Annotated in this window: 52 protein-coding genes and 1 other RNA gene (2 of these 53 only partly in view); 29 read left to right on the top strand and 24 right to left on the bottom strand. The window is 72.6% G+C overall.

Going from position 1 to position 57,135, the window contains the following annotated elements:
- The 3 genes in view from SROS_RS33040 to SROS_RS33030 are tightly spaced (each overlapping or abutting the next) and all read right to left on the bottom strand, a layout consistent with a single transcriptional unit that may run on beyond the window.
- Positions 1-592, bottom strand: partial view of a 2-oxo acid dehydrogenase subunit E2 gene (locus tag SROS_RS33040; RefSeq protein ID WP_012893282.1) — the 5' portion only. The gene continues 599 nt to the left of window position 1, outside the view; 592 of the gene's 1,191 nt are visible here — the first part of the coding sequence; the start codon lies at positions 590-592; its stop codon lies off the left edge, out of view.
- Positions 589-1,575 (bottom strand): alpha-ketoacid dehydrogenase subunit beta, encoded by a 987-nt coding sequence (locus SROS_RS33035; RefSeq protein WP_012893281.1) that lies wholly within the window; start codon positions 1,573-1,575, stop codon positions 589-591. The genes SROS_RS33040 and SROS_RS33035 overlap by 4 nt, the downstream gene beginning before the upstream one ends.
- Positions 1,572-2,564 (bottom strand): thiamine pyrophosphate-dependent dehydrogenase E1 component subunit alpha, encoded by a 993-nt coding sequence (locus SROS_RS33030; protein WP_012893280.1) that lies wholly within the window; start codon positions 2,562-2,564, stop codon positions 1,572-1,574. The genes SROS_RS33035 and SROS_RS33030 overlap by 4 nt, the downstream gene beginning before the upstream one ends.
- 385 nt (positions 2,565-2,949) lie before the next feature.
- Here SROS_RS33030 and SROS_RS48050 point away from each other — a divergent pair, with 385 nt between their 5' ends.
- From SROS_RS48050 to SROS_RS48035, 11 genes are all read left to right on the top strand, one after another.
- Positions 2,950-8,580: a non-ribosomal peptide synthetase/MFS transporter gene (locus SROS_RS48050; protein WP_012893279.1), complete on the top strand. Its 5,631-nt coding sequence runs from the start codon at positions 2,950-2,952 to the stop codon at positions 8,578-8,580.
- Positions 8,577-8,756, top strand: a complete 180-nt coding sequence (locus SROS_RS33020) for an MbtH family protein (protein WP_012893278.1) — start codon at positions 8,577-8,579, stop codon at positions 8,754-8,756. Before SROS_RS48050 ends, SROS_RS33020 begins: the two co-directional genes overlap by 4 nt.
- Positions 8,753-9,142: an acyl carrier protein gene (locus tag SROS_RS53400; RefSeq protein ID WP_012893277.1), complete on the top strand. Its 390-nt coding sequence runs from the start codon at positions 8,753-8,755 to the stop codon at positions 9,140-9,142. Before SROS_RS33020 ends, SROS_RS53400 begins: the two co-directional genes overlap by 4 nt.
- Positions 9,139-10,650: a class I adenylate-forming enzyme family protein gene (locus tag SROS_RS33010; protein ID WP_012893276.1), complete on the top strand. Its 1,512-nt coding sequence runs from the start codon at positions 9,139-9,141 to the stop codon at positions 10,648-10,650. Before SROS_RS53400 ends, SROS_RS33010 begins: the two co-directional genes overlap by 4 nt.
- A 1-nt stretch (position 10,651) precedes the next feature.
- Complete coding sequence (locus SROS_RS54040) at positions 10,652-12,385, top strand: condensation domain-containing protein (protein WP_012893275.1); 1,734 nt, start codon at positions 10,652-10,654, stop codon at positions 12,383-12,385.
- Entirely contained in the window at positions 12,382-13,818 is a 1,437-nt protein-coding gene (locus tag SROS_RS33000; RefSeq protein WP_012893274.1) for a condensation domain-containing protein, read from the top strand. The genes SROS_RS54040 and SROS_RS33000 overlap by 4 nt, the downstream gene beginning before the upstream one ends.
- Entirely contained in the window at positions 13,815-15,218 is a 1,404-nt protein-coding gene (locus tag SROS_RS48045) for a condensation domain-containing protein (RefSeq protein ID WP_012893273.1), read from the top strand. Before SROS_RS33000 ends, SROS_RS48045 begins: the two co-directional genes overlap by 4 nt.
- A 2-nt stretch (positions 15,219-15,220) precedes the next feature.
- A complete protein-coding gene (locus SROS_RS48040; RefSeq protein WP_012893272.1) occupies positions 15,221-17,188 on the top strand; it encodes a non-ribosomal peptide synthetase in 1,968 nt (655 codons plus the stop codon).
- Positions 17,185-20,346 (top strand): non-ribosomal peptide synthetase, encoded by a 3,162-nt coding sequence (locus tag SROS_RS32990; protein WP_012893271.1) that lies wholly within the window; start codon positions 17,185-17,187, stop codon positions 20,344-20,346. The genes SROS_RS48040 and SROS_RS32990 overlap by 4 nt, the downstream gene beginning before the upstream one ends.
- Positions 20,347-20,529: 183 nt before the next feature.
- Positions 20,530-21,801, top strand: a complete 1,272-nt coding sequence (locus SROS_RS32985; protein ID WP_012893270.1) for an MFS transporter — start codon at positions 20,530-20,532, stop codon at positions 21,799-21,801.
- 7 nt (positions 21,802-21,808) lie between these two features.
- Entirely contained in the window at positions 21,809-21,916 is a 108-nt protein-coding gene (locus SROS_RS48035; protein ID WP_425358620.1) for a zinc ribbon domain-containing protein, read from the top strand.
- A gap of 47 nt (positions 21,917-21,963) precedes the next feature.
- On the opposite strand, the gene SROS_RS32980 is transcribed toward SROS_RS48035, so the two are convergent.
- The 3 genes from SROS_RS32980 to SROS_RS32970 form a co-directional block, all read right to left on the bottom strand.
- Positions 21,964-22,977 (bottom strand): LacI family DNA-binding transcriptional regulator, encoded by a 1,014-nt coding sequence (locus SROS_RS32980; RefSeq protein WP_012893269.1) that lies wholly within the window; start codon positions 22,975-22,977, stop codon positions 21,964-21,966.
- Positions 22,978-23,195: 218 nt separating this feature from the next.
- Positions 23,196-23,993: an SDR family NAD(P)-dependent oxidoreductase gene (locus tag SROS_RS32975; protein WP_012893268.1), complete on the bottom strand. Its 798-nt coding sequence runs from the start codon at positions 23,991-23,993 to the stop codon at positions 23,196-23,198.
- Positions 23,990-24,979 (bottom strand): AurF N-oxygenase family protein, encoded by a 990-nt coding sequence (locus SROS_RS32970; protein ID WP_012893267.1) that lies wholly within the window; start codon positions 24,977-24,979, stop codon positions 23,990-23,992. The genes SROS_RS32975 and SROS_RS32970 overlap by 4 nt, the downstream gene beginning before the upstream one ends.
- Positions 24,980-25,201: 222 nt before the next feature.
- On the opposite strand from SROS_RS32970, the gene SROS_RS32965 reads away from it, so the two are divergent.
- Positions 25,202-26,086, top strand: coding sequence for a DMT family transporter (locus SROS_RS32965; RefSeq protein ID WP_169369425.1), 885 nt, complete (start codon positions 25,202-25,204; stop codon positions 26,084-26,086).
- Here the strand turns inward: SROS_RS32965 and SROS_RS32960 are convergent.
- Positions 26,043-26,645: a TetR/AcrR family transcriptional regulator gene (locus tag SROS_RS32960; protein WP_012893265.1), complete on the bottom strand. Its 603-nt coding sequence runs from the start codon at positions 26,643-26,645 to the stop codon at positions 26,043-26,045. The genes SROS_RS32965 and SROS_RS32960 overlap by 44 nt on opposite strands.
- A gap of 9 nt (positions 26,646-26,654) precedes the next feature.
- On the bottom strand, positions 26,655-27,998 hold the full coding sequence (locus SROS_RS32955; protein ID WP_012893264.1) for a sensor histidine kinase: 1,344 nt from the start codon (positions 27,996-27,998) through the stop codon (positions 26,655-26,657).
- A 171-nt stretch (positions 27,999-28,169) separates the two neighbouring features.
- Between SROS_RS32955 and SROS_RS32950 the strand changes: the two genes are divergently transcribed.
- Genes SROS_RS32950 through SROS_RS32940 form a run of 3 tightly spaced genes read left to right on the top strand, consistent with a single transcriptional unit; the run spans position 28,170 to position 31,823 of the window.
- Positions 28,170-29,351 carry an acyl-CoA dehydrogenase family protein gene (locus SROS_RS32950; RefSeq protein ID WP_012893263.1) on the top strand — a complete coding sequence of 394 codons (1,182 nt, stop codon included), beginning with the start codon at positions 28,170-28,172 and terminating at the stop codon, positions 29,349-29,351.
- Complete coding sequence (locus SROS_RS32945; protein WP_012893262.1) at positions 29,348-30,328, top strand: acyl-CoA dehydrogenase family protein; 981 nt, start codon at positions 29,348-29,350, stop codon at positions 30,326-30,328. The genes SROS_RS32950 and SROS_RS32945 overlap by 4 nt, the downstream gene beginning before the upstream one ends.
- 16 nt (positions 30,329-30,344) lie before the next feature.
- Positions 30,345-31,823, top strand: a complete 1,479-nt coding sequence (locus SROS_RS32940; protein WP_012893261.1) for an AMP-binding protein — start codon at positions 30,345-30,347, stop codon at positions 31,821-31,823.
- A gap of 21 nt (positions 31,824-31,844) precedes the next feature.
- Here SROS_RS32940 and menC read toward each other — a convergent pair whose 3' ends face one another.
- From menC to SROS_RS32915, 5 genes are all read right to left on the bottom strand, one after another.
- Positions 31,845-32,945 carry an o-succinylbenzoate synthase gene (menC, locus tag SROS_RS32935; protein WP_012893260.1) on the bottom strand — a complete coding sequence of 367 codons (1,101 nt, stop codon included), beginning with the start codon at positions 32,943-32,945 and terminating at the stop codon, positions 31,845-31,847.
- Positions 32,946-32,979: 34 nt separating this feature from the next.
- A complete protein-coding gene (locus SROS_RS32930) occupies positions 32,980-33,801 on the bottom strand; it encodes a hypothetical protein (protein WP_012893259.1) in 822 nt (273 codons plus the stop codon).
- Positions 33,798-35,036 carry a M20 family metallopeptidase gene (locus SROS_RS32925; RefSeq protein ID WP_012893258.1) on the bottom strand — a complete coding sequence of 413 codons (1,239 nt, stop codon included), beginning with the start codon at positions 35,034-35,036 and terminating at the stop codon, positions 33,798-33,800. The genes SROS_RS32930 and SROS_RS32925 overlap by 4 nt, the downstream gene beginning before the upstream one ends.
- The gene (locus SROS_RS32920) at positions 35,033-36,070 is read right to left on the bottom strand and encodes a dipeptidase (RefSeq protein WP_012893257.1); all 1,038 of its coding nucleotides are present in this window, start codon (positions 36,068-36,070) and stop codon (positions 35,033-35,035) included. The genes SROS_RS32925 and SROS_RS32920 overlap by 4 nt, the downstream gene beginning before the upstream one ends.
- Positions 36,071-36,145: 75 nt before the next feature.
- On the bottom strand, positions 36,146-37,585 hold the full coding sequence (locus SROS_RS32915; protein WP_012893256.1) for a flavin-containing monooxygenase: 1,440 nt from the start codon (positions 37,583-37,585) through the stop codon (positions 36,146-36,148).
- 80 nt (positions 37,586-37,665) lie between these two features.
- Here SROS_RS32915 and SROS_RS32910 point away from each other — a divergent pair, with 80 nt between their 5' ends.
- The 4 genes from SROS_RS32910 to rnpB all read left to right on the top strand — a co-directional run bounded on the left by SROS_RS32910 (position 37,666) and on the right by rnpB (position 41,212).
- Positions 37,666-38,502, top strand: coding sequence for a Nif3-like dinuclear metal center hexameric protein (locus SROS_RS32910; RefSeq protein WP_012893255.1), 837 nt, complete (start codon positions 37,666-37,668; stop codon positions 38,500-38,502).
- Positions 38,499-39,239, top strand: coding sequence for a zinc ribbon domain-containing protein (locus tag SROS_RS32905; protein ID WP_012893254.1), 741 nt, complete (start codon positions 38,499-38,501; stop codon positions 39,237-39,239). The genes SROS_RS32910 and SROS_RS32905 overlap by 4 nt, the downstream gene beginning before the upstream one ends.
- The gene (locus SROS_RS32900; protein ID WP_012893253.1) at positions 39,236-40,594 is read left to right on the top strand and encodes a bifunctional RNase H/acid phosphatase; all 1,359 of its coding nucleotides are present in this window, start codon (positions 39,236-39,238) and stop codon (positions 40,592-40,594) included. The genes SROS_RS32905 and SROS_RS32900 overlap by 4 nt, the downstream gene beginning before the upstream one ends.
- Before the next feature lie 225 nt (positions 40,595-40,819).
- Positions 40,820-41,212, top strand: an RNA gene (gene rnpB, locus SROS_RS46815) — RNase P RNA component class A.
- A 147-nt stretch (positions 41,213-41,359) separates the two neighbouring features.
- Here rnpB and SROS_RS32895 read toward each other — a convergent pair.
- On the bottom strand, positions 41,360-41,818 hold the full coding sequence (locus SROS_RS32895; RefSeq protein ID WP_012893252.1) for a MarR family winged helix-turn-helix transcriptional regulator: 459 nt from the start codon (positions 41,816-41,818) through the stop codon (positions 41,360-41,362).
- 106 nt (positions 41,819-41,924) lie between these two features.
- On the opposite strand from SROS_RS32895, the gene SROS_RS54035 reads away from it, so the two are divergent.
- The 9 genes from SROS_RS54035 (at position 41,925) to SROS_RS32855 (ending at position 49,221) form a co-directional block, all read left to right on the top strand.
- Entirely contained in the window at positions 41,925-42,047 is a 123-nt protein-coding gene (locus SROS_RS54035) for a hypothetical protein (RefSeq protein WP_281047974.1), read from the top strand.
- Positions 42,044-42,439 (top strand): hypothetical protein, encoded by a 396-nt coding sequence (locus SROS_RS32890; RefSeq protein WP_012893251.1) that lies wholly within the window; start codon positions 42,044-42,046, stop codon positions 42,437-42,439. Before SROS_RS54035 ends, SROS_RS32890 begins: the two co-directional genes overlap by 4 nt.
- A gap of 5 nt (positions 42,440-42,444) precedes the next feature.
- The gene (locus tag SROS_RS32885) at positions 42,445-44,235 is read left to right on the top strand and encodes an FAD-binding oxidoreductase (RefSeq protein WP_012893250.1); all 1,791 of its coding nucleotides are present in this window, start codon (positions 42,445-42,447) and stop codon (positions 44,233-44,235) included.
- Positions 44,236-45,287: 1,052 nt separating this feature from the next.
- Entirely contained in the window at positions 45,288-45,602 is a 315-nt protein-coding gene (locus tag SROS_RS32880) for a hypothetical protein (RefSeq protein ID WP_012893249.1), read from the top strand.
- Positions 45,603-45,604: 2 nt separating this feature from the next.
- On the top strand, positions 45,605-45,922 hold the full coding sequence (locus SROS_RS32875) for a hypothetical protein (protein ID WP_012893248.1): 318 nt from the start codon (positions 45,605-45,607) through the stop codon (positions 45,920-45,922).
- Between the two features lie 310 nt (positions 45,923-46,232).
- Positions 46,233-46,745: a DinB family protein gene (locus SROS_RS32870; protein ID WP_012893247.1), complete on the top strand. Its 513-nt coding sequence runs from the start codon at positions 46,233-46,235 to the stop codon at positions 46,743-46,745.
- A gap of 208 nt (positions 46,746-46,953) precedes the next feature.
- Positions 46,954-47,670 (top strand): two-component system response regulator CseB, encoded by a 717-nt coding sequence (cseB, locus tag SROS_RS32865; RefSeq protein ID WP_012893246.1) that lies wholly within the window; start codon positions 46,954-46,956, stop codon positions 47,668-47,670.
- Position 47,671: 1 nt separating this feature from the next.
- Positions 47,672-48,925 (top strand): sensor histidine kinase, encoded by a 1,254-nt coding sequence (locus SROS_RS32860; protein ID WP_012893245.1) that lies wholly within the window; start codon positions 47,672-47,674, stop codon positions 48,923-48,925.
- Between the two features lie 80 nt (positions 48,926-49,005).
- On the top strand, positions 49,006-49,221 hold the full coding sequence (locus SROS_RS32855; protein WP_012893244.1) for a hypothetical protein: 216 nt from the start codon (positions 49,006-49,008) through the stop codon (positions 49,219-49,221).
- Here SROS_RS32855 and SROS_RS32850 read toward each other — a convergent pair.
- The 6 genes from SROS_RS32850 to SROS_RS32825 all read right to left on the bottom strand — a co-directional run bounded on the left by SROS_RS32850 (position 49,170) and on the right by SROS_RS32825 (position 52,449).
- Positions 49,170-49,949: an SDR family NAD(P)-dependent oxidoreductase gene (locus SROS_RS32850; protein ID WP_012893243.1), complete on the bottom strand. Its 780-nt coding sequence runs from the start codon at positions 49,947-49,949 to the stop codon at positions 49,170-49,172. The two genes, SROS_RS32855 and SROS_RS32850, sit on opposite strands and share 52 nt — an antisense overlap.
- A 130-nt stretch (positions 49,950-50,079) precedes the next feature.
- On the bottom strand, positions 50,080-50,457 hold the full coding sequence (locus tag SROS_RS48855) for a hypothetical protein (protein ID WP_012893242.1): 378 nt from the start codon (positions 50,455-50,457) through the stop codon (positions 50,080-50,082).
- On the bottom strand, positions 50,454-50,867 hold the full coding sequence (locus SROS_RS32840; RefSeq protein ID WP_012893241.1) for an acyl-CoA thioesterase: 414 nt from the start codon (positions 50,865-50,867) through the stop codon (positions 50,454-50,456). Before SROS_RS32840 ends, SROS_RS48855 begins: the two co-directional genes overlap by 4 nt.
- A gap of 3 nt (positions 50,868-50,870) precedes the next feature.
- The gene (locus SROS_RS32835) at positions 50,871-51,494 is read right to left on the bottom strand and encodes a TetR/AcrR family transcriptional regulator (RefSeq protein WP_012893240.1); all 624 of its coding nucleotides are present in this window, start codon (positions 51,492-51,494) and stop codon (positions 50,871-50,873) included.
- A gap of 100 nt (positions 51,495-51,594) precedes the next feature.
- Positions 51,595-51,864, bottom strand: a complete 270-nt coding sequence (locus SROS_RS32830) for a hypothetical protein (RefSeq protein ID WP_148269279.1) — start codon at positions 51,862-51,864, stop codon at positions 51,595-51,597.
- Between the two features lie 132 nt (positions 51,865-51,996).
- Entirely contained in the window at positions 51,997-52,449 is a 453-nt protein-coding gene (locus SROS_RS32825; protein WP_012893238.1) for an STAS domain-containing protein, read from the bottom strand.
- 368 nt (positions 52,450-52,817) lie between these two features.
- Between SROS_RS32825 and SROS_RS32820 the strand changes: the two genes are divergently transcribed.
- On the top strand, positions 52,818-53,189 hold the full coding sequence (locus SROS_RS32820) for an STAS domain-containing protein (RefSeq protein WP_012893237.1): 372 nt from the start codon (positions 52,818-52,820) through the stop codon (positions 53,187-53,189).
- A 30-nt stretch (positions 53,190-53,219) separates the two neighbouring features.
- On the opposite strand, the gene SROS_RS32815 is transcribed toward SROS_RS32820, so the two are convergent.
- The 4 genes from SROS_RS32815 to SROS_RS32800 all read right to left on the bottom strand — a co-directional run.
- On the bottom strand, positions 53,220-53,576 hold the full coding sequence (locus SROS_RS32815; RefSeq protein ID WP_012893236.1) for an STAS domain-containing protein: 357 nt from the start codon (positions 53,574-53,576) through the stop codon (positions 53,220-53,222).
- Positions 53,577-53,711: 135 nt separating this feature from the next.
- The gene (gene fxlM / locus SROS_RS32810; RefSeq protein WP_012893235.1) at positions 53,712-54,884 is read right to left on the bottom strand and encodes a methyltransferase, FxLD system; all 1,173 of its coding nucleotides are present in this window, start codon (positions 54,882-54,884) and stop codon (positions 53,712-53,714) included.
- A gap of 201 nt (positions 54,885-55,085) precedes the next feature.
- Positions 55,086-56,081 (bottom strand): NAD-dependent epimerase/dehydratase family protein, encoded by a 996-nt coding sequence (locus tag SROS_RS32805; protein WP_012893234.1) that lies wholly within the window; start codon positions 56,079-56,081, stop codon positions 55,086-55,088.
- 68 nt (positions 56,082-56,149) lie between these two features.
- Positions 56,150-57,135 carry the 3' portion of a SulP family inorganic anion transporter gene (locus SROS_RS32800; RefSeq protein ID WP_012893233.1) on the bottom strand. The gene runs 1,264 nt beyond the window's last position, so only the last 986 of its 2,250 coding nucleotides appear in the window; its start codon lies beyond the right edge, outside the window — the gene reads right to left on this strand; its stop codon occupies positions 56,150-56,152.

The raw sequence follows: 57,135 nt of genomic DNA, 5'->3' as shown, positions 1-57,135 counted from the left end.
CGGTGAACGCGGCGGGGATGTCGCGGTGCGACCGCTCGACCACCTCGGCGACCCGGCGCTGGGTCCGCGACAGCTCGATCAGGCCGGGGTCGTCGGCGTCCACCGGGGCGGAGGGCGGTCCGGCGTCCATCGGGACGGCGGGCGGTCCGGAGTCCTGCGGGGCCGTCCGGGAGGCACCGAGGAGCTCCAGGTCGGCCCGTCTGATCACCTTCCTGCCGAGGGTCCGCACCTGCTCCATGGAGATGCCGCGCTCGTCCATCATCAGCCGGGCGGGGGCGGTGACGACGATCGCCTCCGGATCCCCGTGGCCGGCGGGCACCGGCTGGGGCGGCGGTCCGGCGGCCGCCCCGGCCTCCTCGCCCTCGGCCAGCAGCCGGGCGATCACCTGGCCCGGCGCGCACTCGGCGCCCGCCTCCAGCAGGCACAGCAGCGTTCCGTCCTCCTCGGCGGTGAGCTCCTCGGCTGCCTTGGAGGTCTCCAGCACCGCCAGCGGCTCCCCGGCCCGTACGGCCTGGCCGTCCCCGGCCGCCCACTCCACCAGCAGGTAGACGGTGTCGTTGTTGTTGAGCTTGGGCACCCGGATCTCGATCAAGACAGGGCCTCCACGATCGTGTGCCGGATCCGGCCGGGCTGGACGAGCACCTCGCGCTCCAGGTGGGGCGCTGCCGGGATGACGCTGTCGGCCGCGCTGATCAGGCCGATGGGACGGCGCAGGGTGGACCAGAGCCGGGGGTAGAGCAGCCGCGCCACCTCCGCCCCCCAGGTCCCGCCCTCCGTGCCGTCCTCGACGACGCACACGTGCCGGGCGCGCTCCAGGCCGGGCAGGCCGGGCAGCGGGTGAAGCCGGGCGGGCACCAGCAGCTCGCAGGCCAGGTCCTCCTCCAGGAGCAGCTCGCGCATGGCCGAGAGCGCCCGGTGGGCCATGCCGCCGTGGGCGATCAGCGTGCAGTCGGGCTCCGTCACGCCGTCGAGGAAGACCCGGGCGACGTCGCCGTCGAGCTCGTAGCGGAACAGGTCGTCCACGACCCCGTCCTCGTACATCCGCCGGGTGTAGAGGACCTTGTCCTCGAAGAACAGGCAGGGCTGCCCGAGCGCGAACATCCGGGCGAACAGCTCGCCCGCGTCGTGGAAGGGGGTCATCTCGAACAGCGCGAGGCCGGGGACGCCGATGAAGTGCTTCTGCGGGCTCTGGCTGTGGGTGGGGCCGTAGCCCCGGTTGCCCCCCGAGGGGCAGCGGACGACCAGCGGGATCGGCACGGGCCTGCCGTACATGGAGGTGGACTTGGCGGCGAAGTTCACGAGCTGGTCGAAGGCGAGCGCGGCGAAGTCGGCGAACATGATCTCGACGACGGCCCTGTCGCCGGCCAGGGCGAGGCCGGCCCCGACCCCGGCGAGCGCGCCCTCGCTCAGCGGGGTGGACCGCACGCGGTCGCCGAACCTGGTGGACAGACCCCTGGTGACCTTGAAGGCCCCGCCGTACGGGTCGGAGACGTCCTCGCCGAGCAGGTGCACGCGCGGGTCGGCCTCCATCAGGTCGTGCAGGGCCTGGTTGAGGTGTTCCGAGACGCGTGTCACCGCCGCTCCCACACCGACGGCGGCCGGGCCGCGACCTCGGCGGCGATCCGCTCGACCAGCTCGCGCCGCTCCCGGTCGAGGCGGTCGAAGCGATCGGGGAACATCCGCGCGTAGCGGGCGTACCAGTCGTGGTCGCGCGCCCGCGCGATCTCCTCGGGGGGCCTGGTGTCGTCGCCCTTGCTGTGCGGGCCGAGCCGGTGGGTGACGAACTCGGCGACCAGCGGCCGGCTGTCCCCGCGGACCACCGTGAGGAGGGGGGCCAGCTCGGCGCGGATCTCGTCCACCTCGGTGGAGGTCATGCGGTGGTGCAGGACGTCGAACGCGGCGGCGCGGGCCGCGATGTCGCCGGACATCTGCGCGGCGGTCGGGGTCGACTGGGCGATCCCGTTGTTCTCGACGACGACCAGCAGCGGCACCCGCCAGAGCTGGGCCATGTTGAGCGCCTCGTAGACCGAGCCCTCGCCCCAGGTGCCGTCGCCGACGTAGGCGCAGGCGAGAGCGCCGCTCCCCTTCAGCTTGAGCGCCACGCCGACCGCGACCGGGAGGCTCTCGCCCTGGACCCCGGTGGACAGGAAGCGCCGGTGGTAGATGTGCTGGCTGCCGCCCACCCCCGCGCAGAGCGCGCCCTCGCGGCCCATGATCTCCGCGAGGAGGCCGTGCGGCTCGGCGTGCCGGGCGAGGAAGTGGCCGTGGCCGCGATGGTTGCTGAAGACGTGGTCGTCCTCCTGGAGCAGCGGTTTCAGCGCCACCGGGATGTACTCCTGCCCCAGGCAGGTGTGGGTCGTCCCGCTGAGCTCGCCCGCCTCGAAGAGCCTGAGCAGGGCGAGCTCGAAATGCCGGATGAGGAGGAGGAGTTCCAGGTCCTCGTCCGCCGGTGGGGACGGTGCGTTCCGCAGGCCCGCGGGCGTGGGGACGGTGACGATCACGTGTGCGCTCCTGGCGTCGGCGACCGGGGGGACACGCTCGGCCGCAGGATATCGATACGACATGGGAGCGCTCCCACCGGAGAGTAGAAGTCGCCGGGATCACTGTCAATCATGAAATCGGTAACCGCGCTCCACGGAAAGCCGGGAAATGCGCTTCTATCTGCGGTGATTTGCTAACCGTCGGAATGTTTCGGTTGAGCGGGGCCGAAAACAACTCCGAAACCTTGACGAATTTGGCGCGTGATCTCTAGCCTCCTCCGTGGGAGCGTTCCCATATAGCCGTGCTCATCGGTACGGCAGAAGTGACGCTCGGGCGGGCGCCGCCGTCCCGCCGGAGCGCCCGCGCATCTCGGCGCTGGGAGGAATCCCGCGCCGCGCTCGTCCTCACGTCACCGGATCGGGCCCGCCCTCGGGCGGCCCGCTTCGGCCGGTCGTCATGGAGCCGCCCATGAGGGCGATCCCGTTCACCACCGCCAGGGAACGCATGCCGGTTCCCTCCCGCCAGCACGGAGGCGTCGTGACGCACACCAGCCTGTCACCGGCCAAACAGGCGCTGCTCGCCCAGCGGCTGGGCGGCCGCGTCGTCGCCGCGGCCATCCCGCCGCGCCCGCCCGGCACCGCGCCGCCGCTCTCTCCCGCACAGGAGCGGCTGTGGTTCCTGGAGCAGTACGCCCCGGGAACGGCCGCCTACACCGTGGCGTTCGCGGTCAGGCTGGAGGGCGAGGTCGAGCAGGAGGCGCTCACCACAGCCCTCACCGAGGTGACCGCGCGGCACGAGAGCCTGCGCACGCGGCTGCTCACCACCGAGGACGGCGGCCCTCGGCTCGTCGTCGACCCGGCGCCCGTGGCGGAGCTGCGGGTGACGGACGACCTCGCGGTGGTCGACCAGGAGATGGCCCGCCCCTTCGACCTCGCCCGGGGCCCGTTGATCCGGCTCCTGCTGGTCCGGCTCGGCCCGCTGGAGCACGTGCTGCTGCTCACCATGCACCACGCCGTCACCGACGGCTGGTCCTGCGACATCGTCATGGAGGAGCTGCTCACCCTGCACGCCGCCCACCGCGCCGGGCGGCAGCCGCTGCTCCCGCCGGTGGGGGTGGCCTACGGCGACTACGCCCACTGGCAGCGCGACCGCGCCTACGACCGCGAGATCGGCTACTGGCGCCGGCACCTGGACGGGCTGCCGCCGCTGGAGCTCCCCGCCGACCTGCCGCGTCCCGCCGAGCAGAAGTGGGAGGGCGCCGCACGGGGGCTGGCGCTGGATCCCGGGCTCGGCGAGGAGATCACCGCACTCGGGACGGCCCACGGCGCCACGCCGTACATGACGCTGCTGGCGGCCTTCCAGGTGCTGCTCGGACGCTACTGCGGGCAGGACGACTTCGCGGTCGGATCGCCGGTCTCCGGGCGCGACCTGCCCGAGCTGGAGCGCGTGGTCGGCGTCTTCGTCAACTCGCTGCCCATGCGCGCCGACCTGTCGGGCGATCCCACGTTCACCGAGCTCCTCGCCCGGGTCCGCGAGACGGCGCTGGACGCCTACGCCCACCAGGAACTCCCCTTCGACCGGCTCGTCAACGAGCTCGCCGTGGAGCGCGACGTCAGCCGGTCGCCGGTGTTCCAGGTCATGTTCGCGCTGCAGAACTACCGCTCCACGCCGCTGCGCACCCCGGGCCTGACCATGTCCGCCTTCCCCGTCGAGACCTCCGCCAGCCGCTTCGACCTCGCCCTCTACCTGTTCGAGACCCCCGAGGGGCTGCGCGGCAACCTCACCTACAGCACCGCGCTGTTCCGCCCGGACACGATCGAGCGGATGGCGGCGTGCTTCGAGAACCTGCTGCGGTCGATCGTCGCCGACCCCGGCGCGCGGATCTCCGAGCTGGAGCTCCTCCCGGACGGCGAGCGCCGCCGGGTGCTGGCCCTCGGCGAGTCCGCCCCGGCCGAGCCCTCCGGAAGCGGCCTGCTGCACGAGGCCGTCTCCGCGCAGGCCCGGCGCACGCCCGACGCCGTCGCGGTCGTCGCCGGCGGCACCTCGCTCACCTACGCCGAGCTGGAACGGCGGGCCAACCAGCTCGGCCACCTGCTGCGACGGCGGGGCGTGGGCCCGGACGACCGGGTCGCGATCTGCCTGGAGCAGTCGGCCGAGCTGGCCGTCGCGGTGCTCGGCGTGCTCAAGGCCGGCGCGGCCTACCTCCCTCTGGACCCCGACCACCCCGCCGACCGGCTCGCCTACGTGCTGTCCGACGCCGGGGCCCGCGCGGTCGTCACCGCTCCCGAGCTCCGGGACCGCCTGCCGGGCGACCTGCCCGCCGTCTTCACGGAGCACCTCGACGAGGCGGACCCGGGGCCGGTGGACAGCGGGGTCACCCCCGGCCACCTGGCCTACGTCATCTACACCTCCGGGACCACCGGCCGGCCCAAGGGCGTGGCCGTCCAGCACCGGCAGGTGACGGTCTACCTCGACGGCGCGCGGGAACGGCTGGGGGTGGAGCCGGCCGGGGCGTTCGGGCTGCTGCAGTCACTCGCCTTCGACTTCGGCGTGACCGTCTTCTACCTGTGCCTGACGACCGGCGGCGCGCTCCACCTCATCCCGTCCCGTACGGCGGGGCCCGAGCTGGCCGCCTACTTCCGCGGGCACGGCATCGACTACCTCAAGATCACGCCGTCTCACCTGGCGGCGCTGCTCGCCGACGCGACCCCGGCCGAGCTGCTCCCCCGCAAGCTGCTGATCCTCGGCGGCGAGGCCGCGCCGTGGGGCTGGGCCGCCGAGCTGGCGGCGGCCGGGCGGTGCCGGGTCGTCAACCACTACGGTCCCACCGAGGCCACGGTCGGCGTGACCACCTACGCCGTCGGGCCGGGCACCGGCGCCCCGGAGGCCGGGGGCCTGTCCCGTCCCGCTCCGGGAGCCGGTCCTGCTCCGGGAGCCGGTCCTGCTCTGGGAGCCGGTCCTGCTCTGGGAGCCGGTCCCGCGCCCGGGAGCGCCGCCGGTCCCGCCCCCATGGCGGGGGCGGCCCTGCCGATCCCGGTGGCGGGGGCGGCGCTGCCGATCGGATCACCCCTGCCGGGGGCCCGCGTCCACGTGCTCGACGCGAACCTGCGGCCGGTGCCGATCGGCGTCCCCGGGGAGATCCACCTCGGCGGCGACCGCCTCGCCCGCGGCTACCTGGGCCGGCCGGGACTCACCGCGGACCGCTTCCTGCCCGACCCCCGGGGCGGCCCCGGTGCCCGGATGTACCGGACCGGTGACCTCGGCCGCTGGCTGCCCACCGGAGAGCTGGAGTTCCTCGGCCGCTGCGACCTCCAGGTGAAGATCCGCGGCTACCGGGTGGAGCCGGCCGAGGTGGAGTCGGTGCTCGGGGACTTCCCCGGGGTGGCGCACGCGGTGGTGGAGCTGCGGGGCGGACGGCTGGTCGCCTACCTGGTCGCGACGGTCAGGGCGGAGGCCGCAGAGGTGCGGTCGTGGCTGGCCGACCGGCTCCCCGACTACATGATCCCGGCCCGCTACGTGTGGCTGGACGAGCTGCCGCTGAAGTCCCACGGGAAGGTCGACCGGTCGAGGCTGCCGGAGCCCGGGGCCGACGTCCCGGCCGCCGGGTACGTGCCGCCGGAGACCGCGCCGGAGCGGGCGGTCGCCGCGATCTGGGCGGACGTCCTCGAAGTGGAACGGGTCGGCGCGCTCGACGACTTCTTCGACCTGGGCGGTCACTCCCTGCTCGCCATGAGGGTGATCGCCCGGCTGCGCAAGGAGGTCCCCGGGCGGACGCTCACCGTGCTGGAGCTGTTCAAGCACCGCACGGTCAGGGACCTGGCCCGCCTGCTGGAGGCCGAAGACGCCGGCCCGCGCGACCTGCTGCACCGGCTCACCCCGGTCCGCGCCGCGACCTCCACCATGGTGTGCGTGCCGTTCGGCGGGGGCAGCGCGGTCGTCTACCAGCCGCTGGCCGACGCCCTCCCCGCCGGCTGGGCGCTCTACTCGGTCGCGGTGCCCGGCCACGAGCTGGGGGAGCGGGCCCGGCCCTTCGACGAGGTGGCGCGCGACTGCGCCGAGGAGATCCTCGCCGGGATCGAGGGCCCGCTGGTGCTCTACGGGCACTGCGGCCTCGGCGTCATGCTGGTCGCCGAGATCGCCCGGCGCCTGGAGGCGGCCGGTCGCGTCATCGACGCCATCTACCTGGGAGGCGTGTTCCCGTTCGCGCGACCGGGCCGTGGCCTGGGTTGGCTCGGAACCCTGATGGACCGGATGACCAGCGACCAGGGCCGGATCAACGCGCTCGCCGCGGCCGGCCTCGACGTCGAGGAGTTCGAGCGCGACCAGCTCAAGCTCATCATCGAGAACCGCCGCCACGGCACCCGTACGGCGGAGCGCTACTTCACCCGGCTGTTCGAGGGCGAGGGCGACCCGCTCCGGGCGCCCGTCATCGCGGTGGTGGGGGAGCGGGATCCGGCGACCGAGTTCTACCAGGAGCGCTACCGCGAATGGCGGCGGCTCTCGGAGACGGTCGCCTGCGTGGTGCTCGACGAGGCAGGGCACTTCTTCGTGAAATACCGGGCGGAGGAGCTGGCCGCCATCCTCACCGGGACCCACCGGGCCGTCGCCTCGGGGGAGACGGCGCCGCTGGAGCGCACCGAGGAGTCCACGTGGTGGCTCCATGGCCTCTCCGGCCAGGCCACCCGCCCGCCCGGCGCCGGGGAGGGCGGATCCGCGGCCTCCGGCGCCGGTGAGCGGGGCGCGCCACAGGCCAGCATGCGGCGGTTCCTGCTGATCTCGGTGGGACAGCTCGTGTCGATCACCGGGTCGGCGCTGACCGAGTTCGCCATCCCCATCTGGATCTACCTGAACACCGGATCGCTGGCCAGGTTCGCGCTGTTCGCGGTGCTGGGACTGGTCCCCGGCATGCTGGTGGCGCCCCTCGCCGGGGCGATCGTGGACCGCTACGACCGGCGCAGGGTCATGCTCTGCGGGGACGTCGCCGCCGGGGGCACCCAGCTCGCGCTGGGCGTCCTGCTGTGGACCGGCAACCTGGAGATCTGGCACATCTACCCGCTGCTGGCCTGCCTGTCGGTCGCGCTCACCTTCCAGCGGTTCGCCTACGGCTCGGCGATCCCGCAGATCGTCCCCAAGCGCTTCCTCGGCCACGCCAACGGCGTCGTGCAGATGGCCACCGGCACCGCCCAGCTCGTCGTCCCGCTGATCGCGACCGGGCTGATGGCCACGATCGGGCTCGGCGGCATCCTCGTCATCGACGTGGCCAGCTACGCCGTCGCCACGATCGTCCTGCTGTTCGTCCGGTTCCCCGCCGGCATGCCCTGGCGCCGCCGCGAGGGCGTCGTGACCGAGATGATGAACGGCATCCGCCACTCGTGGGGCAACCCCGGATTCCGGGGCATGCTCGTGTTCTTCGCGGTGCTCAACGTCTTCCTGTCGCCGCTCTTCCTGATGATCTCCCCGCTGGTGCTGTCGTTCGCGACGCTCGACGACGTCGGCAGGATCGCGTTCGCGGGCGGTCTCGGGGTCTTCCTCGGCGGGCTGCTGATGACCGCCTGGGGCGGCCCCCGGCGGCGCCGCCTGTACGGGGTGCTCCTGGCCACGCTCGCCCTCGCGGTGTTCTGCGTGGTCACCGGCTTCCGGCAGAACCTGCCGCTGATCGCGGCCGGCGCGTTCGGCATGTCGTTCTGCCTCACCCTGCTCAACGGCGTATACGCCACGATCATCCAGGTCAAGGTGCCGCAGCGCTTCCACGGCCGGGTCATCGCGCTCAACACCCTGGTCGCCTGGTCCACCCTGCCCATCGGCTTCGGCCTGGTCGCGCCGTACGGCAGCGCGGTTTTCGAGCCGCTGCTCGCGCCGGACGGCCCGCTCGCGAGCACCGTCGGCGCGCTGATCGGCACCGGTGAGGGACGCGGCATCGGATTCATGTACGCCTGCTTCGGCCTGGCCATCGCCGCCATCGCGCTCGTCGCCATGCGCGTGCGGGTGCTGGCGTGGTTCGACACCGACGTCCCCGACGCGCTCCCCGACGACCTGGTCGGCTTCGAGGCTCTGCGGAGCCGTACCCGCAAGAAGGAAGAAGAGGAGGCCCAGAGATGAGTTTTCTGGTGGTGCTCAACGACGAGGAGCAGTACTCCGTCTGGCCCGGCGGCCGGGAGCTGCCCGCCGGATGGCGGGCCGAGGGCTTCCAGGGGCCCAGGGAGGACTGCCTGGCCCACATCGACCAGGTGTGGACGGACATGCGCCCGCTCAGTGTGCGGCAGGCACGGGCGTGACCGCCCGGCAGGCGGCGGGCGCCGACGCGACCGCCCGGTACGTGCCGGGCGCCGACGTGATCCCGGAGGCGGCTCGGCGGGCGGAGGACGCCGTCGTGATCCCGGAGGCGGCCGGCCGGCGGGCGGAGGACGCCGGGGGGACCTCCGCACTCGCCGCCAGGATCGCCGGAATGATCTCCACCGCCTGCGACGGCAGGCTCACCTCCGAGGAGATCCTCGCCTCCGGCACCTCCCTGTCCGCGCTCGGCGTCACCTCGCTCGCCCTGCTGCGGCTGATCGACGCCGTCGAGGACGAGTTCGACGTCACCCTCGACCTGGGCGGCGGCGCGCCCTATCTCGACAGCTTCCCGCTGCTGGTCGGCTACGTGGCCGCGAGGACGTCATGACCCCGGCGGTCGTGCCGGTCCCGCGGACCGTGCCCGAGATGCTCCGGCTGCGCGCCGCGCAGGAGCCGGAGCGGGCCGCCGTGATCGTCGAGGGCAACGGGGCGATGACCTTCGGCGAGTGGGAGCGGCGCTCCGACGCCCTCGCGCACGGCCTGCTCGACCGCGGGGTACGGCCCGGCGACCGCGTCGGACTGATCTTCGGGAGCTGGGACTGGATCGACTTCTCCGTCGCCTACTGCGCGGCGCAGAAGGCCGGGGCGGTCGCCGTACCGCTGTCGGACCGCCTCGCCCCCGCCGAGGTCCGGCACATGCTCGCGCACTGCTCGGCCTCCGCGGTCCTGTACGGGCGCGACCTCCGGCCGCCCGCGGGCGACCACTGGAGCGCCGCCCCGGCCGACCTGGAGGGCGACGCGGCCGGAGCGGTGGACGTGCGGGTCGGGCCCGGGGACCTGGCCCAGATCCTCTACACCTCCGGCACCACCGGGCTGCCCAAGGGGGTGGCCGCCAGCCACGCCAACCTGGTCTTCGGCTGCGAGACCCGGCCGAACCGCCGGAGGTTCGGGCACTCGCGCCATCTGCTGCACGCCTTCCCCATCGGCACCAACGCCGGGCAGACGATGCTGATGAACGCGCTCGACGCCCGTCCGGCCATGCTGACCCTCGGCCGGTTCACCCCGGGCCGGTTCGCCCGCCTGATCGAGTCGTACGGGGCCGGCACCGTGTTCGTGGTCCCGGCCATGGCGATCGAGTTCCTCAACGCCGGACTGCACGAGCGCCACGACATGTCGAGCGTCCTGCTGCTGGGCTCGGCGGCCTCGGCCCTTCCCCCCTCGGTGTCGGTACGGCTGGCCGCGGCCTTCCCCAGCGCGACGATCACCAACTACTACACCTCGACCGAGGCCGCTCCCGCCCAGACCATCATGATCTTCGATCCGGCCCGGCCCGGGGCACTGGGCAGGCCCGCCTTCGGCGGCTCCCTGCGCATCGCCGGCCCCGGAGGCGACCCGCTGCCCGCGGGCGAGACCGGCGAGGTCTGGCTGCGCTCGCCCGCCGTCCCCCGGTCCTACTACCGGGACGAGCGGGCCGGGGCCGAGGCGTTCCGCGACGGATGGGTGCGGATGGGAGACCTCGGCCACCTCGACGCCGACGGCTACCTCCACCTCGTCGACCGCGAGAGCGACGTGGTCAAGTCGGGCGCGTTCAAGGTCTCGACGCTTCAGGTGGAGGCCGCCCTGTACGAGCATGCGGACGTCGCGGAGGCCGCGGTCGTCGGCCTCCCCCACCCGGTGCTGGGCACCACGCTCGCCGCCGCCGTCGTTCCCCGGTCCGCCGGGATCTCCGGCGGCGATCTACGAGCCTTCCTGACGGAACGGCTGGCCGGGCACGAGCTCCCCGAACGGGTGCTCGTCGTCGACGCCCTGCCCAGAAACCAGTCAGGAAAGGTCACCAAAAGGGAGTTGCGGCGGCTGTTCGACGCCGCCGCGACGGGTCAGACGGAAGGCACGTGAGATGTCGGTATCTCTGATAGACGGGTGGGACCGGGCGTCCCTCGCCCAGCACGGGATGTGGATCACCGAGCGGACGGGCGCCGGAGGCCGGGTCTACGCCATGCCGCTCGCCGTCCGGTTCGACGGCCCGCTCGACGTGGACGCGATGCTCGCCGCCTGCGCCGCGGTCGTCGAGCGCCACCCCGTCCTCGCCGCGACCCTGGCGGAGCAGGACGGGCACGTCCGCCTGGTCCCCGGCGAGGTGCCCCCGCCGATCCGCTTCGAGGACGTCTCCGGCCCGTCCGGCGAAGTCTTCGGGGACGTCTCCGCGCCGCCCGGCGGAACCTCCGGAGAGGCTCCCGCCCTGTCCGGAGGGGCCTCCGGCCCGTCCGGCGGGATCGAGGCCGAACTCTCCCGGCCCTTCGACCTGGTGACCGGCCCGCTGGCCAGGTTCACCCTGTTCCGGCTGGGGCCCGCGCGGCACGTCCTGCAGATCGTCGCCCACCACGCGGTCTTCGACGGCATGTCGAAGGACATCGTGCTGCGCGACCTGGCCGCCGCCTACGGCGGCTCCCCCCTGCCGCCACTGCCGATCTCCTACGGCGAGGCGGCACGTGCCGAGCAGGACCGGGTGGCCGCCGGGCTGGAGGGGGCGGCCGAGTTCTGGCGGCCGAGATGGCACGACGACCAGGACCTGCTGCTGCCCGGCGCCACCCGCCCGTCGCTGCGCGCCGCTCCCGGCGGGACCGTGGACCTCGCGCTCGGCGGAGAGACCGCCGGCGTGGCCGAGCGGCTGGGCCTGACCCGGTTCGAGGTCGTGCTGGCCGCCCTCCACACGCTCCTGCATGGATACGGCAACGACCGGGTCGCGGTCGCCGTGGACCTGTCCACCCGCACCGAGGAGACCCGGGACCACGTGGGACTGTTCGTCAACGAGCTCCCGGTGGTCTCCACGCCGCAGGGGACGTTCGCCGAGTTCGCCCGGACGCTCCGGGAGGAACTGCGCGCCGTCTACCGCTATCGCGAGGTCCCCCTGGCCCGCGCCCTGGGCGGGATCAGCCCCCGTACGGCGCTCACCCCCGTCTCGGTCAGCTACCGCAGGCGCTCCGGCCCCGACCCCGTCTTCCCCGGCCTCGACGCCTCCGTCGACTGGACGGCGTTCAACGGCGCGGTCCGCAACACCCTGCACCTGCAGGTCGTGGAGTCCCCGGACGGTCTCGCGGCCCGGCTGCAGTTCAACCCGGAGGTGCTGAGCCGCGCCGCCTGCGAGAGCGTCGCCGGACACCTGCGGACCCTGCTCCTCGGCATCGCCGCCCGCCCCGACGCCCCGATCACCGAGCTGCCGTCGCCCGGACGGGAGGCCGCGCCCGCCCGTGAAGCGGCCCCGGCCGGCGCTCCCGGTACGGTCCCGGCCTCCGCCTCCGTCGACTCCGGTACGGCCCCAGCCTCCGCCGCCATCGCCTCCGGAGCGGTCGCGGACTCCGCTCCGGACGCGTCTCCCGCCGCCGGCGCGGCGGCCGGGGCCGTGGAGGACCCCGCTCTCCTCGGGGAGGTCGGGGCGATCTGGTGCGAGGTGCTCGGCGTCGACGAGATCCAGCCGGACGACGACCTGTTCGACCTCGGCGGCCACTCGCTGTCGATCACCCAGATCATCGCCCGCGTCCGGGACCGGATGGGCGTCGAGCTCTCCTTCGAGGTGTTCATCGACACCCCGACCGTCGCCGGCGTCGCCGAAGAGATCGCCCGATCCCGATGACGACCGCTCTCACACGGCAGGGGGCGGCGGTGGTGGAGTTCACCGGCGCCCGGGGCGGCGAGGCCCCGCTCACCTGGGGGCAGCAGGCGATCTGGCGGCTGACCCGGTGGCTGGACGACGGCGACCCGTACTTCAACATGCCCTGGACCCTGCCCGTCTACGGCAGACGTGATCTCGACGCCGTCCTGCTGGCCCTGCGCGGGCTGGTCGAACGGCACGAGACCCTCCGGACGACCTGCGAGGAGACCCCCGCCGGGCCGGTCCAGCGGGTGGCGCGCGAGGGCCGGCTGACGGTCGAGGTGTTCGACGCCGGAGAGGCCAGGCCGCTCGCGGCGGCCAAGGAGCTCGCCGCCGACCTGGCTTCCAAGGGGTTCGACTACGCCACCGAGCCGCCGATCCGGTGCGCCGTCGTGACGGGCGGCGGGCGGCCCCGGGCCGTCGCCTTCGCCCTGTCCCACCTGGCGGTCGACGGGTGGGCGCTGGACATCCTCGCGACCGACTGGAAGGGCCTGCTCGCCGGGGACGACCTGCCCGAACCCGCGTGGCAGCCGCTGGACCAGGCTGCCTTCGAACGGGAGGGGGCGGGCGCCGCGCGCGGGGAGCGGGCGCTCCGGCACTGGCGCGCGGCGCTGGAGAGGGTGCCCCGGTCCCTGTTCGACTTCCCCCGGCAGCCGCCGGAGGAGCAGCGGTTCGTCCGGGTCGGCATGGAGTCGGTCGCGCTCGCCGCCGCCGCCGAGAGGCTGGCGGCCCGCTGGTCGGTCAGCACGGCGAGCGTGCTGACCACGGCGAGCGCCGTGCTCCTGGCCGTGCTGACGGGGCACCGGGAGGTGGTCATGCAGCTCATCGTGGCCAACCGGCACGACCCCCGGACCAGCGCCATGGCGGGTACGGCCGTCCAGGACGGGATCTTCGTCCTGGACCTGCCCGAGGGGACCTTCGCCGACGCCGCGCGCGCCGGGCACCGGCAGGCGCTGACCACCTACCGGCACGCGCACTACGACCCTTTCAGGATGATGGCGCTGCGCGAGGAGGTCGGCCGCGAACGCGGCGGGCCCGTCGACCTGTCGGCCTACTTCAACGACAGCCGGGCCACCGGCCACTGGCCCAACCTGCCCCGGACGGCCCGGGAGGGCGACGCCGCCGCCCTGGCCGCCCTCACCGAGCGGACCAGGACCTTCTTCGTGGGCGCGTGGCCGGAGGTGGACGCGACGGTGTTCTTCGCCACCGGCCCCGCCACGGACACCTGCCGGCTCCACCTGCTGACCGACACCGCCTGCCTGCCGCGGTCCACGGCCTACACCCTGCTGCGCGGGATGGAGACGCTCCTGGTCCGCAGCGTCGCCGAGGACGTGCCTCTCGACGCGGTCGCCGGGCTGTGCGGCATCACCCCGGTCGAGCGGCCCGCCGCCGTCGCCGGGGGAGGTGGCCGGTGACCACGCCGGACCAGCGCGCGGCACTGCTCAGCCGGCTGGCCGAGCTGCCGCCCGAACGGCGCGAAGCCCTGCTCGGGCGCGCGCGGGACAGGGACGCGGGCCGTACCTGGCCGCTGTCGTTCGGCCAGGAACGGCTCTGGTTCCTCAGCCGGTTCGACCCGGCCGACACGACCTACCACACCCCCTGGTGCGTACGGCTGCGCGGTCCGGTCGACGCCGACGGCATCGCCGCCGCCCTCACCCGCGTGGCCGGGCGGCACCACGTGCTGCGCACCCGCTTCCGCCTGGCCGGTGACCGGCCCGTGCAGGTCGTCGCGCCCGCCGGGCCGGTCGCCGTGGAGCGGCGGGACGTCACCGGCGACCCGGCCCCGGCCGTCGTGGAGTTCGTCAACCGGCCGTTCGACCTGGAGGCCGGGCCGCCGCTGCGGGTGGCGCTGATGCGGCTGGCCGGCGAGGACTTCATCCTCTGCGTTGTCCTGCACCACATCGTGGTCGACGGCTGGTCGCTGGACGTCCTCATGCGGGAGCTGGCCGAGTGCTACGCCGCCCACCGCGAGGGACGGGAGCCGCTGCTGGCGGAGCTCCCCACCCAGTACACCGACGTCGCGGCGGAGGACAGGAGGCGGGCCGAGCACGAGGACACCGCCCACCTCGACCACTGGACGCGGACGCTCGCCGGCGCGCCCGTGCTCGACCTCCCCGCCGACCACCCCCGCCCGGCCCGCTGGACCGGACGGGGCGGGCAGGAGAGCCTGCTCGTGCCCGACGAGGTGATCACCCGGCTGGAGGGGGTCGCCAGGCAGCAGCGCTGCACCCTGTTCATGGCCCTGCTCGCCGCCTACCAGGTGACCCTGGGACTGGCCGCGGGACAGGAGGACCTGTGCGTGGGGGTGCCGGTCGCGGGACGGAACAGGGTGGAGCTGGAACCGCTGATCGGCTACTTCGCCACCACCCTCGCGCTCCGCGCCGACCTGTCCGGCGACCCCACCTTCCGGGAGCTGCTCAAACGCACCCGCCTGTCGGTGTTCAGGGGGCTCCAGCACGCGGAGGTGCCCTTCGAGCGGATCCTCGGGGCGCTGCGCCTGCCCCGCGACCTGAGCCGGCCGCCGCTCCTGCAGGCCATGTTCAACCTGCACAACCTGCCCAAGGGCGACCTGCTGCGGACGGAGATGGCGGACCTGGCCGTCGAGGTCTACCCCATGCCGCCGGCGGGCCGTACCAAGGCCGAGATATCGGTGGACGCGTGGCGGGGGCCCGAGGGGCTCGGCGGAGTCCTCGACTACAACAGCGACCTGTTCTCCGCCGGGACCGCGCGGCGTCTGGTCCGGGCCTTCACCGACGTGGTGGAGCGCGCCGGGACCGACCCGGATCTCCGGCTGTCCGACCTGAGAGGTGTGTGACCGTGGTGACGACGCTGGAGCTGACGCGGCGCCGGCTGGAGCTGACGCCCGACGCGGTGGCGGTGAGGGGGGCCGGAGGCGAGCTGACCTATCGCGAGCTGCACCGGCGGGTCGACGACCTGGCGGCGGCGCTGCGCGAGCGGGGAGTCGGACCCGAGGTCCCCGTCGGGCTGTGCATGGAGCGCACGACGGGGATGGTGGTCGCGGTCCTGGCCGTCTGGGCCGCCGGCGGCGCGTACGTCCCGCTCGACCCGGTCTTTCCCGAGGACCGGCTCCGGATGATGCGCGAGGACGCGGGGATCGGCCTGGTGCTGACCCAGCCCGGCGTGGACCCGCGCCTGCTCGACGGCGTCCCCCGGGTGCTGTCGCTCGCCCCTGACGGGACGCTGCCCGCGCCGGGCCGTGCCGGGGCCGGCCGGATCTCCGGTCAGGGGACGCTGCCCGCGCCGGGCGGTGCCGGGGCCGGCCGGGTGCCCGGTGAGGGAGCGGCGCCTGCGGCCTCCGCGGCGGACCTCACCCCGCCCGCCGCGGAGCCCGTGGGCGACCTGGCCTATCTGATCTACACCTCGGGTTCCACCGGACGGCCCAAGGGGGTGGCGGTCCCGCAGCGCGCGGTGACCAACCTGCTCGGATCGTTCATGCGCAGGCTGGAACTCACCTCCGAGGACCGCTGGCTCGCCGTCACCACGCTGTCGTTCGACATCTCGGTCCTGGAGCTCCTGCTGCCCCTGGCCTGCGGAGCCCGCGTGGTCGTGGCCTCGGCGCGGGAGGCGGCGGACGGCCGGGCGCTGCGGGAGCTGGCGGTCGCCGAGGGGATCACCGTCATGCAGGCCACCCCGGCGACCTGGCGCATCCTGCTGGAGGCCGGAGGCGTGCCCGAGACGGTCGGCACCCGGCTCTGCGGGGGCGAGGCGCTGCCGCGCGACCTGGCCGACGCGCTGCTCGGCACGGGCGTGCGCCTGTGGAACGTGTACGGCCCGACGGAGACGACCGTGTGGTCCACGGCCGGGCCCGTCGCGCCCGCGCCGTCCGGGGTCGACCTGGGGGAGCCGATCGACGAGACGTCGCTGTACCTCCTCGACGAGGGCGGGCAACCGGTGGCGGCCGGCGAGGCGGGGGAGCTGCACATCGGCGGGACGGGGGTGGCCAGGGGCTACCACGGCCTGGCCGCCCGGACCGCGGCCCGTTTCCTGCCCGACCCGTTCGCCGGCCGCGCCGGGGCGCGTATGTACGCCACCGGCGACCTCGCCCGGGTCACCGGCGAGGGGCGCCTGGAGTATCTGGGACGGGCCGACCAGCAGGTGAAGATCCGGGGGTTCCGGATCGAGCTCGGCGAGATCGAGACCACCCTGCGGTCGGCGGAGGAGGTGCGGCAGGCCGCCGCCGCCGTGTGCGACGGGCCCGACGGGCTGCCCCGGCTGGTGGCCTACGTGGTTCCCGAGGAGGGCCCCGGGGAGCCGGGGGAGCTGTGGCCGGCGCTGCGCGGGCGGCTCCGGCTGAGCCTGCCCGAGTACATGGTCCCCGCCCACCTCGTGACGGTGGACGCCCTGCCGCTCACCCCCAACGGCAAGCTGGACCGCGGGGCGCTGCCTCCGCCCGACTGGACATCCGCCAGGACGGCCCCCTACCGGGCGCCGTCGACGCCCGTGGAGGACGAGCTGACCGTGATGTGGGCCGAGGTGCTGGGCACCGGGGAGCCCGTCGGCGTCGACGACGACTTCTTCGAGCTCGGCGGCCACTCGCTGACTGCCGCCCAGATCATCGCCAGGGTCCAGGCCCGGTTCGGGGCCGCCGTGCCGATCGTGGCGCTCTTCGAGCATCCGACCGTCGCCGGGCTCGCCCTGGAGCTGGACCGTCTCGGCGACGACGACCTGGACCTGGCCGAGGTGGCCGCGCTGCGCGAGCAGCTCGACGGTCTCAGCGCCGAGGACCTGGACGCGATCTTCGACGGACTGGCGCCGGACGCATGAGGGCGCCGCTGTCTCCGGAGCAGGAGCGGCTCTGGCTCCTGCAACGCCTCGATCCGGACAACGCCTCCTACACCATGTATCTCGTGCGGGCCCTGCACGGTCCGCTCGACCAGGCCGCGCTCACCTGGGCGCTCACCGACGTCCTCGCCCGCCACGAGAGCCTGCGCACCAGGTTCGCCGAGGAGGACGGCGTGCCCTGGGCGGTGGTGGAGCCAGGGGCGCCCGGGATCGAGTGGCTGAGCCTCCGCAGCCGGCAGGAGGCCGCCGACCTGGTGTCCCGGCGGGCCAACGCGCCGTTCGACCTGGAGGCCGGGCCGCCCCTGCAGGTCGCGGTGATCCGGCTCGCCGACGACGAGCACCTGCTCTGCCTCACGATGCACCACATCATCGCGGACGGGTGGTCGCTCAACGTCATCCTCGACGACCTCGCCGAGTGCTACACCGCCCACCTGCACGGTGTCGAGCCCCGGCTGCGCCCGCTGCCCGTCCAGGCCGGCGACTACGGGCGGTGGCAGCGCCGCCGGGCCCAGCGGGCCGTGCCGTACTGGACGGAGAGGCTCGCCGACCCGCCGGCGTCCGAACTGCCCTTCCGCCACCGGCGGGGGCGGAGCGGGGAGGCCGCGACCCACCGCGCCGGGCTGCCGCCGGCGACCGCCCGGAGGCTGGAACGGCTGGCCGGGGAGAACCGCACCACCCTGTTCGCCGTCCTGACGGCGGCCTACCAGACCCTGCTGTTCCGGCACACCGGGCAGGAAGACGTCCTGGTCGGCAGCGTGGTCGCGGGCCGGGACCGGGTCGAGCTGGAGCCGATGGTCGGCTACGTGGCCCAGACGGTGATCCTGCGCGGGGATCTCGGCGGGGACCCGTCGTTCACCGACCTGGTCGCCCGCACCCGGGGCGAGGTCCTGGGCGCGCTGGGCAACTCCGCGGTCCCGTTCGAGAAGCTCGGCCACCCCGCCGACTCGCTGCTGCCGTCCATGTTCATCCTGCACAACCAGGACGCCGGCCCCCGGCGGTCCTTCGGCGGGCTGACCGTCACCGATGTCGATGCCGGGTTCCGGCAGGTGAAGGTGGACCTGCTCGTCGAGGCGTGGTCGGACGGCAACGGGCTCGCGCTGTCCTTCCTCTACGACAGCGGCCTGTTCGAGGCCGGGGCGATCGGCCGCCTGGCCGACCGGTTCGCGGTGCTGCTGGAGTCCGTCGCGGCCGAGCCGGGCACCCCGATCTCGGCCCTGCCGATCTGGACCGAGGCCGACCTGGCCGACATCCGCGCCCTCGCCACCGGCCCCGCCCTCGCCACCGGCTCGCCCTCCGTGCCCGAGCCGCCCCTCGCCGCCAGCGTTCCCCTCGACCCCGCGCCGGGGTCCGGCGCCGCGCCGTACCTCGTCCCGGAGATGATCGTCGAGGCCGTACGGCGGGCGCCCGGCGCCGTCGCGGTGATCTGCGGCGAGGAGACGATCACCTACGGCGAGCTGCTCGCCCGGGCGGACGCGCTCGCCGGCGCTCTCCGCGACGGCGGGGTGGGCCCCGGTGACGTCGTGGGCGTCTGCCTGCCCCGCTCGATCGAGGCGATCGCCGCGCTGCTCGCCGTGTGGCGGTCCGGCGCCGCCTACCTGCCGTTCGATCCGGACGTGCCCGACGAGCGGCTGGCCTTCTCGCTGTCGGACAGCTCGGCCACCCACGTGATCACCAGGAGGAGGCTCCCCGACGGCCTGACCGCCGTCGACCCCGCGAGCGGCGGCGGTCCCGACGGTCTCGCGGGCCGTACGGCCGCCGCCCCTGCGGAGCCCGGCCGTGCGGCCGCCTACGTCATCACCACCTCCGGCTCCACCGGCGTGCCCAAGGGCGTGCTGGTCGAGCACGGCGCGGTCGCGGCGCGGGTCCGGTGGATGCGCGCGGACTACGGCCTGACCTCGGCCGACCACGTCGTCCAGTTCGCCTCGCTCAGCTTCGACGCCCACGTGGAGGAGGTCTTCCCCACGCTGGCCGCCGGGGCGACGCTGGTGCTGCTCCCCGACGGCGCGGCGAGCCTGCCCGACCTGCTGGCCTCGCCCCCGGGCGGGCGGGTCACCGTGCTCGACCTGCCGACCGCCTACTGGCACGCGCTGGTCGAGGAGCTGGAGGAGGTCGTCTGGCCGCCCTCGCTCCGCCTGGTGATCCTCGGCGGCGAGCAGGTCTCCGCGGCGGCGGTCGAGCGGTGGCGCGGCCGGTTCGGCGACGGCGTCCGGCTCGTCAACACCTACGGCCCGACCGAGGCGGCGGTGATCGCCACCGCCGCCGATCTCGGGGCGGAGGCGGCTCTGGAACATCCCCCGATCGGCCGCCCGATCGGCGCGACCACGGTCCACGTGCTCGACGGGCGGGGCGAGCCCCTGCCTCCCGGGGCGACCGGGGAGCTCGTCATCGGCGGGGCCGGGGTGGCCCGCGGCTACCTCGGCAGGCCCGCTCTCACCGCGACCGCCTTCGTCCCCGATCCCGCCGGAGAGCCGGGGGCACGCCGCTACCGGACGGGGGACCGGGTGAGGTGGCGCGCCGACGGGCGGCTGGAGTTCCTGGGACGGCTGGACGGCCAGCTCAAGATAAGGGGCTTCCGGATCGAGCCCGGCGAGGTGGAGAGCCACCTGCTCGCCCATCCCGGAGTGGGCCAGGCCTTCGTCACCGGGCGGGGCGGGGAACTCCTCGCCTACGTCACCGGCACCGTCGACCCCGCCGACCTCCGTGCCCACCTGGAACGGACGCTTCCGCGCCAGCTCGTCCCGACCGCCTGGGTCCGGCTGGAGGCGCTGCCCCTCACCGGCGGAGGCAAGGTCGACCGGGCGGCGCTCCCCGAGCCGGTGACCGCCCCGGCGGCCGAGCGGGTCCTGCCGCGCACCGACGCGGAGAGGCTGGTGGCGGGGATCTGGGACGAGCTGCTCGGCGCCGGCCCGTACGGCGTCCTCGACGACTTCTTCGCGCTGGGCGGCCACTCCCTGCTGGCGACCCGGGTGGCCGCCCGGATCCGGCGGGCCACCGGCGTCGAGGTCCCGATCCGGACGATCTTCGCCCGGAGCACCGTCGCGGCCCTCGCCGAGGCGGTGGAGGACCTGCTGATCGAGGAACTGGCCGGTCTGACCGAAGAGGAGGCCATGGACCTGCTCGCGGGCACCGACTCTCCCTGAGCCGGCCCCGTCGCCCGGTGGGGCCGGAGCCGGCGGCGCGAGGGGGCACGGCGGGCGGAGGACTGTTGTGATCATGTGATGTCGGGGACTGTCGTGCGGGGAGGCGTACGGCGTAGCATCCGTGCACGCCTCGGATTGTCGGGCGCTTGGTTCGAAACCGTGAGCCGCGGAGTGCGAGGCACCATGAGCGCTGTCCAGCCCGTTCCCGAGCTGCCGGCGGCACTCGCCGAACCGACCCGCAGGGTGGGGCCGTGGTGGGTCGCCGGTATCTCGCTGGCCAACCTCGCCCTCTGGATGGGCTACTTCGGACCACTCCAGGTGCTGCTTCCCTCGCAGGTGGCACAGGTCGCCCCGGGAGGCAAGGAGACGGCGCTGGCGGTGGTGACCGGGATGGGCGCCGCGGTGGCGATGCTGCTCAACCCGGTCGCCGGGGCCCTGTCGGACCGGACGTCCGGACGGTTCGGCCGCAGGCACCCGTGGACGCTGGCGGGCGCGCTGCTCGGCGCGGGCGCCATGGTCTTCCTGGCGGAGCAGGGCACGCTCCTCGGGATGGTGATCGGCTGGTGCCTCGTGCAGGCCGGGCTCAACGCGATGCAGGCCTCGCTCACCGCGGGGGTGCCCGACCACGTGCCGACCGGCCAGCGGGGGGAGGTGTCGGGCTGGGTCGGGATACCGCAGTCGCTGGGCGTGGTGCTGGCCGTCGTCCTCGTCACGAGGGTCGTCACCACCGTCGAGTCCGGATACCTGCTGATCGCCGCGCTGATCCCGCTCTGCGTCCTCCCCTTCGTCCTGACCACCTCCGACCCGCGGCTGACCGCCAAGCCTCCCTTCGACCTCGGGGCCTTCCTCAGGGGCTTCTGGATCAGTCCCCGCGCCCACCCCGACTTCTTCTGGGCATGGGTGACCCGCTTCCTGATGCAGCTCGGCAACGCGATCGCCACGCTCTACCTGCTGTACTTCCTCACCGACGCGGTCGGCTACGAGCGGCTCTTCCCCGGCGAGAAGGCCGAGGACGGCCTGCTGCTGCTGATCCTGCTGTATACCGCGACCGTGGTCCTCACCACCGTCGTCGCGGGCGTCGTCTCCGACCGGCTGGGCCGCCGCAAGCTGCTCGTCACGGTCTCCGGGCTGATCAGCACGGTTCCGGCGGTGATGCTGGCGCTCTGGCCGCTGTGGCCGGTGGCGCTCGTCGCCGCGGCCATCCTGGGCGTCGGCTTCGGCGTGTACCTGTCCGTCGACAACGCCCTGGTCACCCAGGTCCTGCCCGCCGCGGACGGCCGGGCCAAGGACCTCGGCGTGATCAACATCGCCAACTCCGGCCCCCAGGTCCTCGGCCCGGTCGTCGCCGGGCCGATCGTGGCCGGCTCCGGCGGTTACCCCGCCCTCTACCTGACCTCCGCCGCCCTGGTCCTGCTCGGCGCCCTCCTGGTCATGAGGATCCGTTCCGTCCGCTGACGCGTCCATGCCGTCGGGGGTGCGGGAGTGGGTGTGCGCGGCTTGTGGCGCCGTCCACGACCGGGATGTGAACGCCGCGAAGAACATCCTCGCCGCCGGGCCGGCGGAGAGGTGAAAGGCCTGTGGAGCCGGTGCAAGACCTCAAGGGGGTGAGGCGGGCGCTCAGGGGCGGGGCGGCGCCGTGCTTTCGCGGACGACGAGTTCGGTGGCGAGTTCGACGCGCCGGGCCTGGGAGCGGTCGCCCCGGCCGATGGCCAGGACCATGCGGGTGGCCAGGGCCGCCATGTCCCGCAGCGGCTGGCGGACGGTCGTCAGGGGCGGCCAGGCGGAGCGTGCCAGTGGCAGGTCGTCGAAGCCGACCACGCTGAGGTCCTCCGGGACGCGCAGCCCCCGCCGGCGGGCGGCTTCGAACACGCCGAACGCCTGCAGGTCGCTGCCGGCGAAGATGGCGGTGGGCGGGTCGGCGAGGGCCAGCAGCCCGTGGCCGTGGTCGTGACCGGAGTCGACCAGGAAGTCGCCGTGCCGGATCAGCTCGGCGGCCACGGGGACGCCGGCGGTCTCCAGCGCCGCCCGGTAGCCGTCGATCCTGGCCCGGCTGCACAGCATGTCGGCCGGGCCGCCGATGACGCCGATCCTGCGGTGTCCGAGCTCCAGGAGGTGGCGGGTGGCGGCCAGGCCGCCGTTCCAGTTGGTGGCGCCCACCGAGGCGACGTGGGGGGCGGGCTCTCCCTCGGGGTCGACGACGACGAACGGCATCGAGCGGGCGTTGAGCCGGCCCTGCAGCCCGGCGGAGAGCCGCGACGCCACGATCACCACTCCGTCGGTACGGCGGGTCGCGATGCGCTCCAGCCAGTCGCGGCCGGGACCCGCGTGCGTGTGCAGCACGGAGATCACGGTGCTGGCGCCGGCCTCGCGGGCGGTGGCCTCGGCGCCCCGGACGATCTCCATCGCCCATGGGCTCTCGATCTCGGTGAAGACCAGGTCGATCAGCCCGACCGGTCCGTCGCTCTGGCTGACGCGCCGCTGGTAGCCGTGTTTGTGGAGCAGGCGTTCCACCCGCTGGCGGGTGCCCGGGGCGACCTCGGGACGGCCGTTGATGACCTTGGACACGGTGGGGACCGAGACCCCGGCCTCTTCGGCTATCAGAGCGATTGTCACCCGGCTCTTCGCTGGCATGCGAGGGAGTGTAGCCAAAAACTTTCGGAGAGCCGTCCGGCCGTCTTGGTCGCTGACCAGAAGTTCATCCAGAGCTCTATTGACGTGTTATGCGTGATTTACCTATCTTCCGGGCGCGAAAGATTCGATACTTTCCCGAAAGTTTCAGAGAGGCGTGTCCGATCCTTGTCCGGCCGCCGGAAGCTGATCGCCGGGCGTACGGCGGCCCCGCCCGCCCGTCAGGCGCCGCCCAGGCGGCGGATGGCGAGTGAGGCGGCACGGACGGCGAGCGAGGGCGAGAGCCGTACGCCCCGCCAGGCCATCCGCCCCGACGCCGGCGCCACGATGAGCGCCCGGTTGCGGGCCAGGCCCTTCATGATGTCGCCGGCCAGCGCGTCGACCGAGTAGAGCCGGCCCTGGGTCCTGGTCGCCGACCGCCGGGCGCCCGCGCCGGTCGCGGTCTGCGGCAGGCCGGGGTTGGCGTGGTCGAGCAGCGGGGTGTCGGTGAAGCCCGGGCAGACCACGCTGACCTTCACGCCGTGTGCCGCCGCCTCGGCCCGCAGCGCGAGCGACAGCCCGACCACCGCGTGCTTGGTCGCGGTGTAGGGGGCCATCAGGGGAGCGGGGACCAGGCCGGCCAGGGATGCCGTGTTCACGATGTGGCCGAAGCCCTGCCGCATCATGATCGGATAGGCGGCGTGGACGCCGTGGACCACGCCGCGCAGGTTCACGTCGATGGTGCGGTCCCAGTGGTCGAGGGTGAGCTCGTCGGTGGTGCCGCCGACCGCGATCCCGGCATTGTTGAACACGAGGTCCAACCGGCCCCTCTCGGCCCTGACGCCCGTGACCAGATCCTGCACGGCCCGCGCGTCGGTGACGTCCAGCGTCGCGGCCGAGCAGCCGAACTCCTTGGCGACCCGCTCCGCCCCGGCGCCGTCCAGATCCGCGGCCACGACGTGCGCGCCGCGCCTGGCGAGCTCGCGGCAGAGGGCCCGGCCGATGCCGGACGCCCCGCCCGTCACGATCGCCGTCCTCATCGGGCCGCCTTCCCGGCCGGTGCCGCCCAGATGCCCATCGCCTTCCAGACCCTGCGCTGGACGGGGTTCATCATGCCCAGCTCGGCGCAGAGCTCACGGGTCTTGCCCACCGAGTCGCGGATCTGCTGGGCCGTTTCGGGGTTGTCGGTGTAGACCTCCTTGACGACGTGCTCCGGGATCCGGAACCTCTTGATCATCGATCCGGGGGGCGACAGCATGATCCGCGCCATGATGCCCAGGACGACGGGGGAGACGATCCCCAGCGTGAAACGGCGGTGGCGGGGCATCCGCGGGACCCGGCGGCGCAGGTAGTGCCGGGCGAAGGAGATGTGCCGGGCCTCCTCCGCGATGTGGATCCGCATGATGGTCTCCTCCAGGGGGTGCCGGATCTGGCCGTCCCTGAGGGTCTTGCGCTGCACGTGGTCGATCGGGTCCTCGCCGCCGAGCACGAAGATGAAGAACAGCTCGGTGGAGATCAGCGGAATCCACGGGGTGACCTGGGCGAGCAGGCTCAGCGGGCCCGGCATGCCCCTGATCGGAAACTTCGTACGGTTGACGAACTCCTGGAACATCATCCCGTGATGTCCCTCTTCGATCGTCTCGTGGTAGACGTAGCGGAACTCGGGGGAGCCGTTCGGCAGCCGGTAGGCGTAGTTCAGCAGGCCGCGCTTGAGCAGGTTCTCGAACTGCAGGCCGATCTTCATGGCGGTCGCCACCCGCCACAGCCCGATCCTGGCGCGGATCTCGGGCGTCTGTGCCCGGTACCAGGGGTGACCGCCCAGTTTGTCGACCCCGGGCAGCTCCCAGCGGGGGTCGTCCTGGTGGACGAGGAAGTCCTCGTCGTCCCAGGGGATGTCGGCGTAGGGCTCCCAGTGCTTGTCGACCGAGGCCTTGGAAAGGCGTTCGATGACCGCTTCGTAGGCGCGCTTCTCCGCGACCGCCTGGTCGCTCTCTCTGTCCGCAGTGGTGTTCGGGGCGGGTGTCATCGCTCCACTCCCATCGGGTGTCTGCGCCGTAATTGTACGAAGCATCCAATAGTGGGGGAAGCCCCCGCGGGGGTGTGAGCTCCCTCACGCCGGTGTGGCGTCCTTCACTCAGAGTTGTATTCGGGCCACTCCCGATCCGCGCTGTGACGCGGCGGTAGCAGTGGGTGATGCAATCCTTCCGGTATGGCAGCGGTGTTCGCTCCTCGACCCCTCTTGGGAGCCGTGCTTCTGTTGTCCGTCAGCGTGGCCTGGGGGTCGGCTTTCCCGCTGATGAAAGACCTCATCGCCCGGATGCCGGTGGCGGACCTGCTCGCCGAGCGGTACGGCATCGCGACGCTCGCCCTGTTCGCGCTCCGGCCGCGCTGCCTGCGGGGGCTGCCGGAGAGCACCTGGCTGACCGGCCTCCTGCTCGGCCTGCTGTTCGGCGTGGGCCAGACCGCCCAGGCCGTCGCGCTGCACGACCTGCCGTCATCGGTCTCGGGCTTCACCGTCGGCTCCTACGTGGTGATCACCCCGGTCCTCGGGCTGGTCCTGCTCGGCGCCAGGATCTCCGGGCGCACCTGGGGCGCGGTGGCACTCGCGCTGGCCGCGTTGACGGTCTTCACCCTCCTGAGCGAGGCCGAGGGCGGCGCCGTCTCCCTGCCCGCGCTGGCCGTCACCCTGCTGTCGGCGGTGCTGTACGCGGGGCACACGCTGGTGCTGGGAAACTTCGCCGGCGCGCGGCGGGACGCCTACGCGGTCACGGTGATCCAGCTCGGCACGATCGCGCTCATGACGGGCGTCCTCGCCGCGCCGGACGGGCTCACCCTGCCCCGCACGACGGGCGACTGGGCGCTCCTCGGCCACCTGTCGATCGTGGCCTGCGCGCTGGGCTTCCTGGCCCGGTCGTACGGCCAGCTCCATGTCCCGCCGGTGCCCGCCGCGGTGATCCTGTCGGCCCAGCCGCTCTGGGTGACCGCCCTGGCCGTCGTGATGTACGGCGAGCCGCTCACCTGGGCCGTCTTCCTCGGCGGAGGGCTGATCGCCCTGGCCATGCTCCTGGTCGTGCTGCCCGGCGGGCTGTTCAGGACAGCACGTCGAGGGACAGGCCCAGCTCCCCCGCGGTAGCCGTACGGATGAACTCGGCCATGCGGGCCCGGGGCAGCACCCGCTTGTGCACGGTGGTCTGGGTGGACAGGCCGTCGATCAGCGAGACGATCCGCCAGGTCGCGCCGTCGGGGTCGGCGCAGGTGAAGGCCCCGGCCGCGGCCCCCTCGTCGATGATCGCGCGCAGTGCCTGCCGCCAGCGCAGATCCATCCTGCGCGACATCTCCTCCAGGTCGGCGTTGCGCATCGACTCGGCCCAGGCGTCGATCCACAGCGCCCACGACTTGGACCTGCCGGTGGGGGAGTAGAGCTTGAGCAGGCCGCGCAGCCGTTCGAGCGGGGAGCCGCCCGCATCCTCCAGCTTGGTGAGCGCCTCCAGGTCGCGCTCGGCCGCGTAGGCGAAGGCCTGGGCGAACAGCTTCTCCTTGGTCTCGAAGTGGTAGAAGAGCAGCGCCTGGCTGACCCCGGCGGCCTGGGCGATGTCCGCCGTCCGGGTGTGCCCGAACCCCTGGGCCGCGATGACGTCGCAGGCGGTCCGGAGCAGATCATCGCGGCGTAGTCGCCCAAATCCCCGTGCCACAGGGGAACCCTAGCGGGTCAAGGGGAGCCGCAGGACGAAACGAGCGCCTTGCGGGCTGTCTTCCAGCCCCAGGGTCCCGCCGTGCGCCTGGGCGATCTCCCGCGCGATGGACAGCCCCAGCCCGGTGCCCCCGGCATCCCTGCTGCGTGAGGCGTCCAGCCGGGTGAACCGGTGGAAGACCACCTCCCGCTGCTCGGGGGCGATCCCGGCGCCGTCGTCGAGCACCTCCAGAACGGCCGTGCCGTCCTCCTCCGTCACGCTCACCGTGACCTGCGAGACGGCGTGCCGCTCGGCGTTGTCCATCAGGTTCGTCAGCAGCCGCGCCAGCCGGAGCCGGTCGCCCTCCACGACGAGGCCGGGTTTCAGCTCCCGGACCACCTCGACGCCGCGCTTGCGGCGCTCCAGCTCGTCGCCGCACAGCTCGCCCAGGTCGACCGGCTCCCTGGACGCGGGGGTGCCGGCGTCGATCCTGGCGAGCATCAGCAGGTCGGAGACGAGCGCCTGGAGCCGGTCGAGACTGGCGAGCATCGCGGTGGCCTTCGCGCTCCAGTCGGTGTCATCGGGGTAGAGCAGCGCCTCCTCCACCTGGGTGCGCATGGCGGTCAGCGGGCTGCGGAGGTCGTGGGAGGCGTCGGAGGCGAACCGGCGCTGCTGCTCCACCGTGCCCTCCAGGCGGTCCAGCGTCTGGTTGATCGTCTCGGCCAGCTTCCCGACCTCGTCGTGCGCCTCGGGCACCGGCACCCGCCGGCCGAGGTCGGTGGCGGTGATCTCCGCAAGGTGGTCGCTGATGTCGCTCACCGGGCGGAGCGCCCTGGTCACCATGTGGTGGGCGCCGATCCCGGCCAGCGCCACGAGCACCAGGCAGGCGCCGACGAGCACGGCGAACACCTGGGGCTGGACGTACCAGGGGACGGCGTCGTCGACGGAGTAGATGAGCCAGTCGCCGCCCGGCCGGGGGATCCGCAGGGCGACGACCACCATGCACCTGCCGGGGAACTCGGGGATCTCGCAGAGCTCCCTGTCGGCTCGCGTGCTCCCGGCGGGGGGAGCGAAGTCCGCTACCGCGGGGGCGCCGGTCAGCGACGGAGTGGCCGCGACGACCATGCCGACCGAGTTCACCACCTGGACGCCCGCGGCGTCTCCCTGGGGCAGCGTGACCGGTGCCGACGTCTCCTCGTCGAGGTGGATGACCTCCATGGCGGCGCTGGCCACCTCGTTGGTGCGGAAGCTGTCCGCCAGGTCGTGCAGGGAGAGCAGCAGGACGGTGGTGGCGAGAAGGCCGCACAGGAAGGCGACGGTGATGGCGATCAGCGTCAGCCGTGTCCGGACGGACCAGGAGTTCCGCGTGACCACACCAATCTCTCCCCCCGAGATCAGACGATCACAATGGATGAATTGATTACCGATTCCTGGTGGTTCATGACCAAGCGAGGGCAAATATCGCTCCTCCTTCCGCTGTAGAGCATTGCTCTGTACTGCCGCACCGCCGCTGGTTAGAGTAAGTGCGCACTGATTGGAGCGGACATGAACCTTGAGGAGTACCGCCGGCGGGCCAGAAGCTGGCTGGAGGCCAACGCTCAGCGGAGCAGAGACGAGGACGACCCCGGTGCCGACGGGGTGGCCGTGGCGAAGGCCTTCATGGCCGACCTCTACGACGCGGGCTATTCGGGGATCTCCTGGCCGGCCGAGTGGGGCGGGCAGGGGCTGGGCCAGGCCGAGGAGCGCGCCTTCGCCGAGGAGGCCAAGGACTTCACGCTGCCGACCTACGTGTTCTCCATCGGACTGGGCATGTGCGGGCCGACCCTGGTCGACCTCGGCACCCCCGGGCAGAAGGCCCGCCACCTCCGCCCGCTGCTGCGGGGAGAGGAGATCTGGTGCCAGCTCTTCTCCGAGCCCGGCGCGGGCAGCGACGTCGCCGCCCTGCAGACCCGGGCGACGGAGACCGAGGACGGCTGGGTGGTCAGCGGCCAGAAGGTCTGGACCTCGGTGGCCCAGCACGCCGACTGGGGCCTGCTGCTCACCCGGACCGACGTGGACGTGCCCAAGCACAAGGGACTGTCGATGTTCGTCGTGGACATGCACGCCCCCGGCGTCACCGTCCGGCCGCTGCGCGACATGACCGGCCGCGCCCACTTCAACGAGATCTTCTTCGACGACGTGCACATCCCCGCGGAGAACCTGGTCGGCCGGGTCAACGACGGCTGGAGCTGCGCGGTCACGACCCTCCTGCACGAGCGCCTGTCGATCTCCAGCGGCGTCGGCATGGGCGGCCAGAAGGACAACCCGGTCGCCTTCGAGACGCTGCGCCACACCGTGGACACCGGCGATCCCCTCGTCAAGGACCAGCTCGTCGAGCTCTACATCCGCTCCCGCGCGCTGGCCCTGTTCAACCAGCGGCTCGCCCAGGAGACCAAGGCCGGGATCTTCCCCGGCGCCCGGGGCAGCGCGGCCAAACTGCTCCTCGCCGAGCTCAGCATGTTCCAGGCCGACCTGGCCACCTCGCTGGCCGGCCCCGAGGCCGTGGCCTACGAGGACGACGGGCGGCTGGCCGGCTCGATCGCCCTCGCCCCCGCGCTGTCCCTCGGCGGCGGCACCAACGAGATCATGCGCAACATCATCGGCGACCGGGTGCTGAACCTGCCGCCCGAGCCGCGAGTGGACAAGAACGTGCCGTTCAAGGACCTGAAGACGGGAACCCGGCAGTGAACCTCGTCCTCACCGAAGAGCAGCGGGAGCTGCGCGGCACGGTCCGCTCCTTCCTCGCCGCCGCCTCGCCCCTGCCCGAAGTCCGCCGGGCGGCCGAGTCGGAGAGCGGCTACGACCCGGCGGTCTACCGCCGCCTCAACGGCGAGCTCGGGCTCGCCGGCCTCATCGTCCCGCAGGAGTACGGCGGAGCCGGAGCCGGATACGCCGAGCTCGCGATCGTCCTGGAGGAGACCGGCGCGGCGCTGCTGCCCGGCCCGTTCCTGGCCACCACCCTCGCCGCGATCCTGCTGACCGAGCTGGGAGACAAGGAGCTGCTGCCGGCCATCGCCGCCGGGACCACCGTCGCGACCGTGGCACTCGACGGGGACCGGGCGCTCAACGGCGCCGAGGCCGACGTGGTCCTCATGGTGGACGGCACGCGGGTCCGGGCCGTCCGGGGCGGCGGCCGTACCCCGCTGACCACCCTTGACCCGACGCGCAGGCAGGCGCGGGTGGAGGCGGCCGGAGGCGAGACCGTCGCCTCCTCCCCGGAGGGGATGGAGAGGGTCCGCGACCTGTTCGCGGTGGCGGTGGCCGCCGAGCAGCTCGGCGTGCTGCGGGCCTCACTCGACGCGATCGTGGCCTACAGCGGCATCCGGGTGGCCTTCGGCCGGCCCATCGGCTCCTACCAGGGGGTCAAGCACAAGCTCGCCGACATGCACTGCAAGCTGGAGCAGGCCGAGTCGATCGTCCGGAACGCGGCCTGGGCGGCCGACGAGGCGCCCGGCGAGCTGCCCCTGGCCGCCGCGCTCGCCCAGGCCTACGTGGGGCGGGCCTGCTTCGAGGTGGCCCGCGACAGCCTGCTGCTGCACGGCGGGATCGGTTTCACCTGGGAGCACGACGCGCACCTGTACTACAAGCGGGCCAAGTCGGACGAGGTGCTCCTCGGTCCGCCCCGGATCCACCGGACGCGTCTCGCCGATCTGCTGGAGCTCTGAGCCAAGGAGGGATCCCATGCCCGACATCAGCACGCTCCCCGGTTTCTACCGGATCGCACAGGCCGACCCGGGCCGCCGGGCGGTGATCGACGCCGACGGCGCCGTGACGACCTACGGCGAGCTGCTCGCCAGGGTCAACCAGGTGTCCCACGGACTGCGGGCACGGGGGCTCGCCGAGGGCGACGTGGTCGCGGGCGTGCTGCCCAACGGCCTCGACGCGGTGGTCATGCTGATGGCCACCGGGCAGATCGGGCTGTACTACGTGCCGGTCAACTGGCACCTGACCGCGGCCGAGATCGCCTACATCGTGGCCGACTGCGACGCCAAGGTCGTGGTCGCCGACCGGGACCACCCCGTGGAGGGGGCGCTCACCGGCGTCGGCGAGCTGGCCGGGGGCCGGCCCGCGACCGCCCCCGGCGACAGGTCGGCGGGGGCCGTCATGTGGTACACCTCGGGCACCACCGGGTTCCCCAAGGGGGTGCAGCGACCCCTGTCCGGCGCCGAGCCGGAGGCGACGGTCCCGCTCGTCACCTGGTTCCTCGGCGAGGTCTGCGACCTGCGGCCGGGCGACGATATCCACCTGGTGACCTCGCCGATGTACCACTCCTCGCCGTGCGCCCACACGATGTTCGCGCTGCACCTGGGCCACACCCTGGTGATCGCGCCCAGGTTCGAGCCGGTCGCGATCCTCGAACTGGTCGACAGGCACCGGGTGACCAACGCCATGATGGTCCCGACGATGTTCCACCGGATGCTCCGGCTGCCGGACGAGGTCCGCCGGAAGTACGACGTGTCGTCGCTCCGGCAGGTGATCCACACCGGTGCGGCCTGCCCGGTGGCGGTCAAGAAGGAGATCATGGACTGGTGGGGCCCGGTCCTGTACGAGTACTACGGCTCCACCGAGTCCACCATCGCCTTCTCCGTCAAGCCGCACGACTGGCTGGCGCGTCCCGGCACGGTCGGCCGCCCGGCCCCGGGCTTCGAGGCGAGGATCCTCGACCCGGACGGCGAGGAGGTGCCCGCCGGCGAGCCCGGCATGGTCTACGTCAAGTCGGGTCTCGGCAGCTTCACCTACCGCAAGGACCCGGCGAAGACCGCCTCCAGCATGCGCGGGGAGTGGTACGCCCCCGGCGACATCGGCTTCATGGACAAGGACGGGTTCCTGTTCCTGTGCGACCGCCGTACCGACCTGATCATCTCCGGCGGGGTGAACATCTACCCCGCCGAGATCGAGGCGGCGCTGCTGGAGCACCCGGCGGTCGCCGACGTCGCGGTGATCGGCGTGCCCGACGAGGAGTGGGGCCACAGCGTGGTCGCGCTGGTCCAGCCGGTCCCCGGCCCCCGTCCCTCCCCGCGGGAGCTGCTGGACCACCTCGGCCCGCGCATCGCCCGCTTCAAGCACCCCAGGGTCATCGAGTTCCGCGACGAGCTGCCCCGCACACCCACGGGGAAGCTGTCGCGCTCCAGGGTCCGGGAGGAGTATCTGGCCGGATAGGGAGCCGCCGCGGCCCGGGTGTCAGAGGGTGATCCATTCGGTGGAGGTGGTGACCTCGTCCAGGATGCCGGGGACGGGGTCGACGCCGATGCCGGGGCCGGTGGGGACGTCGAGGTGGCCGTCGCGCAGTTCGAACGGTGTGGTGATGTCGGTGGCGTAGTAGCGGCGGGAGGCGGAGGTGTCGCCGGGCAGGGTGAAGCCGGGCAGGGCGGCCAGGGCGAGGTTGGCGGCGCGGCCGATGCCGGTCTCCAGCATGCCTCCGCACCACAGGGCGACGCCGTGGGCGCGGGCCAGGTCGTGGATGCGGCGGGCCTCGAGGTAGCCGCCGATCCGGCCGGGTTTGACGTTGATGATCGAGCAGGCGCCCAGGGTGATGGCGGCGGCGGCGTGCTCGGCCGACTCGATGGACTCGTCCAGGCAGATGGGGGTGGTGAGGCGCTTGGCGAGCCGGGCGTGCTGGACGAGGTCGTCGTTGGCGAGGGGTTGTTCGATGAGCAGCAGGTCGTGGGCGTCGAGTTTGGCGAGATGGGGGGCGTCGGCGAGGGTGTAGGCGGCGTTGGCGTCGACCTGCAGCAGCAGGTCGTCGCCGAAGCGCTCGCGGACGGCGCGGACGGGGGCCAGGTCCCAGCCGGGTTCGATCTTCAGTTTGATCCGGACGTAGCCCTCGTCGAGGTAGCCGCCGACGGCGTCGAGCAGCTGGGGGACGGAGTCCATGATGCCGACCGATACGCCGGAGGGGACGCGGTCTCTGGCGGCGCCGAGGAAGGAGGCCAGGGATTGGCCGCCGGTGCGGAGCTGGGCGTCCAGGACGGCGGTCTCCAGGGCGGCTTTGGCCATCCGGTGGCCTTTGAAGGGGTGGAGGGCGCGGCCGACGGCGTGGACGTCGGAGTGGGCGGGCAGTGCGGGGATGAGGAAGCGGCGCAGGACGTCGGCGGCGCCGTCGACGTATTCGGGGGAGTAGAGAGGGTCGGTCATGGCGACGCACTCGGCCCAGCCCTCGGCGTCGGGGGTGACGACCCGCACGAGCAGCACGTCGCGTTCGGTCTCGGTGCCGAACGAGGTGCGGAAGGGGGCGACCAGTGGCATCGCGATCCGCCGCAGTTCGATTCCAGTGATCTTCACTTTCTCTCCTTCTCGGCGGTGAGCCGGTCCCGGCTCACCGCTCCACGATGTAGTGGCCCTCGCCGGTGAACCCGGTGACCTGGGCGCCTTCCTCCATCAACCCGCCCAGCACGTCGCGTACGGCGTGGCGCCAGGCCTTGGCCGCGCCGGGGTCGGCGCGGCGCAGCGTCTCGATGTCGGCGGGGACCGCGACCAGTAGCGTGCGGGCGTCGGTCCGCCCGGTGATCGGGCGGCCGTCGCGTTCGGCCAGGGCGGTCACCGCGTCCGGCGGGATCTGCGGCCGGTGCGGTTCGCCCCGGACGGCGGCCAGCACTCGCGGCTCCGTCAGCCGCCAGACGGCGAGCGTCCGGTCGGACTCGTCGCCGGTGTTGATGGCGTCCGCCATGACGCCGTAGAAGGAGGGCAGGTACTCCTCGGGGCGGGCGCCGAGTTTGACCAGGTTGAAGTGGGCGTTGCGCCGTACCAGCGGGTCGTAGGTCCAGGTGATGCGCTCCAGGCCCCGTTCCAGTGCCCAGGCGCGCTGGTGGAGTTTGAGCGCGAAGCCGATGCCGCGCCCGATGGAGGCGCCGGTGACGTGGGAGTGCAGCACCTGTCCGGCCGGGGCGGCCAGGAAACCGACCGACGCGCCGACCAGGCGGCCGCCCTCGTAGGCGCCGGCCACGTAGTTGCCCGCGTGCGAGAACGCCCGCATCATCTCGACGGTCACCGGCGGATTGCCGGGATCGGGGTGCCAGACGTCGTCGAACAGCCGGAAGACCTCCTCGAAGGCGGGGAGCTCGGACAGCTCGTCGATGCGCACCCCCGCGGCCCGGGCCGCCGCCTCGGCGTGCTCGTCGCTCCTGGCCGGGCCCGTCACCTGCCGGCCTCCCCCGGGGACTCTCCCGCGGTCGCCGAACTCCCCGCCGCCGGCGAGGTCCTTCCCGCGGCCGCCTCTCCCGTGACCGCCGCTTCCGTGGCCACCGCTCCCGCAGGGGGCTCCCCTCCGAGGACCGAGGCGATCAGCCCGGTCAGCAGCCTCGTCCGGCCGGGCATCTCCTCGACGACCACGTGCTCGTGTGCGGCATGGGCGCCGCCGCCCACCGCGCCGAGCCCGTCGAGGGTCGGGCAGCCGATCCCCGCGGTGAAGTTGCCGTCGGACGCGCCGCCCACGGCCACCCCACGCGGCGGTTCCATACCCAGATCCTTGGCGATCCGGCAGGCCAGTTCGAACAGGCGCGCCGACGAGGCCTGCTCCAGGGGAGGGCGGTTCGGCCCGCCGCTCACCTCCAGCCGGGTCCCCGGGGTCCGGGGGGCGAGCGCCCGTACCATCTCGTCCACCCGCGCCTGCGCGGCGAGGGTGGGCACCCGCACATCCACCTCCACGCTGGCGAGCGCGGGCACGGTGTTGGTCGTGGTGCCCCCGGACAGCACGGTCGGGGTGACCGTGGTCGGGCCCAGACCGTCCGGTGCCGCCCCGTCGTCCGCCGACAGGGCGATCGCGCCGAGCGCGAGGATCTGGTGGGCCAGCTCGATCCCGGCGTTGGCACCCCTCTCGGGCTCCAGGCCCGCGTGCGCGGCCCTGCCGTGCACGGTGACCGCGTAGTTGGAGGTGCCCTTGCGCGCGGTCTTGAGCGCGCCGCCGTCGGCGCCGGCCTCCAGCACGAACGCGGCCGCGCAGCCGCGCGCCGACTCCTCGATCAGCGCGCGCGAGGACGGTGAGCCGACCTCCTCGTCCCCGGTGACCAGCAGGCACACCCCTTCCGGCGACGGCAGCGCGGCCAGCGCGTGGAAGGCCTGCACCAGCCCGGCCTTCATGTCGAACACCCCGGGCCCGCGGGCGATCCCGTCCACCAGCGACCAGGGATGTTCGGCGAGCGTCCCGATCGGCCAGACGGTGTCGTGGTGGCCGACCAGCAGGACCCGGGGCGTGCCGAAGGTCCACCGCAGGTGGGTGACCCCGTCGATCACGATCGTCTCGGGGCGCGTGCCGAGCCTGCGCAGCCCCTGGTCGGCGACCACCCGGGCGCTGCGGGCCACCGCCTCGTGGTCGGCGGAGAACGACTCGCACGAGACGAGCTCCTCCAGGTCCTCAAGCATCAGGCGGAGGTTCATGCCGGCCTGCCCAGCTCGGCGCGGAACAGCCGCAGGACGTTGCCACCGAGGATCTTGACGATCTCCTCGTCGGCGAAGCCGTGCTTGAGCAGGGCGTCGGTGACCAGCGGCAGCCCGCTGGGCCCGGCCAGGCCGGGGATGGCCGCCAGGTTGTCGACACCGCTGTAGCTGAAGCCCTCGCAGCACGGCGGGGTGAGGTCGTTCATGACCTCGCGGACGAAGTCGGGTCCGAGGCCGACGTGGTCGATCCCGCCGACGCCCACGATGTGCTCGATGTGGTCCACCAGGCGGTCCACGGTGTATTCGGCCGGGTCCTCCGACAGGAAGGCCGCCAGGAAGTTGACGCAGACGACGCCGCCGGTGGCGGCGACGGCGCGGATCTGGTCGTCGGTGAGGTTGCGGTGGTGGTCGCGCAGGGCCCGCGCCGAGGAGTGGGTCGCCATCACCGGCCGGGTGGACAGCTCCAGCACGTGCCCCACCCCGGAGGCGCTCAGGTGCGAGATGTCGAAGATCATGCCGAGGCGTTCCATCTCCCGGACCGCCTCCACCCCGGCCGCGGTGAGCCTGCTGGCGGTGGCGTCCTCGCCGCTGCCGTCGGCCAGGGCGGTGCGGCCCCAGTGCGCGATCGAGGCGATCCGCACGCCCAGCCGGTACAGGGTGGGCAGCAGTTCGACGCTGGCGTCCAGGCCGGGGGCGCTCTCCAGTGCCAGGACCAGGGCGATCCTGCCCTCGCTGAGCGCCTGGTCGATCTGGGTGCCGTCCAGGCAGAGCCGTACCGTGTCGGCGTTGCCCTCGGCCAGGGTGTGGGCGCACTCGATCATGCGCAGGGTCTGCCGGAGGGCTCCCTCGGGCCGGTACTGGTCGTCGATGAAGACCGGCAGCACCTGCACGTTCACCCCGCCCTCGTGGAGCTGGGGCAGCCAGCGCTCGCGGAAGAACGACGCCCACTGCCGCGGGGGCCGTGCCGTGACCGCCATCAGCAGGTCGTTGTGGGTATCGGCGACCACGGCGTCACGGTGGAGTTCAGCGGACACGGGCAGGCCCTTCTTCGCAGGTGGCTCTCGTCAGAGACGACGCTATCGAGAGCCCGGGCCCGGTGTCCGGACGGGTCAGCGCGCGAAGCGGAACGCCGCCGGCCGGGGCGCCCTGGTGATCCGCCGGTAGACCGTCGTCGGGGCCGGCCAGTTGTTGGTCACCCGGCCCGCCGCGTTCTTGTACCAGCTCGTGCAGCCCGCCCCCCACACCATGGAGCCCATCGCCCGATCCAGGCTCCGCCGCCACGCCTCCATCGCCTCGGGCCTGACCTCCATCGGTCCCCTCCGCGAGAGGTACGGCAGGCAGCGCATGACGTATCCGACCTGACACTCGATCATGAAGACGATCGAGTTGTGGCCGAGGTTGGTGTTGGGCCCGTAGAGCAGGAACAGGTTCGGGAAGTGCGGCACCGCGATGCCGAGGTAGGCCTCCGCCCCGTCCTTCCACTCCTCGCCGAGACGGCGCCCCTGACGACCGGTGATCTCGACGGGCGCCAGGAAGTCGGTGCTCTGGAACCCGGTGGCGTAGACGATCACGTCCGCCTCGCGGAGGCCGGTGGCGGTCTCGACGCCCGCTGGGGCGATCCGGGTGATCGGTTCGGTGACGAGATCCACGTTGGCGCGGGTCAGCGCGGGATAGAAGCTGCTGTCGATGATGACCCGCTTGCAGCCGACCGGGTAGCCGGGAGTCAGCCTGGCCCGCAGTTGCGGGTCCGGGACCTGGTCACGCAGGTGTTCCAGGGCGCGTCTGCGCAGCACCCCGGCACTCCATCCGCCCGCGAGGGCCCGGTAGAGGGCGCCCTCGGCGTACCGGTAGATCCACTCGCGGTAGCCCCGCTGCAGGAACGGCACATGGCGGAAGGCCGTCCTTGTGGCCTCGCCGAAGACGGCGTCCGGCTTGGGGATGACCCAGTTGGGGGTGCGCTGGAAGACGTCCACGTGCCCGGCGACCTCGGCCACCCGGGGGATGAGCTGCGCCGCCGACGACCCGTTCCCGATCACCGCCACCCGCCTGCCGGTCAGGTCCTGGGAGTGGTCCCAGCGGGCGGAGTGGAAGGCCGCGCCCCCGAAGGACGGCATCCCCGGGATGTCGGGCAGCCGGGGGCGGTTGAGCTGGCCGACCCCTGACACCACCACGTCGAAGAGCTGCTCACCGGCCGCCGTGCGCACCCGCCACCTGCCCAGCGACTCGTCGAAGGCGGCGGCCGTGACCTCGGTGTTCAGCCGGATACGCGGGCGCAGTCCGTACTTGTCGGCGCACATCTCCAGGTAGTCGAGGATCTCCGGCTGCCCGGGGTAGCGGCGGGTCCAGCTGGCGTATCTCTCGAAGGAGAAGGAGTACAGGTGCGAGGGGATGTCGCATCCGGCCCCGGGATAGGTGTTGTCCCGCCAGGTGCCGCCGACGCCGGGCCCTTTCTCGAAGATCGTGTAGGAGCGGATCCCCGCCCGCTCCAGCCGGATGGCCATGCACAGCCCGCCGAACCCGGCACCGATGATCGCGATATTCGGACTCATACGCCAGCCCTTCGAGGGTCGGGATCCACTTACATTAGGCGATCCGCCTGCGTTCGGACATAGGCCGGTAGTCTGCGCACGTGCCTACTCTTGCCGACGTCGTCCGAGAGCTCGAATCGACCTACGACCCCCGATGGGCGGAGTCGTGGGACGCGGTCGGACTCGTCTGCGGAGACCCCTCCTCGGAGGTGCGCAGGGTCCTGTTCGCGGTGGACCCGGTGGCGGCCGTCGCGGAGGAGGCCCTCCGCTGGGACGCCGACCTGATCGTCACCCATCACCCGCTCTACCTGCGCGGCACCACGAGCGTCGCCGCCACCACCTTCAAGGGCCGTCTCGTCCACACACTGATCAAGAACGACGTCGGCCTCTTCACCGCCCACACCAACGCCGACGTCGCCGACCCCGGAGTCTCCGACGCGCTCGCCCGCGCCGTGGGCCTGACCGGCCCGCTCACGCCTCTGCTGCCCTCGGCGGACGACCCCCGGCGCGGCCTCGGCCGCGTCGGCTCGCTGCCCGCCCCGCTCTCCCTGCGCGAGTTCGCCCGCCGGGCCGCCCGGGGGCTTCCGGGTACGGCGGGCGGCCTGCGGGTCGCCGGGGACCTCGACTGCGAGGTCCGGCGGGTCGCGGTGAGCGGGGGATCGGGAGACTCCCTCCTCGGCACGGCCCGCGCCGCCGGAGTGGACGTCTTCCTCACCGCGGACCTGCGCCACCATCCGGCGAGTGAGTTCATGGAGGCCCCCGACGGCCCCGCGCTGATCGACGCCGCCCACTGGGCCACCGAATGGCCCTGGCTGGCCGAGGCGGCACGCCGGCTGACGTCCGGATTGGCCGGGAAGGGGATTACTGTTGAGACGCGCGTATCCGAGACGGTCACGGACGCCTGGAAGACAACAGCAGAGTGCGAGGATTTGAAGTGAAAGCAGCCCCGGCAGCCCAGAAGCGTCTGCTCGACCTGGCCGAACTCGACTCCGTCATCGACCGGCTGGCCCATCGTCGCCGCACCCTGCCCGAGCTGGCCGAGATCGACGAGATCTCCGCCCGCGTGGCGAGGCTCGCGACTCAGGTGATCTCGGCCGAGACCGAGGCGGGCGACCTTGCCCGCGAGCAGTCCAAGGCGGAGGCGGACGTCGACTCGGTCCGCATCCGCGCCGAGCGCGACCAGAAGCGCCTCGACTCCGGCCAGGTCTCCTCCCCGAAGGACCTGGCCAGCCTCCAGTCCGAGATCGCCTCCCTGAACCGCCGCCAGGGCGACCTGGAGGAGGTCGTGCTGGAGATCATGGAGCGCCGGGAGTCGGCCGACGCGCAGGTCACCAAGACCGTCGCTGAGCGCGACGGGCTCGCCGCCGCCCGCGGCGTCTCCGAGGACCGCAGAGACGCCGCCTTCGCCGAGATCGACAAGGAGAGCGCCGAGGTCAGGGGCAAGCGCGCGGAGGTCGTCACCGACATCCCCGCCGACCTGCTGGCCCTCTACGAGAAGCTCCGGGACCAGTTCGGGGTGGGCGCCGCGATGCTGCAGGGGGGCCGCTGCCTCGGCTGCCGCACCAGCCTGTCCATCGCCGAGATCAACCGCATCAAGGCCGCCTCCCACGACGAGGTGATCCGCTGCGAGGAATGCCGCCGCATCCTGGTCCGCACCGCAGAGTCAGGCCTGTGACCTCCTTCGTCATCGAGGCCGACGGCGGGTCCCGGGGCAACCCCGGGCCCGCCGGCTACGGCGCGGTCGTCAAGGACGCCGCCGACGGCCAGGTGCTGGTCGAGACGGCCGAGGCGATCGGCGCCCAGACCAACAACGTCGCCGAGTACCGAGGGTTGATCGCGGGCCTGCAGTCGCTCCTCGCCCTCGCGGGCGACGGCGCGGTCGTCGAGGTCCGGATGGACTCCAAGCTGGTCATCGAGCAGATGGCCGGCCGCTGGAAGATCAAGAACGAGGGGCTGCGCCCGCTCGCGCTGGAGGCGGGCGCCCTGGCCCGGCGTCTCAGGGTCACCTGGCAGTGGATCCCCCGGGAGAAGAACAAGGACGCCGACCGGCTGGCCAACGAGGCCATGGACGCCGCCGCCAAGGGCCGCCCCTGGCAGCCCAGCGGTTCCGCGGGCACGGGTTCCGCGCGTCCTGGTTCCGCAGGCCTCGGTTCCGCGCGCACCGGTTCCGCGGGCACCGGTTCCCCGCTCGCCGGCCCCTCCGGGGCGCGGGAGTTCGACCTCCCCGGCGCCTCGGACGCCGATGCCCCCAGCCGTCCGGCCCCGGCGCCCGCCCCGCTCCCCGCTGTCGCCGCGCAGGACTCCCTTCTCGACCTCATCGACTCCGATGCCGTCTCACCGGGGCAGGACGTCCCCTCGGGCCAGGGGACGGCGGTGCCCGGGACCGCCGGCACCGGCTGGCGCGCGCCCACGACCGTGGCGACCTCGCTGCTCCTGCTCCGGCACGGCGAGACCCCGCTCTCGGTCGAGCGCAGGTTCTCCGGGCTCGGCGACCCGGAGCTCACCCCCAACGGCATCGCCCAGGCGGAAGCCGCCGCGGCCAGGCTGTCGCGCGAGCCGTACGGCATCCAGGTGGTCGTCAGCTCACCGCTCAAGCGTGCCCGCGCCACCGCCGAGATCGTCGCCGCCCGGCTCGGGCTGGAGGTGGTCGTCGAAGAGGGGCTCAGGGAGGCCGACTTCGGCGACTGGGAGGGCCACACGTTCACCGAGATCCAGCGCCGCTGGCCGGACGCGCTCGCCGCGTGGCTGGCGGACCCGTCCGCCGCGCCGCCGGGTGGGGAGAGTTTTGGGGTGGCGGCGCGGCGGGTCCAGGCGACCGGGGACCGGCTGGTCGAGCGTTACGAGGGCAGGACGGTCCTCGCCGTCTCCCACGTCACGCCGATCAAGATGCTGCTCCAGTCAGCGCTGCTGGCTCCCCTCGCCGCGCTGTACCGCATGCATCTCGATCTGGCAGCCCTGTCCCTGATCGAGTATTACGCCGATGGGCCGGCGGTGGTCAAGGCGTTCAACGACACCTCGCACCTGCGCTGAATCGGCACTTTCCCACCGGCGATCCGTGTGCTCGCGGGGGGTGGCACGCCCCCCGTCCCCCGCGCCGCACGGAGCCCGCCCGGCCTGGTGATCGGTCGTGCTCTCATCGGTCGTCCCCCCGGGCGCTCGTGCCCCCTGGGGCCGTGTGATCCCCATTCCACCGGAGGTGACTTGCCGCTCGGTTGGAGACCACTTGGGAGCCGATAGGCTTGCAGGCACGGCGGACGAGCCGGCCGGGCGGCCGCGTCGGGTCTCTTCGGAGGCCCGCCGAGGAAGGTCCGGGCTCCACAGGGCAGGGTGGTCGGTAACGCCGACCCGGGGCGACCCGCGGGACAGTGCCACAGAGAACAGACCGCCTCTCGCGAGAGAGGTAAGGGTGAAACGGTGGTGTAAGAGACCACCAGCGCCCACGGTGACGTGGGCGGCTAGGTAAACCCCACCCGGAGCAAGGTCAAGAAGGGACGCTCCCCGGAGCGTCCCGCGCGCGACGTTTGAGGGCTGCCCGCCCGAGTCGCGCGGGTAGACCGCTTGAGGCCGCCGGCAACGACGGCCCTAGATGGATGGTCGCCCCTTCACGCAAGTGAAGGACAAAACCCGGCCTACAGGCCGACTCGTCCGCCCCATCCGCATCTGACCTGCGGCGGAGCCTTGTAAGAGGATCGCCGGAGGCGGCCCCCGCCGAGACCGGGTAGTGGACTGCCGGCGCTGCGCGGCGGGGCCTGAGGCCGTGAGGGGTTGGCGTACTCCCGGCCACCGGATGACACATCAGATGAGCTTGTCGCCGTGATGATCGGCGAGGCGGGTGAGCAGGTCGACCAGGGTCCGCCGGTCGGCCGCGGGCAGCGGGGCGAGGAACTCGTCTTGGGCGGCGGCGACCAGCCGGTCGAGGCGGGTGAGTTGCCCTCGGCCTGCCGCGGTGATGGTGATGATGTTGCGTCGGCGGTCTTCCGGGTCGGGTGCGCGCTCGAGGAGTTGCCGTTCGACGAGGTCGTTGACGATAGCCACCATGTCGCTGCGGTCGATGCGGGTGCGGCGACCGAGGGCGGCCTGGCTGCCCGGGCCGTACTCCTCCAGCGTGGCGAGCAGTTTGTAGTGGTAGCGCCGGACGCCGGCTTGGGCCAGCGCTTGATCCACGATCCGGTTGGCGGTCAGTGCTGCCTGGTTGGTCAACCTGCTCGGCAGCGTGCGCAGCCGCTGCGGCAGCGTTCCCTCTGCGGTGTCCACAGGGGCAATCTAGCAAGTTGTTGGCCGCACCCACGATTCTGTGTATTGTTGGTCGAGCCAACGTTGGCCAGGCCAACATTTTTGCTGTGTAGAGGTGTGATCTCTCATGGGCACAGCCACCATCAAGGCGCCAGGCAGCGTGCCGCCATCACGTCGCCGGATGGCGCTCGGCACCGTGGCCACCGGCCAGACCTCGACCTTCAACCACGACGCAAGGAGTTTTCGTTGAGTACCGACGTCGGTACGGCGGCCGCACCGCGGGCGACCCGAAGGGAATGGCTGGGGCTGGCGATCCTCGCGCTTCCCGCCATGCTCATCGCCGTGGACCTGACCGTGCTGCACCTGGCGCTGCCCGCCCCCGTTGCCGAGGCGGCCGAGGACACTCTCGCCGCCGCCGTCAATGTCGCCCGCGAGCTACCGGCCGCCCAGGGCTCCGGGCTGGTGTCGGTGGCCCGTGAGGCCTTTGTGTACGGCCTGCAGACGACCGCGATCGTTGGTGCGGTGCTCGCCGTGCTGCTGGCCACCGTGGCCGCGACCCTTGCTGCGCAAGGCCCGGATGCCGGGCCCGCCTCCGCCTGCGGAGGCGGGCGACGCGGCGAAGTCCTTCGAGAAGGCGGATAAGTGACATGCTGGAAAGGCAGATAACCGACATGCTGGAGACGGACTCCGCGGCCGACGCGCTCCGGACCCCCACGGGGGTCTGGACCGGCCGGGTGCACCACGACGACCGGACCGGCTCCTTCACCGTCTCGTTCGCGCCCGACGGCACCGTCGCGTTGCGCACTCCCCGCAGCGTGGGCACCGGGGTCTGGAGCGCAGGCCGGCCCGGCCGGTTCTCCTACGAGCTCACCGAGACTCTCACTCCGGCCGCCGGCCGATCGGGCCGCGCGCAGATCCATGTCGAGGCTCACCTCGAGGGGGCCGTATATCGCGGGATCGGCACCATCAGGGGGGAGACCCCCGGCGGCGTGCTGGTGCGCACCGTCACCCCGGCAGAGTTCAGCGCCGACCGTCTCGCCGGCGGGCAGGCGGCCTGGCACGACGTGGTGAGCCTGGCGGCGCCGATCCGGGGGCGCACGCTCTACCCCGGTGACGAGGGCTTCGAGGAGGCCTGCTCCGGCTGGTTGCTGACGGTCGAGCACCGGCCCGCGGCGGTCGTGGTCGCCGCCGGCGCCGATGACGTGGCCGCCGCCGTCCGGTTCGCGGCGGAGACAGGACGTCCGGTCGCGGTGCAGTCGACCGGGCACGGAAAGTCGGTGCCTGCGGATGGAGCCGTGTTCATCGCCACCGGGGAGCTGCGCGAGCTGTCGGTGGACCCGCGTGCCGGCACCGCAAGGATCGGAGCCGGGCTGCGGTGGGATGAGGTGCTCGCCGCAGCGGCCGAGCACGGCCTCGCGCCGCTGTGCGGCTCCTCCGGCCAGGTCGGGGTGATGGGCTACCTGACCGGCGGCGGGCTCCCGCTGGCCTGCCGCACGTACGGCTTCGCCGCCGACTACGTCCGCTCGCTCGACATCGTCACCGCCGACGGCCTGCTCCGCACCGTCTCGCCGGCCCAGGAGCCCGACCTGTTCTGGGCGGTGCGGGGCGGCAAGAGCAACTTCGGTGTCGTGGTCGCGGCCGAGATCGAGCTGCTGCCGCTGCGCACCGTCTACGGTGGTGAGCTTCACTACCCGGGGGAGGACCCCGGGCACGCGGCCCACGTGCTCGGCTCCTACCTGGCCTGGGTAAAGGAGCAGCCGGAGGAGATGTCGTCCTCGGTGACGCTGCTGCGCCTGCCTGACGTGCCGCAGTTGCCCGAGGAGTTCCGTGGCCGTTCGTTCGTGCAGTTCCGGGTGGTCTACACGGGGGACGAGGAGCAGGGCGCGCGGCTGATGGAGCCGTTGCGTGCGCTCGGCCCGGAGAAGGACACCTGCGGCGCCATGCCGTACACGCAGATCACCGAGATCTACCAGGATCCCAAGAACCCGGTCATGGTGCACCTGCGCAGCGCGTTGTTGCACGAACTGGACGACGAGGCCGTGGAGGAGCTGGTCTCGTTCATCGACCCGTCGACGCCCGAGGGCACGTTCCCCGGCATCGAGCTACGTCATCTGGGCGGGGCGCTGAACCGGCCGCCCGGCCGCTCGCACGCGGTCAGCACCCAGGGCGCGGCCTTCCACCTGTGGATGCGGATGCCGGCTCCGGCCAGGCGGGCCGCCGACGAGGTGCTGGAGCGGCTCCGGCGGTGGGACACCGGCGCCATGCTTCCGGGGTTCCTGTTCGACCACGACTCGGCTCCCGAGCGGGTCAGGCGGGCCTACACCGAGGCGGACTACCGGCGGCTGGCCGCGCTGAAGGCGGAGTACGACCCGGACCACCTTTTCCGCGTCAACCACACCATCCCGCCGGTCAGTAACGGTGAGCGCACCCGATCCTGACGGCGCAGGACATCAGGTGAGGATCGACATGTAATTCCCGGCAGAGATGTCGTCGGCGGTGATCGAGCCCGCCGAATTCGCCGGGGCGCAGGCCGTACAGGCTGACGCTGAGCGCCGGATGCGCCCCGACGTGACGGCAGGCGGTGGTGGCGTGGCCTGAGGCCGACCCATCCGCGCGGCGCCGTACCGGGGGGAAGGTCAAAAGCGCAGCGAGGGTGAGTGGAGTGGCCGGGGGCCGCTTTTCCGAGCGGCGCCGTACGGGGTGGAAGGTCAAAAGCGCAGCGAAGGACGGGTGGGGTGGCCGGGGGCGGTGATCAGGAGGGGCCGGTCGATGGGCGGAGGGGAAGGCCTGGTGAGGGGGCCGACGGTGGACCGGGCGAGGCAGAGCGGGCGCCGATGAGCCCTGGGAGCGGCAGTGATCAAGGAAAACCCCCGCACCGCCTCCCCGGCCCGCGCAGCGGGGAGCACTCCGTACGGCGCCGCACGAAAGGGCGGCCCCAGGCCACCCCACCCACCCCTCGCCGCGCTTTTGACCTTCCACCCCGGTACGGCGCCGCACAGATGGACGCTCCCTGAGCCGGAGCGGAGGTGAGCGGGCACCGCCACCCTCGTCCGCCATCGGCGGAACCCGTACAGCACGTCCGTGGACGCAACCGGAGAAGGCGTCCGCGCCGCGAAAGTCGCCGGCGTGGATGACAGGTCCTTGAGGGCGACGCGGAGGCGCAAGGGGGGCACATCCGGGGCGCTTGCGCCTGGCGGATCACGGAGACGTCCACAGGTCCGGCTCGGTTCACCGAGGCAACCGGTTCGGTTGGCGGGGGACCTGGAGCCGCTCTGTCGCGGCAGGGTGGTCCGAACGCCGGTGGCGTCGAGCGCCACGGAGGCGTAGTCTCGAATCGAATAGACGTTCGATAGTGCGGAAGGTTCGGTCTCGCTGGGATTCCGCTCGGGCAATTGTCCGCTTCCGGCCATCTCCTGTTTGCGGAAGGCGATCGGAGATCGCCGCTTTCCCGTGGGGCCCAAAAAGAACCCGGACGATGGAGCAGGGAGACATGAAAGACGAATTCTTCCCGACCGGTTCTGTTTCCCATGATGACCCTGCGGTCGAATGGGCCATGGGGACGATTGATGGCCTACGGCCCTCCGAACAGAGGGAACTCGTGCGCAGTTCCTACCGTGCGGCTCTGTCCTTCGAGCGGACAGGGGACGTTGACCACCTTGTTAATTTCGCGAAGAATCTCCTCGCGACCGTTCATTTGCGCGGCATTCCCGCCTATGCGGAAGCGTTGAAAAGCGCCTCCCGAGGCACTCGCGGATCGGGCGAGACGCTGAAGGTTGAAGAGGTGCTCAACCGACTCATGGAGTAACCATGGCGGAGCTGCGGCTCCAAGAGGAAAGCGAACGAGTGCTTGCGGAATGGTGGGAATCGACCAGGCCCAGGGAAGGTGATCGCCAACTCGTCTGCGAGGTCCTGCGCACGGTCCTCGGCGGGACCTGGAGCGGCAGGTGGTACTGGACGCAGGACCTGGCTGATGATCAGCCTTGTTTTCCTGTCGTGACGATCCAGCCGCGGGAGAGATTGATGGTACTGGTGCGCTTCTGGCCGGCTGACGACCCCCCCGAGCTTGAGCTGATCAGCATCTTCGAAGCCGACCCCTGTCAGAACCACCGGATCGCCCGAGGGTGAGAAAGCTCCCCGGAATCTCCCCGGAGTCTCTCCGGACGTCCTCCAGCCGAGGAGTTCGCCGACCGTCTCTCCCCGGGGAACGGAACCCCATTCAAGGCGCCACCGCCGAAGTCGAACTCATCGAACGCCGGATGTACGGCCGAGCCGGCTTCCCGCTGGTCCGTCGGAGAGTCCTGCTCGCGCAGCCGGGGTGCGGACGGAATACGGGAAAGACGGGCCATCCTCCGCGTCGGCTGCTCGAACGCGTGGGGACCTGCCCCGGCCGAAAATACGATGCGATGTGACCCCGGCTGAAATAGCGTCGGCGCCTATGACCCCTCCTCGCGATCGCCCTCCCTACGTAGCCGACGAGCGGACCCAGCTTGTCGGCTGGCTCGACATGCAGCGCGCGATCATCCACTGGAAATGCGAAGGGTTGTCCGACGCGGACGCCCACCGACCCGTCCTTCCGGCCTCACCTCTCATGACGATGGCGGGTGTCGTCTCCCACCTGCGGTGGACCGAGCACTGCTGGTTCGAGGTCCTCTTCCTGGGGCGGCCGGCCACGGGGCCTCAATTCGAAGGCGAGCATGACGATGCCGACATGATGGTCGAAGGCGTCCCTCTCGCCCAGCTCCTGGAGGAGTACGACCGGCAGTGTGCGGTGTCGAACGAGATCATCGCGGCCCATTCGCTGGACGATGTGGGCCGGCATCCGGACTTCCGTTCCGCTGCCGCGACCCTGCGGTGGATGGTGATCCACATGGTCGAGGAGACCGCCCGGCACGCCGGTCACGTGGATGCCATCCGGGAGCTTCTCGACGGGGAGAAGGGCTACTACTGACTGCCGGCCGCGAGCGCCGGAGCCTGACCGGCCCCTCGCGCCGCTCGCCGGGGACTCGTAATCAGCCGACGCGCAGCCGGGGACTCGTGTATCCGCCGATGCACGGCTGATACACGCCCAAGCCGTCATGGAGACATGGCGGCTACAGGATGGGCGCGGCAGGTTGTTGTAGTGTCCCTAGCGATTCGTACACCTACTTTGGGAAGAAATGTCTGGTTCGGGCGGCGGGGGCACACCCTCGCTACTCCTCGTCGAGGACGACGAGGTGATCCGCAGGACGGTCGCGATGACCCTGGAGCGGTACGGCTACGAAGTGTCTGTGGCCGGCGACGGCCTGACCGGGCTGGAGCTCTTCCGTGACGGGCGGCACGACCTGCTGCTGCTCGACGTGATGCTGCCCGCACTGGACGGCATCGGGCTGTGCCGGAGGGTACGGGAGTCGAGCGTGGTGCCGATCCTGATGATGTCGGCCCGGGGCGACTCGCCCGACGTGGTGTCGGGGCTGGAGGCGGGTGCCGACGACTACGTCGTGAAGCCCGTCGACACGGCGGTACTGGTGGCGCGGATCCGCTCGCTGCTGCGCCGCGCGGCGTTCGCCCCGCCCGCGCCCCCCGCCGAGCAGCCCTCGGAGCCGGCCGGCGCCTCCCTGGTCTTCGGGGACCTGAGCATCGACCCGCAGGGCCTCGAGGTGCGCCGGGCCGGCGAGCCGGTCGCACTGGCACCCACCGAGCTACGGCTCCTGCTGGAGTTCGCCGCCAACCCGGGGATCGTGCTCGACCGGCAGACGCTGCTGCGCGACGTCTGGGACTACGGCTGGGACGGGGACAGCCGGGTCGTCGACCTGTGCGTGCAACGGCTGCGCAAGAAGATCGGCGCCGACCGGATCGAGACGGTCCGCGGTTTCGGCTACAAGCTGCTGCGATGAGATGAGCCGCCTCGCTCCGGCACGCCACCTGCTGAACTGGCGGTCCCTGCACTGGAAGATCGCCGCGCTGACCGCCGCCGCGGCGTGCGCGGTCACGGCGGTGGTCGGGGTGCTCGTCCACCGGGCGACCTACGACTGGTCACTCACGATCGGCCAGCAGAAGGCCTACCGGGCCCTTGAGGACGCGACCGTCGCGTACGCCAGGACCGGCAGCAGGGGGGAGGCCCTCGCCGACCCCGACGAGATCCCTGCCCCGATGCTGGGGTCGCTGCGGCGGGGAGTGACTCTCACCTGGTACGACGACAGGAAGCCCGACCAGCCGTGGATGTGGGCGGCGCGGGTCGTCGACGGCGAGCCGCTGGCCGTACGGATGGAGATGGGCCCGGAGCGGCGCAGCCTCCAGGCGCTCGACCGGCACATCGTCATGGCCGCGCTGGCGGCCCTCGCCGTCGTCGTTCCGCTGGCCGCCCTGGCCGCCAGCCTGCCCACCCGGCGGCTACGGCGGGTCGCCCAAACAGCGCGCCGCATCTCCGAGGGCGAGCTGGACGCCAGAATCGGCATGGACGGCCGGCGGGGGGACGAGATCGCCGAGATCTCCGCGGCGGTCGACTCGATGGCCGGCTCGCTGCAGCGGTGGCTCCTCAACGAGCAGCGTTTCACCGCCGACGTCGCCCACGAGCTGCGCACCCCGGTGATGGGCCTGATGACCTCGGCCGAGCTGCTCCCGGACGGCGAGGTCACCGACCTGGTCCGCGACCGGGTGCGGGTGCTGCGGACCCTGGTGGAGTGCCTGCTGGAGATCTCCCGCCTCGACGCGGGCGCCGAGCGTGCCGACCGCGTGCCGGTGCCGCTCGGTGAGGTCGTCGAGGAGTCCGTACGGCGGACGGGGCTCCAGGCCGCGGTGACGGTGACCGGCGCGCCGGTCGTGGAGACCGACCCGCGCCGTCTCGACCGGATCATCGCCAACCTCGTCATCAACGCCCACCGGCACGGACGCTCTCCGGTGGAGGTCGCCGTGGACGGCACGACCGTCGTCGTACGCGATCACGGCCCCGGCTTCCCGGACGAGCTGCTGGCCCACGGGCCGCAGCGGTTCCGCACGGGAGCGGCCGAGCGCGGCCGGGGGTACGGCCTCGGCCTGGCCATCGCCCTCGGCCAGGCCGGGGTCATCGGCGCCGATCTCACACTCGCCAACGCCCCCGGCGGCGGCGCGGCCGCCGTCGTGTGCCTTCCCGAGCGTGCCCAGCGGGGCTGACGGCCGTATGTCTTCCCGAGCGTGCCCAGTGCGGCCGCCGTCGTGTGTCTTCCCGAGCGTGCCCAGCGGGGCTGACGGTCGTGTGCCTTCCCGCGAAGGAGGAGATCAAGGAGACGGCGCGCGAGCAGGCCCGGTGCCGGCGCGACCAGGGCTACGAGGTCGGCGACCCCGAGGACGGCGCCGCCCTCAGGGTGCCGCAGGACGTCAGGCCGGAGGACCTGCGGAAGTGCCTGCCCGGACGGACTCAGTGCACGGAGAACCCGCCGTCGACGAAGATCGACTGCCCGGTGACGTAACCGGAGGCGCGGCCGGCCAGGAACACCGCCGCACCGGCGAAGTCCTCGGCCAGACCGTTGCGTCCGACCATCGTGCGAGCGGCCAGCGCCGCCACCTTCTCGGGGTCGGATGACAGCCGTGCGTTGAGCGCCGTCATCACGAATCCCGGCACGAGCGTGTTGCAGGTGACGCCACTCGACGACCACGCCTCGGCCTGCGAGCGTGCCAGCGACTCCAGCCCTCCCTTGGAGACGCCGTAGACGCCGCTCTGGACGAACGCCCTGTGCGCCTGCTGGGAGCTGATGTGGATGATCCGCCCGTACCCCCGCTCCGCCATGCCGGGACCGAACCGCTGTCCCAGCAGGTAGGGCGCCTCCAGGTTCACTGCCATCGTGACGTCCCACACGTCCTCGTTCAGCTCGGCCATCGGCGGGCGCAGGTTGATCCCGGCGCTGTTCACGAGGATGTCGGGCTCCCCGAACGCCTCGACCGCCTTCTCGGCCGCCAGCCGCACCCCGTCGCGTGTGCTCAGGTCCGCGCTCACCCAAGCCGCACGGCAGCCGTGGGCCGCCAGCTCGTCAACCGTGGCGATCAGGTCCGCCTCCTTGCGCGCCACGACCACGACGCTCGCCCCCGCGCGCGCGAGGGCCCCGGCTATGGCGCGGCCGATGCCGGAACTCCCGCCGGTCACCACGGCGACCCGGTCGTCCAGAGAGAACAGTTCGGACAGGTAAGGCTGTGTGGTCATGGCCGCACACTCTAGAGGATCGATTCCGGGCCGGCCTGCAGCGGGACTGCACGCGTCCACGCCCCGGGCCCGAGATGTTCGCGAGGAGCCGCAGGAGCGCCGGTGACCGGGCGGAGCGGCAGCCGGACCGCTACCGGCGAGCTGTGACCCGGTCCTCGGCGTCCGCCCAGAGGTCGGCGGCGGGGCTGTCCCAGGTGTCGGAGGTCAGCGTGCCGCGGTCGCGGTAGGCGCGCATGATCTCGACGTGCAGCGGGTGCCGGACGAACGCCCGCAGGTCGCTCTCGGCCCGCCACACCGACACCGACCCGATGCGGCGGCGCGGCAGGTCGGCCCAGAGCCACACCCCGACCGCGCCCGCCAGCTCCGGCCACAGCCCGCCCAGCCGCCACCCCGTACGGCAGGCCCGCGGCAGGTCGGCGACCCGGTGCACGCGGAAGTCGGTGCGGCTGACCACGACCGGGCCGTCGCCGCGGGGTTCGGGACCGGGGATCCAGCGCGACCGGATCACGCGGCCAGCACCTTCGCGGCGTCGCGGATCTCGTCGCTGAACGACGTGGGCCGCAGCGTGGCGGGGTCGAGGTTGACGTTCACCCGGCGGCCCTCGGCATGCACGGTCTGGCCGTCGGATGACAGGACGCGGAAGCCGTAGACGCCGCTGGTGTTGCCCATGCGCTCCATCCAGAAGTGCACCAGTGGCTCGCCCGCGCCCATGATCGGCACGTGGTAGGTGATCTGGAACTCCCGGACCGCGAGGAAGACGTCCTTGAATCGGGAGCGGGCCGGGTCGAAGTGCCAGCCGAGCTCGGTCCAGAAGGCGCTGATGGCGCGTTCGACGAGCACGCCGTAGTGGGCGTTGTGCAGCAGGCCCATGGCGTCGAGGTCGTCGAAGTGCACCTGGACGGGACGGGTGTGGGACAAGGGTCAGTCCTCCGGGAGGATCGAAGGGTCGGTGGCGAGGACGCGGAGCCGGTCGAGGACCGCTCTGCGGGCGTGGCGGTAGGCGGCGTCGCTGTCGCGCAGCCGGGCGTGGGTGACGGCGGCCTCGCCCAGCGCCTCGATCTCGTAGGCGAGCTGGGCCGGATCGGCGGTCAGCTCGCCGAGGTCGACGGCCTCCTGGACCCGGTGTTCGAGGTAGCCGAGCCAGTCGCCCATGGCGGCGGCGACGCTGTCCCTGACCGGGCCGGGACGGTCGTCGAACTCGACCTGGGCGACGAAGAAGAAGCAGCCGCCGGGGAGCACGCCGTCCGCGTAGAAGGCGAGGCGGGACTCATGGAGGGCGAACAGCCGCCTGAGGCCTCTGGGGGCGGTGGCGGCAGGGGCGATCACCCGCTCGCTCCAGAGGCGGCGGGCCCGGTCGACGCAGTCGAGCTGGAGCTGCTCCTTGTCGCGCCAGTGGGCGAAGAACCCGGACTTGCTGACGCCGGCGGCCTCGGCCAGGCGGCTCAGGGTGAGGCCGCCGAGGCCGTCGACGGAGGCCAGGGCGACGGCTTGGTCGAGGATCGCTTCGCGGCTGCGCTGGCCGCGCAGTTTTCTCCCGTCTTGCATGGGGGAAAGCTAGCACACAATAAGACCGACCGGTCGTTTTTTTATTGGAGCGGCCGCTGCGGGGACGCGTTCCGGCGTGGAAGAGCGACCGGAGGCGTGGTCAGCGCTTCAGGTTCACGGTGCGGTCACCCCTGCCGGGGAACGACATGATCAGCAGATGCTGGGAGTCCTCGCGCTCGGAGACCCGACAGTGCAGGCGGATCCGGTAGTGGCCTTGCCCAGGCCGGCGAGGTCGGGAAGGGGCGCCGCCGCTCTGGCCGGCGAGCTCGATCCGGCCGGAGGAGGTGCCCAGCCCGAACTCGACCACCCGGTCCCAGCCCCCCGGTCTCCACCGGCGGGCACCCCGCCGTACCGGAAGACCGGGAGCCACTCGTAGATCACATGAACCGGAACCCGGTCGATCACCGCCGGGCCCGGGCAGGGCTGCCCCAACCGGAGATGATGAACCTGTCCGGGAGGAGGAACCGGCGGACGGCGATCCCGGATGCCGTGCGGGAGGCGGTCAGAGGGCGGGCGCGGCCGGGGGCGGTGTGCCGTCCGGACCCGGCGACAGGGGGCGCCCGTCGGCGGGCAGGTCCGGCCGGGCCTCGGCCGCCTGGCGCAGCGCGTCATCGGAGCTGGGATGGATCTCGAAGGCCTTGCGGAGGCCGGTGATCGTCAGCACGCGCGCCAGGGGCCCGTGAACGCCGGCGAGGACGAAACGGGTGCCCGTCGCCTCGCTGTGCTGCAGGGCCGAGACCAGCTCGCTCAGCCCGACCGAATCGCAGAAGGTGACCTCCGTCAGGTCCACGATGAGGAAGGGCCTGTCGGGCCCGTCCCAGATGCGGCGTAGCTGCTCCCGTAAGAGCGGGGCTGAATGGAACCCGAGCTCTCCGCCGACGCGGATCACAGCCGCGTTCTCGCGAAGGTCGCACGAGATGGTGAACGCCGAGCCATGCCCGGCCCCGAACAACATGATGAGCTCCTTACGCCTGCGGGTTTCAGGGCAGGCGTGTCCCTTCCTATCAGTGTTCGGATCTCCTCACGCACGCCGGAGAGCCGGCGGCGGTCTGGCCGGGCCCACCCCGCTTGCCGTACATGCCCGCCGCCACCACCGCCCGCCGGGTTCACGCGATGACGGGGAGGTCGTCGCGGGCCGTCGCTAGGATGAGCGTGGTCGCACCGGCCCTGATCATCAGCCTGCCGTACGGACCGGTGAGCGGCCGTGAAGGACTCGAGGAAGCGGGTGAGCGACGTGGACGTCCCGCGGGCCGCCACAGGCCGGCGATCGGCATCGGCGCGGCATCCTCGGCATCCCGCCCGTCCTGATTGGAGAGGTGTCCGGTGACCGCTGCCGTCCGATTCACCCTTGAGAGCGGTGCGCAGCAGGCCGTGACGCCGGTGCCCGTGATCGCCCTGTCCGGTGATCTCGACTTCACCAACGCCGAGCAGTTGCGCGCCGACATCCAGGCCGCCCTCACCCCGGACCATCGGGACCTGGTGCTGGACCTGACCGGGCTGGACTTCTGTGATTCCACCGGGATCAGGATCTTCCTGGCCATCCGTAAACTCCTGCAGGAGCGCGGCGGAGCCGTCGCCCTGACCGGCCTCAACTCCCGGCTCACCAGGATCTTCCGGCTGACCGGGCTCGTCCACGCCTTCACCGTCCAGCCCACCGCCGCCGACGCCGTCACCCTCCTGCGATCCCGCCCCTGACACGGCCGACGGGTGGCCGGCCACTGCGGCTCAGCGGGCGTCCAGCGACCGCAGCGCCTCGTGCAGGGTCTCGAAGACCGGGAGGTTGGCCGCCAGGCCCGTGATGCGCAGCAGCCGCGCCGGCTGCGGGGTCGGATCGGCGTAGGCGACGGCCCTGCCCTCGCCGGTCAGCCGCCGGCGCATCGCCAGCAGCGCGGCCAGCCCGGGGGAGTCGACGAAGGTGAGCCCGGACAGGTCCACCAGGGTCGCGGGCCGCGGGCCGCGGGCGAGATAGTCGTCCAGCCAGGCCTGCAACTGCGCCGCGGTGTTCACGTCCAGCTCCCCCTCGGGCCGCAGGACCAGCGTCGCGTTCTCGGACCTCACCGGCAGGCGCAGAGCATCGGTCATGGCGGAGCTCCTTCTCTTCCCACCCCCGCTTCCCCGAAAAAGGAGGGTCAATCGTCTCCGGCGGGAGGAGGCCGCAGACCTGGCTCCAGACGGCCTTTCCAGGAATCCCCCTCGGCCGGGGGGCCGGCGCGGGGCTCAGCCGGTGTCCCAGGACAGGGCGAGCGTGGTGTGCCGTTTACGGATGACCAGCCCGCCGACGGGCACGGCGCCGACATGGGCGTCGATGCGCAGTCCGTCCGTCATCGGACGTCCCGCCCTGTCCCATGCCCCGATGTGGGCGGCGAGTTCGGCGGCCAGCCTGGCCGCATCGGGTCCGAAGGCCCGCGCGACCAGGGTGTCGTACGCTTCCGACTCCAGCACGCAGAGGCTGTCGCCCTCGACGATGCCGATGACCATCTTGAAGCCTCGCAGATCGAGGGGGCCCGACGCCAGCCATCCGGGCTGTGTCTCCGACAGGGTGCACCAGCGGGGTTCACGCACCGCCAGCCACAGGCTCAGCCCGTCGACGAGCTGCGCGAGGCCGCTGTTCACCTCGGTGAACAGCTCGGTGGCCGGGCCGTCGAGCGCCGCCACAAGGTCGCCGATCTCGCCCCCCTCCGGCAGCGAGATCGTGAGGTCCGTTCCGGCGTCCAGCACCCGGGTCGTCTCCGGGCCGGCGGAGGGACCTCGCATCCGCATGAACCCGCAGGGCACCACCGAGCGGCTCCGCCAGTGCCCGCCCGCCCGCTCCAGGGCCACCGAGCGCTGCACCCCGTGCAGATCCAGCGGGGCGACGATGCGCCCGCCGGGGCCGAGCTGGTCCAGCCAGGCCGGGGCCAGATCCCACACCCCGACGGTGGCGATCACCCGGTCGTAGGGGGCCCGCAGCGCGAACCCCTCCGCGCCGTCCCCGCACACCACGATCACCTCGGGATACCCGGCCCTCTCCAGGTGGTCCCGGGCCCGTGCGACCAGGTCGGCGTCGATGTCGACGCTCACGACCTGGCCCTCCGGCCCCACCAGGCGGGACAGCAGCGCGGCGTTGTAGCCCGTCCCCGACCCGATCTCCAGCACCCGCTGGCCCGGCTCCACGCCGAGCTGGTCGAGCATCAGGGCCATCATCGCCGGCTGTGACGACGAGCTGATCGGCCGGCCCTCCGCGTCGCGCTTGGTCACGATGGCGTCGTCCTGGTACACGGCGTGCACCGGGACCTCCGGCAGGAACACGTGCCGGGGCACCGCCCGCAACGCGTCGGCCACGGCCTGGCTGATCCCGCGCTCGCACACCTGTGCGACCAGGTCCTCCCGCAGGTCATGCCACTCAGTCATCGCCTGCCTCCATGCCAGTCGCCCTCTTTTCCACGCCCCGATGCGGGTTCCCGCCCCTGGCAGAGCCGGGGAGACCGGAGGAGCGCCGGACCCGCCCGGGGAGGCGCCGGTCCGCCTCCCCTCACCCCCTCCCCGTCGCGGAAGGTCTACGGGGAGGGGGATCGTGCGCGTCCAAGCCGAGTCGGATGTCCGTGGAACCCTTTATGCCCACTCGGCGAGGATTTCGGCCTCCTTCTCGGGGTCGATGCCGTGCCGGCCGAAGGAGCGCTCCTCCACGGGGATCTCGCGCAGCCAGGCCCAGGTGTCGCGGATGGTCTCGGCGACGGGGCGGCAGCGCAGCCCCGCCGCGCGGGCCTTGGCGGACGACGGCAGCCAGACCCCGGCGAACTCCGGGTTCTGCGGGGCCCAGAGCGGCAGCTCGGTCCAGGGCTGGACCTCCCGGTCGAGCAGGAACCGGTCCTTCACCCAGACGAACTCCGCGTCCGAGCCGGTCACCGCGCGGCACTCGGCCAACCAGTCGCCGAAGGTGATGTTGCCCTGCACCCCGCTGGTGAAGAAGCGGTCGTTCACCCCGGCCTCCGCCTGGGTCAGGGTGAAGGCGGCGATGTCGCGGGCGTCGATGACCTGCATCGCCACGTCCGGACTGCCCGGGGCGAGCATCCGCCCGCCCCGGGCGATCCGGGTGAGCCACCAGGGCAGGCGGCCGACGTTCTCGTGCGGGCCGAGGATGAGGCCCGGTTCGATGATCAGGACGTTGCCGTCGAAGCCCTGCTCCACCGCGCGCTCGCAGCCCGCCTTGAGCGTGCCGTAGTCCCCGTCCTCGGGGCCGGCGTCCGGGGCGCACTCGAACCGGGGCGCGCTCTCGTCGACCGCCCCGGGCTCCGGCCAGCCGGAGCAGGCCGAGATGCTGGAGATGAAGGCGTAGGTGGCCGCCCTGCCGTTGAGCGCCCGCACCGACTCGCCGACGACGCGGGGGACGTAGCCGCAGATGTCGACGACCACGTCCCACTGCCTGCCGTCCGTGAGGCGCGCCAGATCCTCGACGGCCTCGCGGTCGCCCCTGACCGCCTCGACGCCGGGCAGGTCGGCACCGCTCCTGCCCCGGTTGAACGTCGTTACCTCATGCCCGCGCCGCAGTGCTTCCTCGACGATCGCCCGGCCGAGGAAGACCGAACCGCCGATGACCAGAGTTCTCATAGCGGCTCATTCTTTGGCCCACCCCGGCGGCGGACAACGCTCTTTCACCCTTGGCGCAAGCCGTCCGCTCAGAGCGGACTGGCCGTGAGCGGCGGCTGTTCGAGGACGTGGACCCGGGCCGTGCCGATGTCGAAGTAGAGGCCCACCAGTTGTAGGCGTCCGGCCCGGACGAGCCGGTCCACCTGGGGATAGGTCCGCAGGTTCTCCAACTGCTGGATCACGTTGACCCTGCAGAGGCGGTCCAGCGGGCCGTCGTCGACGCCGTCGCCCTCGGTGGCGACGAACCGGGCCAGGCTGTGGTCGCCGTGGTGCAGCCAGCGGCTGAGCGCGGGCAGTCCCGGCGCCTTCTCGTGACCGCTCAGCAGCGCGGCCATGGCACCGCAGCCGGAGTGGCCGCAGACGGTGATGGTCCGGATGTTGAGCGCGTCGGTGGCGTACTCGATCGCCGCGGCCACCGAGTCGTCCGGAGGCGCCGCCCCCACGCGCGGCACCAGGTTGCCGATGTTGCGGACGGTGAACAGGTCGCCGGGGCCGCTGGCGGTGATCAGGTTCGGCACGACCCGGGAGTCCGCGCAGGTGATGAAGAGATGGGAGGGCTCCTGCTTGCGGGCCATCGCCAGCAGGAACGGGCGGACCAGCGGAGCCGTGCGACGGTGGAACTCCCGTGCCCCGGCGAGCAGGTCGGGCACGGCGGGGCCGCTCCCCGCCGGCGGATGCTGGGCGGGGACCAGGGAGCTGGCGGGCACGGGCCGTCCCCGCCGCCGATGCGCCCAGGGCAGCCACCAGCGCTCCGGCGCACGGGGCGGCGTCTTGGCCGGGAACATCCGGGCCCCGCTGGCGGCCATGGCGTACCACTCGTCGTGGATCTCGTCGATGTCGACGGTGCCGCCGCCGCGTTCGTGGTCCTGCCGCCAGGTGTGGATGGCCTCGAAGGCGGCGTTGTCCATGAAGTCGATGTTCAGGTCCAGCTCCACCGCGGCCCCGGCCGGTACGGCGCGCAGCTCCGAGGTGAGCCTCGGCACGCCGAGGAAGGTCAGCGAACCGCCGATCAGCA

It is taken from the genome of Streptosporangium roseum DSM 43021 (assembly GCF_000024865.1).
GTDB lineage: Bacteria > Actinomycetota > Actinomycetes > Streptosporangiales > Streptosporangiaceae > Streptosporangium > Streptosporangium roseum.
This window is presented reverse-complemented; position numbering and strand designations above follow the sequence as displayed.

Bases quoted from the DNA above. Each gene is read 5' to 3' on its own strand.
- SROS_RS32825 (WP_012893238.1), bottom strand. From the start codon at position 52,449: ATGTTGTTCGGGGCCGGGCATGGCTCGGCGTTCACCATCTCGTGCGAC.
- SROS_RS33020 (WP_012893278.1), top strand. From the start codon at position 8,577: ATGAGTTTTCTGGTGGTGCTCAACGACGAGGAGCAGTACTCCGTCTGG.
- SROS_RS32940 (WP_012893261.1), top strand. From the start codon at position 30,345: ATGCCCGACATCAGCACGCTCCCCGGTTTCTACCGGATCGCACAGGCC.
- SROS_RS54040 (WP_012893275.1), top strand. From the start codon at position 10,652: ATGTCGGTATCTCTGATAGACGGGTGGGACCGGGCGTCCCTCGCCCAG.
- SROS_RS32980 (WP_012893269.1), bottom strand. From the start codon at position 22,977: ATGCCAGCGAAGAGCCGGGTGACAATCGCTCTGATAGCCGAAGAGGCC.
- SROS_RS32875 (WP_012893248.1), top strand. From the start codon at position 45,605: ATGGCGGAGCTGCGGCTCCAAGAGGAAAGCGAACGAGTGCTTGCGGAA.
- SROS_RS48035 (WP_425358620.1), top strand. From the start codon at position 21,809: ATGCCGTCGGGGGTGCGGGAGTGGGTGTGCGCGGCTTGTGGCGCCGTC.
- SROS_RS32880 (WP_012893249.1), top strand. From the start codon at position 45,288: ATGAAAGACGAATTCTTCCCGACCGGTTCTGTTTCCCATGATGACCCT.
- SROS_RS32950 (WP_012893263.1), top strand. From the start codon at position 28,170: ATGAACCTTGAGGAGTACCGCCGGCGGGCCAGAAGCTGGCTGGAGGCC.
- SROS_RS32815 (WP_012893236.1), bottom strand. From the start codon at position 53,576: ATGACCGATGCTCTGCGCCTGCCGGTGAGGTCCGAGAACGCGACGCTG.
- SROS_RS33010 (WP_012893276.1), top strand. From the start codon at position 9,139: ATGACCCCGGCGGTCGTGCCGGTCCCGCGGACCGTGCCCGAGATGCTC.
- SROS_RS32850 (WP_012893243.1), bottom strand. From the start codon at position 49,949: ATGACCACACAGCCTTACCTGTCCGAACTGTTCTCTCTGGACGACCGG.
- SROS_RS32975 (WP_012893268.1), bottom strand. From the start codon at position 23,993: ATGAGGACGGCGATCGTGACGGGCGGGGCGTCCGGCATCGGCCGGGCC.
- SROS_RS33000 (WP_012893274.1), top strand. From the start codon at position 12,382: ATGACGACCGCTCTCACACGGCAGGGGGCGGCGGTGGTGGAGTTCACC.
- SROS_RS32805 (WP_012893234.1), bottom strand. From the start codon at position 56,081: ATGAGAACTCTGGTCATCGGCGGTTCGGTCTTCCTCGGCCGGGCGATC.
- fxlM (WP_012893235.1), bottom strand. From the start codon at position 54,884: ATGACTGAGTGGCATGACCTGCGGGAGGACCTGGTCGCACAGGTGTGC.
- SROS_RS32860 (WP_012893245.1), top strand. From the start codon at position 47,672: ATGAGCCGCCTCGCTCCGGCACGCCACCTGCTGAACTGGCGGTCCCTG.
- SROS_RS32835 (WP_012893240.1), bottom strand. From the start codon at position 51,494: ATGCAAGACGGGAGAAAACTGCGCGGCCAGCGCAGCCGCGAAGCGATC.
- SROS_RS32990 (WP_012893271.1), top strand. From the start codon at position 17,185: ATGAGGGCGCCGCTGTCTCCGGAGCAGGAGCGGCTCTGGCTCCTGCAA.
- SROS_RS54035 (WP_281047974.1), top strand. From the start codon at position 41,925: ATGGGCACAGCCACCATCAAGGCGCCAGGCAGCGTGCCGCCATCACGT.
- SROS_RS48050 (WP_012893279.1), top strand. From the start codon at position 2,950: ATGAGGGCGATCCCGTTCACCACCGCCAGGGAACGCATGCCGGTTCCC.
- cseB (WP_012893246.1), top strand. From the start codon at position 46,954: ATGTCTGGTTCGGGCGGCGGGGGCACACCCTCGCTACTCCTCGTCGAG.
- SROS_RS32870 (WP_012893247.1), top strand. From the start codon at position 46,233: ATGACCCCTCCTCGCGATCGCCCTCCCTACGTAGCCGACGAGCGGACC.
- SROS_RS32925 (WP_012893258.1), bottom strand. From the start codon at position 35,036: ATGAACCTCCGCCTGATGCTTGAGGACCTGGAGGAGCTCGTCTCGTGC.
- SROS_RS33030 (WP_012893280.1), bottom strand. From the start codon at position 2,564: ATGTCGTATCGATATCCTGCGGCCGAGCGTGTCCCCCCGGTCGCCGAC.
- SROS_RS32885 (WP_012893250.1), top strand. From the start codon at position 42,445: ATGCTGGAAAGGCAGATAACCGACATGCTGGAGACGGACTCCGCGGCC.
- SROS_RS32985 (WP_012893270.1), top strand. From the start codon at position 20,530: ATGAGCGCTGTCCAGCCCGTTCCCGAGCTGCCGGCGGCACTCGCCGAA.
- SROS_RS32915 (WP_012893256.1), bottom strand. From the start codon at position 37,585: ATGAGTCCGAATATCGCGATCATCGGTGCCGGGTTCGGCGGGCTGTGC.
- SROS_RS32970 (WP_012893267.1), bottom strand. From the start codon at position 24,979: ATGACACCCGCCCCGAACACCACTGCGGACAGAGAGAGCGACCAGGCG.